This is a genomic window from Cyclobacterium roseum (assembly GCF_010119225.1).
Classification (GTDB): Bacteria; Bacteroidota; Bacteroidia; order Cytophagales; family Cyclobacteriaceae; genus Cyclobacterium; species Cyclobacterium roseum.
On sequence record NZ_WNKF01000006.1, the window covers coordinates 230,686 to 288,356 of the forward strand.

Below are 57,671 nucleotides of genomic sequence, written 5' to 3' on the forward strand. Positions count from 1 at the left end.
TATCCGAAGGATGGCTTTGGCAAATAATTATTTGAGTAAAATTAGCCATCCCGACGTACTTCTTCCAAAGCCCGAAATCCAGGATTTTCATCATACCTGGCATCTTTTTACGGTATTGACCAAAGAAAGACAGCTCTTGGTTTCTTACCTGGACCAACAGGGCATCGAGACGGCCGTTCATTATGCCACCCCTCCTCACCGTCAGCTTGCGCTCAGAAAGGGCATGAGCCCTGGATCCTTACCTGTAACGGAAAAAATCCACCGGGAAACCCTGAGTTTGCCGCTCTATCCAACACTCTCAGATGAGAATATCCAGCATGTAATAACGAGTATCAATAACTGGTAATTTCACCTCCAACGCAAGGGCAGCGTATGTCTGGCTAAGATTCGTTTGGCCTCTTTTTTTACCTCCGGCAGGGATTGCGCCTTCCAGATTTTTTCTCTGGCCACCCTTGCTGCCTTTTCCGGATCCACGATTGGAAAAGGATAGGTCTCTCCCAGGGTAAACCCCGCCATTTGCCCCTCAATCGGGGGCGTTTTCCATGGTTCATGGAAATTGGGAAAGGGCAGCGAGGCCAATTCCGGTACCCATTTCTTAATAAAAACACCCTCAGGGTCATGCTCTCCGGACTGTTTTATCGGATTGTAAACCCGCACCTGGTTGATTCCCGTCACGCCAGCCTGCATCTGTAATTGTGGATAGTGGATCCCCGGTTCAAAATCCAAAAATAACTGCGCCAAATGATCCGCTCCCGCTCTCCAGTCCAGATTCAAATGATGCGTAAGGAAAGACACCAACATGGCCCTCATTCTAAAATTCACATAGCCTGTCTGAATAAGGCAACGCATGCAGGCATCCACCAGCGGTATACCTGTTTTTCCCATTTTCCAGGCCTCCAGCCGCCCGGGATTTTTTTCATACCCATAGTCCAGAAATCCCCGGTTGATCGGTTCAAATTCCATTCTTTCTTCCATTTCAAATTTCTGAATGAAATGGCAGTGCCATTTCAGCCTGGATTGGAAATTCCGGATCGGTCCGGTATATTTGCCAGCCTTTCGCAAGGATTCTGCTGCCTGAAAGACCTGCCTTATCGAAAGGTTTCCCCAGGCCAGGTAAGGGGATAACCGGGAACAACTCCTCCGGCTCGCTTCCGGTTTGCTGATAAAACGGCTATAGTTTTTTACTCTGCCTTCCAGGAAACTTTTTAGGTATTGATGCGCTCGGCTCTCCCCTCCTTCTTGCATGTTAACAGGTAAATGCTTCGTACAGTCTACGGATTTCTGCCTCCCTGAAAACTCAGGAAAACCGGGATTCAAGAAATTTCCCTTTTGCCAGGATGGATCTTCAAGAGGTTGATTCATAAACGTTTCCCACTGAGTGGACCAGCCTTTCCGGTTTTTTCTACCACGCTGAACGCCATTTTGTCGCCATTCCTGCCAGATGACCTTATTCTCCAGACAGAAACGTTTCACTTCCTTATCCCGCTGATAGGTGATCGCTACCCCCGTCTCCTGGTGCGAAAACAATTTATTCAATTGGTAGTGCTGTTGTATATGCTCAAAGGCAGGAATGACTTCCTCATGGAATAGGTAGACTTTGCTCCCTACTACCGCAAGCGATTGATTCAGGTCGGTCAAACTTTCATAGATAAATTTCCAATGGCGGCTATTGCTTTGAGATGCCTGTACTAAAGAGGGTTCTACAAAATAGACCAGCAAAATGGGAAGTCCCTCGTCAAGGGCATGCTTCAATGGGGCATGGTCATTAAGCCTAAGGTCTCTTTTAAACCAAACCACATTGATTTTTTCCATATCCCGAAAACCATACACGGAAAAAAATGTTTATTTATCATGAGCCATCGCCTTAACCTTTCCGCAGAAGAGACAGACCGGGTCATCGAAATGGCCTGGGAAGACCGGACCCCTTTCGATGCCATCTACCGGCAATTTAACCTCCCGGAGAAAGACGTAATCAAGCTTATGCGCCGGGAATTAAAAGAAAGCTCCTTCCGAATGTGGAGAAAAAGGGTACAAAACAGAGCTACCAAGCACCAAAAGCTTATTGGAGCAACCGGAAGCACCCGATTTAAGTCAACCCGCCAAAAAAGCATTAGCAATAACCAGATCACCTAAGCTCCGATGGTCCTGATTGGACGGCTCCACCTCATTCTTTTCTGAAATTTTTGAACGCATTGATCAGTCCGTTGGTAGACGCATCGTGTCCGCTGACCTTTTCCGGGGAGGCCAATTCGGGAAGAATGGATTTGGCCAAAACCTTTCCCAATTCTACTCCCCATTGGTCAAAGCTATAGATATTCCAGATTGCCCCCTGCACAAAAATTTTGTGCTCATACATGGCGATCAATGCGCCAAGAGTAGCCGGATTTATCTTTTTAACAAGGATCGAATTGGTAGGGCGATTCCCTTCAAACACACGGTGAGGGGCAATTTTATCGACTATTTCAGGTGCTTTCCCCTCTTTCTCCATTTCTTGCTGCACCTCTTCCAGGCTTTTCCCATTCATGAGTGCCTCCGTTTGGGCAAAAAAGTTTGACATCAATTTCAGGTGATGATCTCCCAAGGGGTTATGAGTATGTGCAGGAGCGATAAAGTCGCAGGGAACCAACTGCGTGCCCTGATGGATCAACTGGTAAAAGGCATGCTGCCCATTAGTGCCCGGTTCTCCCCATATGACTGGTCCGGTGGAATAGTTGACTTGATTTCCGTCCCTATCGATGCATTTACCGTTACTTTCCATATTTCCCTGCTGAAAATAGGCCGGAAACCGGTGCATGTACTGATCATAAGGCAGGATGGCTTCCGAAGCTGCCCCCAAAAAATTGGTGTTCCAGATTCCAATCAGGGCCAAAAGCACGGGAATGTTCTGCTCGAAGGGTTCCTGCCGAAAATGGTTATCCATGGCATGTGCACCTTCCAGCAGTTTTCTAAAATTATCAAACCCTACCGAACAGGAAATAGTAAGTCCAATCGCCGACCAGAGGGAATACCTCCCTCCTACCCAATCCCAAAACTCGAACATATTGTTCAAATCAATTCCAAACTCCCGAACCGCATTTCCATTCGTGGAAAGGGCAACAAAATGTTTGGCTACTTCATCTTTATGGTGGGCGTTTTCCAAAAACCAATCCCGGGCTGTATGGGCATTGGTCATCGTCTCTTGCGTTGTGAATGTTTTCGATGCTATAAAAAATAAGGTCGTTTCGGGGTTAACCTGCTTCAGCACTTCGGTAATATGGGACCCATCCACGTTGGATACAAAATAGGTGTTGATATGAGGGTGCTGATATGGCTTCAGTGCTTCCGTAACCATCACCGGTCCCAGGTCACTACCTCCGATGCCGATATTTACCAGGGAATCGATGGGTTTTCCGGTGTAGCCTTTCCATACTCCTTTGGAAACTTTTTCAGAAAACACCCTCATCTTTTCCAATACCCGGTTGATTTCCGGCATGACATTTTTCCCATCCACGTAAACCGGAGCGTCAGACCGATTTCGGAGTGCCGTATGGAGTACGGCTCTGTTTTCCGTGCCATTGATCAATTTCCCGGCAAACATGGACTCAATAGCGGTTTTCAGGTCGGTCTGACCGGCCAGGTCCAGCAAAGATTGCCTGATGGAATCATCTATGCGGTTTTTGGAATAATCCAACAGGATATCTTTAAACCTTACCTGGTACTTCTCAAACCGCTTTGCATCATCCTGAAATAATTTTTTTATTTCAATATTTGTTAGCGAAGCCTCTTTAAGCGCTTTCCATGCCTGGGTACTACTTGGATTTATATTTTTCATAGGAATGGTATGTTCATCGTTAAAGGAGTAAAACTAAAAATAAATGTCCGCAAGAAAAATAAGATTCTAAAAATGCCAGCCGGAAAAAGGAACAGCGCAATTCGAGTATTGACCCTGATCATCCTAATAACTGCATTTTGAATGCCTGACCCGAAAAAAACAGGAATCAAAATTTTGAAATTTCCACCCGTCATTTTTTGCCAATTACCAGGGGGCTAAATCCTGATTCCTCTATGCCATTATACAGGTTGGTTACCAATCATATATTTCTTTTGTCAAATATTTCAAATCGAATAATAATTAAATCAAAATGAATAAATTGAGCCCTATTCAAGACCCGGAAGACAGAATATCGGATGGATTATTTGAATTAAAAATATCAGAACATTTCTAACCATCGTTAAATTTAGTATATTATTAACTATTAAATAAGAGGAAATTAACAGATATGGGAATGGTGTTCTTTATGAAATCAAGTTCCCATGTTTGCATCATTTTTGCGACCTATTGAAACATTGATCTGAAAAGTCAAATACCATAAATCTTGAAAGTGATTTTAAATTTTAAACTATTTTTTCTGACCGCAACCACTTTAGCTGTTTTGTGGTCCCATTTTTCTTTCGGTCAAAGAGAAGCGATTGATGCCATCAAAGCCAAAATCGATTCGATAGAAAACAAGGAAAATTTTACTCCAGACAAACCTTATATTGATTTCATCAATCATTTGGGAGAATTATACTATAATTTAAATCCTGACAGCACTTTCCTGTTGGGAATGAAAAGCCTGGAAGCCAGCGAAAAGGCGGAATACACCGAGGGTATCATAGATGCTTATCGTAACATCGGTGCTTACCATAATCTTCTTGGTGAGTACGATCAGGCTATGGGGTTCTTTGAGGAAGGCCTGCAATTATCCGAAAAAACCCAATATTGGCGAGGCATGGCCAATATATACAATAGTATTGGACTAAACTATTACGAACGGGGGCTTTTGGAGGAGTCAGTGACGGCCTATCTCCGGGCGCTGGAAATAAAAGAGCAACATTTGTCAGAAAACGAACAAAGCAAGACGCTCAGTAACCTTGGGTTGGTTTTTTTGGATTTAGGAGACTTTGAGAAGGCCTTGAGCTACCACAATAGGGCGTTGGAAATTCGCAAACAAATCCAGAATGTACCCGGAATAGCCTATTCAATGGCCAATATTGGGGACGTGTACAAAGAAAATGGAGCGCTGGAAAAATCGCTTCAAAACTACCAGGCTTCCCTGCAAATTGGGGAGGATATTGACAACAGGCAATTGGTTTCCGTTTGTCACTTTAACATCGGGGATATCTACCTGAAGCAGGAGAAATTTGAGCAGGCGCTTTTTCATTTAGAAACCGCCCTGGAGCTGGATACAGAAAGAAATGACAAAGTAGGTATTTCATACGATCTATTAGGAATCGGCGAAACCCAAATGAAGCTGGGAAACTTAACCACAGCCAAAAAAACCATTGAGGAAGGTCTCGAAGTGGCATTGGAAAGCCATTTGAAAGATGAAGTACAGAAGGCTCATTTGTTGCTAAGTGAACTGTATGAAAGAGAAAACAATCCCTCAGAGGCCTTGTATCATTTTAAATTACACAAAACGTATCAGGATAGTATCTTGAATGAAGGCACTAAAGTAGAAATACAAAAGCTAACAACCGAATACGCGCTGGCAAAAAGGGAAGCCGAATTCCTTCAGGCGCAGCGGGAAACGGAGCTTCAAAATGAAACCAGAATGGAACAGCGACTGCGTACCGGTGTGACGATCATTCTAATAATTCTGTTAATTGCCTTTTTTATAGCACTGCGATCGATCAAATCCCAGGTGAAAGCCAGGGAGATCGTCACAAAGCAAAAAAATGAATTGGAAAAGCTGAATAAAAAGATCTTACTGCAAAAAAATGAGATCGAGAAAGTAGCTAACCAAATGTTCGAGGTTAACCAGACGAAGGATAAATTATTTAGCATCGTTGGTCATGATTTAAAAAGCCCCATCAACAGCTTGAAAGGGCTCATGCAATACGTAGTGGACGAAAAACTGACCCAGGAAGAGTTCCTTTTAGTGTCCGCGCAATTGAGAAATGAAGTAGAACAGGTTCATTTCACCCTAATTAATCTGCTCCACTGGGCTAAAGGACAAATGAAGGGCATCGTTACCGAAACGGAAAAAGTATCCATCAATAAAATTCTAAAGGAAATAATGAGTCTTTACAAACCGGTATCGGAGGCGAAAGACATCAGCATCACCGATAATCTCGAAGCCCACACGGACTGTCTGGTAGATCGTGAGCAATGCAACCTGATTTTGAGAAACCTGATCAATAATGCGCTGAAATTCACCAATCGAGGAGGTAACATTTCTATCAGTAGTAAAAAAGTGGATGATTCCTATTGGGAAATCTCCATTCAAGACGATGGGATAGGCATAGATAGTCAGACGCTGGCCAAAATATTTACTCCGGGCTTAAAGGAAAAAAACCGGTATGGCACCGCGGGAGAAAAAGGTACCGGACTGGGACTTCAGCTAACCAAGGACTTTGTCAAAATCAATGGCGGAGATATTCAGGTAGAAAGTGAGTTGGGTAAAGGGAGTACCTTTACCTTCACCCTGCCAATCGCTTAACCTGCAGGTATTAATTCTTCCAGGGTAAATTGCTAATTTGAATTATTTTTCCTTTATTTATTTAAAGAGTTATGTTAGACCAAAAACCACCCTGTTATTTTCAAACTAATTGAAAAACGCGGTTTTCTCAGTTAATTTCGTGCCGCGGGCATTCATTAACACCGCAAATCCAAATAAATAATCTAAACCCGAATGACATGAGCGACAGTTCCTTCAAAGCCTTTAAAATCAAGATAGCCATCGCTTTATCCTTGGTTTTATTTTTAATTTTTGCAAAAAGTCTGGTCGATAAAAGTAACGTGGATGAGTTGGAGGCTTCCTTTGTGACGGTTTATGAAGACAGATTGGTGGTTCAGGATTATATTTTTAATATCACTGAGTTACTTTTCAGAATGCGCCTGCTGGTTGCCAATACGGAATCGCTGGATCAGTACCTTTCTGTCAAAAACCAGGTAATGGACTATCATGAACAGATCCTGAATATTATAGCGGATTTTGAAAAAACCCACCTCACCCCGAAAGAGGCCGAGTACTTACAGGAATTTAAGCGCCTGGTCGCCGACAAGCTGGAGATTGAAAGCTACTTTACCGATTTGGAAAAGTCCGAACAGAATTACCAAACAAGCGTTGGTAAATTCAATACCGATTTTGAGCGGGTGTTTTATGACCTTCGAGAGCTATCAAAAATTCAGCTGAGAGAGGGCGAAAAACTCACGAATCTCAGTTACCGGATTAAAGCCCGATCTGATATTTGGCTTCAATTTGAATATGCGGTGCTATTTGTACTTTTGATCATCATTAGCATGTTGATTTATTCCTCCAGGGGCATCGAGAAAAAAGGGAGCTATTCAAAATAACTTGAAACCCTACCTTTTATTCGCCCAGGCGGAAAGCAGAAATCCAACGAAGAAAATAACCAAGGTACCAAAAACAATGGTGAGGTTTGCATGAAAAGGGCTCCTGAAAGCCATGCCTTTTTCAAAGATAACCGGCGACAAGCTCATCCAGCCGATAAGCAACACTCCTAAAACCACTCCGATAGCGGCATATTTTCTTCGAATGTTTCTACCAATATAGCCCAACAAAAACAATCCTAAAATACCTCCGCTAAATATCGCCGATAGTGCCCACCAGGCATCCAAGGCACTTTCTACCCCGTTAAAGGCGATGGCAATCAGAATGCTCAGACTACCCATTACCAAAGATGCGATAACCAACACCTTCATTTCGGACTTTTCAGGAAGATCCGGTAAAAGGTATTTTTTAATATGATCCGTCAAAATAATGGTTGCCGAGCTGTTAATACTGGTTGAAATGGTACTCATACCAGCCGCAAAAATGGAGGCAATCAGCAAGCCGGTCATGCCAATGGGTAAGCCATTGACAATAAAATAAGGAAATACCTTGTCAGCGTGCTCACTCCCGCTAAAATCTTCTGGTAGCAATCCCGGCATGGCTTGGTAATAGGCAAACAAAGCCGTACCAATAAAGAAAAACAACAGGGAAACCGGCACATAAAGCAAACTGCCCAACAAGGTGGATTTCACCGCTTCCTTGTCAGTTTTGGCACTGAGGTAACGCTGTACATAGTTTTGGTCCACCCCGAAATTCTGTAAGTTGATAAACAGGCCGTAGATTAGAATGACCCAAAAAGTAGCTTCAGAAAGGCTAAATCCAAAACTCCCTAAACTAAACTTATTATTTTCCGAAGCGATGGTAAAAACCTGCCCGGGACCTTCCGGCATGGAGAAAAAGATGATCCCCAAACAGGCAAGAGCACCGGAAATCAAAATGATTCCCTGTATGGCATCTGTCCAGATAACGGCTTCAAAACCACCCATTATCGCATAAATCAATACGCTGATACCGGTTATCACAATGATGACCGGAATACTCCAACCAAAAAGCACATTCATGGGCAATGCCAGCAAATACATAATCGCGCCCATTCTGGCCAATTGGGTTAACAAATAACAGATGGAAGCATAAGTTCTGGCCCAACTACCAAACTTGGTTTCCAGGTAGTAATAGGCAGAGGGGCTTTTTATACCCCGGTAAAGCGGTACAAAAAATTTAACGGCAAGAATAGCCGCGATGGGAATGGAAAGACTAAAAACAAACCCATTCCAGTTGGAAAGGTAAGCATTTCCCGGCAAAGCCAGGAAACTGATACTGCTGACAAAAGTAGCGAAGATGGACATGCCAATCGCCCAGGAAGGAAGCTTCCCTCCTCCGGTAATAAAATCATTTGAGGTCCGCTTTTTGAAATAAAAAGAGGCCCCAAACAGTACAATGGCCAGCATGTACACTAAAAAAACAATTAAATCAATAATGGGGAGATTCATCCTTTACCTATCTTTTATATTCCTTATTTCGTTTGACCATAGCTAAAAGCACCCAATCGGGGGAGTTTTTCTTTAATTTCCTGGAACTGCTCTGCCTCAAAAGGTGTCAGGGGAAATGCGAGGTGACCATTGCCATACCCCAACACGTTCATACCTGCTTTCAGGCCTTTTAGAAAACTCGACCCGTAGCTACCCAAACTGTATATTTCCGCTGAAATTTCCATAACCATCGCTTGCAGGCGGGCGACTTCGGGTAAATCACCCTTTTCTGCCGCTTGAAATAGATCCACATATAATTTTGGAAACATATTCGCTCCTCCACTAACGCCACCATGTCCCCCCATTAAAACCGAGGAGGCCAACATCTCTTCCGGTCCTACCAACAAAGTAAATTCAGGTTTGTCCCGGAAAGCATAAACCATGGCATTGAAATAAACCGCCTGGCCTGAGCTATCCTTTAATCCCAAAATATTTGGATGCCTGGAAAGTGTCTGAACCGTGTCCTGTTGGAGCATGGTTTTAGTATGAGAGGGCATGTTGTATAGGTACAGTGGAAGCGGCAGCTCATCGGCCAGCTTTTGGAAATAAGCTACAATTTCTTTTTCTCCCAGCCCGTAGTAATATGGGGGTGCGGCCACCACGGCATCCGCACCGGCATCCCGGGCGACACCAGCCAGCCGCAGGCTTTCATGAAAAGAGGTATCCGTCACTCCCACCAGCACAGGAACTTTTTCATTTACTTCCTTACAGGTGAATGAAATCAATTCCCTTCTCAACTCATAGGATATATTGGTGCATTCCCCCGTGGTGCCCAGAATAAATATTCCATGCACCCCTCCTTCCAGCAGGTGGTTGATCAGTTTGGAAGTACCCCCCAGATCCAGCTGGGTATCATCTAATAGCAAGGTCGCCATCGGGGGAACAATACCCCTGAGCGGCTGTTTTTTTAAATCTCTTTGCATTTTTTGCGTTTACTACTGAATTTTTCCGATTAAAAGTAAAGGACGAACGATCCGGAAATTAAAATTAAATTTTAGCAGGATCAATGACCACATATTTTACGGATATCCGGTCATAAGTATAGGTAATGTGCACCTTCCCATCGGTACTTTGGATTATCGCCGGGTAGCTGTAACCAGCATTATTGGGTTCATTTTCCAGCGTCATGAACGGATTCCAGGTTTTTCCATCGTCGGAAATGGCCAGGTTTAGGATGTTTCTGCCTTTAGGCTCCTCACCTTCCTTCGTACTGTGATTGTACACCAAAAGGTGTCGACCATCAGCCAGGGTCACCGCATCGGTTCCGGAGTTAGGGTTAGGCAGGGAAGTGGCTGCCATTTCCGACCAGCTTTGCCCCTGATCATCCGACCAGCTTTCGGCAATTACATCCTGCCGGGTCCTGCACAGCACCTGCAGCCTGCCATCTTCGTGAATCAATACGCTTGGTTGTATGGCGTCAAAGGTCTCCCCGTCATTAATCGGCCCCACTACCTGCCAGGTCTCCCCCTGATCTTTGCTGATTTCAAAATGTACCTGCCAGAAAACATCCCCATCCCGCTCTCTCTCAATACTGGAGGGGTTGATAATGGTGCCGTCAGGTAATTGTACCGGTTTGTTTTTTACCGGACCCAACAGGGGCCCTATAGCAGGATCCTCACCCAATTTAACCGGATCGGACCAGGTCTTTCCATTATCCTCCGACGTAATCAGCATGCCCCACCATTCTCTGGGGGTGGGACCTACCTTGTAAAATAACATCAAAGGCCCTTCCTGTGGCTGGAAAAGGACCGGATTCCAGCATGGATACCGTAGGGTATCATTCTGAACCCCATTGACCACCTCTTCCGGCCAGGTCCACTCCCCATTTTCCAGGTGACTTACCCGAATACCCACATCGGGATTTCGCTCATGGGTCCCGGAAAAAAAAGCAGCCACGATACCCTCCTCCGTTTCCACCAATGTGGAGGCGTGCACCTGTGGAGTAGGTCTGTCATCCAGCGGATAGATCAACTCCGAATGTAGCAGTGCTCCTTCTCCTACCGTTGCTTTCTCTGGCAAATAATAGTTACCGGTGATGTCATTTGGTTTTTTGGCATCCTGATTATCGGATTGGGAGCTACTCTTTTCTCCTCCACAGCCAGCGATTGTCAGGGCTGTAAAAAAAAGGCCTGCAACCGGTGCGTAGTTCAATTTTGTTCTATTCCACATAATGCTGTTTTTATTCCAAGTTCGTCCATTGCGGCAGCTTTTGCCATACAGGCCGCTTTTGCTTCTTCTTTAGTGGGGGCATACACCACCTGTATATGATTAGCTTTGTGTCTGCCCATCATTTGATCCCGGCTAACTCCATCCAATACTCCATGCATGATGGGCCATTGGGGCGTGGTCATTTCCCACCTTCTTTGGGTTTCATCTGCGGGCAATTCCACTACTTTTCCGGTTCCCAAATCGCAGTGCAGCCGGTCATTCATGATATACACCCTGCTCCACACGATGTGGCCCGGCTTGCTGATCCCCTTGAGACTCCCACCGCCCAGGTGAAAGTACATGGGAGGTTGGCGTTCGCTACTCGCTCCCCGGTACCCATCAATAAAATGGGAGGCCGGAGCAGCACCCGAGATCAAAAACACCCAAACAAATTCATCTTTGCCTTCGATGCTGTATTCCTCGCCGTATCTCAAGTCATGCAAGGTATTATCGCCTTCCAATCCCAATTTTTCCCATAGTCGGTAAGTAAGCAGGCTATCTAATCCGGCACATTCGTCTACCTCATTAAAATGGGGCAGGGCCTTTCCGGGTATGATTTCCCGGCCGTCCTTAGTGAATACGGGGGGCCTTTCGGTCGTATTTAGAAGTCCCTCTGCCAGATCACTGGCAGGAGCTAGATCCTTTAGCCCTTGCTGGTATTGAATGCCAATTGTATCGCAACCAAATTCATCAGCCAGCCGCAGGGCAGCAATATACATTTTACACTGTTCCAGCGTCTGCTCCCGGGTTAATTCTGATTTCGGATCGGTTCCCCAGGAAAAAGTCATTCCCCGGTCTAAAAGCCAATCCAGTACTGCGTTTGCCTCCACTTCCGTCACGGTTTTCATCGCTGCATATAAGGTGGATTGGCTCAATCGCTCCTTAAAAATCCCCGTAGCATGTAACAAATGATCCGGTATGATGGCATTGAACATGCCCATACAGCCCTCATCAAACACACCCATAATGGCTTTTCTTTGTTTAAACTCCCGGGCAAAAAGACGACCTGTTTCCAGGGCTTGTGCCAGAGCTGTAACTGAGGGGTCAAAATCTCTTACATGACGAATATCGTGCACCACGTTTCCGGAATGAATCCATTCCTTCAGCCCTTTAAGAAAAAAATTATCCGTGAAGTCCCTACTCCATAGCGTGGAATACGAAACCCCTGCTTTCGTTAGCGAACCGTTTAGATTCAGCATACCCACCAGGCCAGGCCATTGCCCTTCCCAGTTGGCCACTGTCAAGATCGGCCCCTTATGCGTGGTGAGTCCGGCTAATACGTGATGTGAGTATTGCCAGACGCTTTCCGCCACGACCAGTGGCTTTCCGGGATCCAGTTCCCGAAAGACCTGCATGCCCATTTTCTGGGAATCTATGAAACCATGCTTTTTGTTTTCATCGTATGGGTGGGCACGGATTACCGTAACCCCCAGGTCGCTGAAAACCCTATTTAGACGGGATTCCATGGCTTCCTGCGCCTGCCAACAGGTTTGGTTAGCAGATAATCTCAAATCTCCACTTGCAATCAGGTAAACTTCTTGTATCATTATCCCCTGGTATTTTAGGTTTTGCTGGTTACTATTTTTTGGCTGGCAAAGCGGCATTTGTAGGCTTCGCCTGTAGAGTATTACTTAGGTTTCTTTCAATCAGGCCCATTCATGATCAAAAAAAATGCAGCCGGGCATTCCTTTATTTAAATGGGTTTTCATACCAGATTACACCCAGTCCCCTTTTAGATCCATCCTCGGCTGTTTCTTCCGAGGTCACTATATCCAAATCTCCGTCTCCGTCCAGGTCGATCAGGGAGACAAAATCGTATTTGACTCCTTCCGGTCCACTGATATCCAATACTCCTGGAAAAGAACCCTGATAATCCATCAATGCGACGATTCCGGATTTTCCCAATGCTCCCTCAAAAGACGCTACCAAATCCATATTCCCGTCCTGGTCCAAATCTGCAACAAGTGCTGATTTACCTCGCGTCCCCGATCCCTCCGGGTAAGGAATCAACTTTTGATCCCAGCGATCTCCCTGCCGCTGAAACAAAACCCAACCCCTGAGTAAATCTGGTACGATCAGGTCAGGCTGCTCCCCGGCACCATTTCCAATTATTCCTAAAAACATGGGTTCTCCCTCCTCCAGGCCCAATAAATGGGATTCCCATTGCTCTTCAAGCCCTTGTTTACCCGGATTTTCCAACCAGCGCAATCCGCGAAGTTCTCCCTTTCGATCGGTGATCAAAAGGTCTTTTCTACCATCATCGTTCATATCCAGAAGTTCGATGGACATAATCCAGCCGGCGGTCGAAATTTCGTGGTAGACCCATTCCGAAACCTTTCGCGGATCCTCCGGTGCCTGCAGCCAGCCAATGGTGCCATTAGGATCTTTGGATCCTACTACCAGGTCCGGACCGTATTTCCCATCCATATCCACCGCTCTTCCAAACATCCACCGGGTTTTTCCAATGGTCACCGGAATATCCTCCGATTTCCAGGCCTTGGGATGGAGGTAGTCAGCAGGATTACCGGGTGCCCAATGGATGGTGATCCGCTGGTGAGCTCCTTCCGAAAACGTTACCAAGTCCATTTGCTTGTCACCATCCAGGTCAACGGCAAAAGCATCCTCCACATCCGGAGAGGGCACTTCCAGGAAGGGCCAGGGTTTCCTGGGATCATCCGGCTGGATATACAATCTGGATACGCCTCCTTCTTCCCAGCCCACTACTAAATCCATTTTTCCATCACCGTTTACATCAGCGATTTTGGTGCCATCTGCACCCAGAGAACTGTCATCAATGGCATGCCGTTTCCAAGGTTCTTTGTTCAGGAAAGTAGCATCCTGCCGGGCAATGGATGGGTAAAAAACAAGGACTTGCACGAAAAGAAAGCCGATAAAAAGATTCATTTTCATAATTGTCTTTCAATTTCCAATTTTTATTTCAAAAAAAAACAATCGGATTAAACTTCACTCACCTTTAGGTTTACTACTGATGGTTTTTCTATCCCTGGCGATTTCAACCATTTTCTCATCGTAAGCACTGTGCCAAATGGCTTCTTCAGTAAATGTGGCAAGTAAAATCTCCCTGTCTCCGGTCCGGTCCCGATCATACACTATGTGCAGGGTGCCATCCTCCGTCTCTTGCCCATCCGGATAGGAAACACCTGCCCTCTGATCAAGTAATAGTCCTCTGGACCAGGTAAACCCATCGTCGCTCGAAACAAAAGCCATCAGATGAGACCGCCCGGTGCGCACTCTGAGCGGTCCGTGTTTTACGAGTAGCAAATTACCTGAATGAAGTCGCCGTATAAAAAACCGGGCACTGGGATGCGCAAACAAGGAAGGTTGTAATGGAGACCAGGTTTCCCCTTGGTCGGATGAAAAACTTTCACCGATCCCATAATTGGTTCGGATCAATGCCCAAATTGTTCCATCCTCTTTTTCCACAAACATATGCTCATCATACACCCTGTTTTCACGAGGCACCTGAATGGATCCTTTTACCTTCCAGGTTTTTCCCTGATCCCTGGAAACCACCATCCGGGCACTGTGATCCGTTAGCCTCCAGGTCGAGGCAGGCAGAGCCCATTCCCCGTTACTCAGAACCGTCGGCTTACACATCATGATGCCATCTGTCAGCCTCTTTGGATCGGACCAATTAGCTCCCGGTTCGGAACCCCCATCAGAAGTCATAGCCCACACACCTGCCTCGGTTCCATTCATGCCGATGGTTTGGGCCCAAAACACCCATAATTTACCGGTAGGATCCATCCAAACTTCCGGATCAAAGGCCCGAACCGGACCCGCCCCATCCGGATCTACTACCAATACCTCTTCCCAGGTTTCTCCTGCATCTAGGCTTTGGGCCAGGACGACATAATTATTCTCATCTTCTCCCGGGCTTGTTCCGGCATACCAAACCGACCACATTCGTTGCCCGTCCTTACTTACTGCGAGGCTGGGAATGCCCGTAAATTTTCGGTTTTGAAGCTGATGCCCGGGTGCATATTGCTTTTTCATAAGCACTTCGGGAGGATTTAAAAAAGAACGGTCCTCCTGCGCCGTTAATGGGTTGATCAAAAAAGTTCCTAATAATATCGCATTTAAAAGGGCAACAACTGGTTTCATTGTGGGTTTATTCGGTGGTTTGGCGTAAAATACATTAAGATTTTACGCTTTAAAAGAAAATCTACTTAAATGTACCCAATCCAAGCAAAAACCATTTCTCTGAGGGATTATTTTTATATATTGAAGGCTTAATGTGGATAAACCTAAAATTTCAATGAAGCCTTTAAAACTTAACAGAAGAAAATTTATCAAAGGAGGTACCGCACTGATGGCACTAAGCAGCGTTGGGGTGCAGGCCATGCCCTGGTCGGATCGAAAAGTCCCGTACAACGTTGGCCTGATCGGTACCGGCTGGTATGGTAAAAGTGATTTATTCCGGCTGATTCAAGTGGCAGAAGTGGAAGTAATCGCTCTCGCCGATCCTGACCAAAACTTATTGGATGAAGCGGGAAAACTGGTCAGCCAGCGACAAAAGTCAGGCAATACCCCTAAAAAATACACCCATTACCGGCAGATGCTGGAGGAAAACGAGCTGGACATTGTATTGGTAGGAAGCCCTGACCACTGGCATGCGTTGCAGGCCATCGATTCCATACAGGCTGGAGCACATGTGTACCTGCAAAAACCCATCAGCGTGGATGTTATTGAAGGCGAAGCAATCCTTGCTGCTGCCCGTAAACACAATAAAGTAGTTCAGATTGGTACCCAGCGAAGAAGCACCCCTCACCTGGTGGAGGCTAAAAAAAATATTGTAGACAAAGGTTTGTTAGGAAAGGTTTCTCATGCTGAAATGTGCTGCTATTACCACATGCGGGCCAATGGTGATCCGGAGGTACAAGCTGTTCCGGATTTTTTTGATTATGACCTATGGGTAGGTCCGGGACCGATGCGTCCTTTTGACGGTCTTCCTCATCGTCGCTGGTGGCGAACCATGATGGAATACAGCAATGGCATCACTGGTGATATGTGTGTGCACATGTTTGATGCGGTGCGGTGGACCCTGGGTTTGGGATGGCCCAAAAGCGTGTTTGCTACCGGGGGTATTTACGTGCAAAAAGGCGGAAAATCCACCATAGCAGATACCCAGACAGCCACATTCCATTACGATGAACTGGATTGCGTTTGGACTCACCGGTCCTGGGGAACGCCTCAGGATCCCGAATATCCCTGGGCTTACAAGATTTATGGCGATAAGGGTACGCTCAAAGCATCCGTTACCAAATACGAATTCGTTCCCCACGGAGGAGGAGAAGTCATCAAAGGTGATGTCGTGTACGAAAGGGAGGAATACCCCGAAGACCTGAACGAAAAAGACATAGAACTTCATGCAGCCCCGGCCACCAGAGATCATATGCGGGATTTTCTGCGGGCCATTGAACAAGGTGGCAGGCCTGTGGCTGACATAGAAGAAGGGCATATTTCTACCGCCAGTTGTATCATGGCCAACATGTCCATGGCCTTGGGCAGGCCTTTGGTCTACGATCCCGAAAAAAGGATTGTTGTCAATGATGAAGAAGCTACCCGACTACTGAGAAGACCCTACCGGGCTCCTTTTCAGCATCCGGACCCCAATTTTGTTTAAAAAGAATCGGCCTGTTCCCTGTGGACGGGCCTTTCTTTTCCACCTCAATCAAAAACCCATGATACTTCGTACTGCCTTCCCCACATTTACTTCCGCGGTTTGTCTAGCCATCTGTTGTTTGCTATCAGGATTTATTTCCCCTTCCCTCGCGCAAACTAAGGTTGAGATAAAGGGGAAAAAATTCTATATCAACGGTAAGCCCACCTACCCCGACAGAACCTGGAAGGGGAATTCCATTGAGGGTTTGCTAATGAATGCCCGACTGGTGCAGGGGGTTTTTGACGATCTCAACCCGGAAACCGTGGACCTTTGGAAATATCCAGATACAGGGAAATGGGATCCCGATCGGAATACTCGTGAATTTGTGGAAAACATGTCCGATTGGAAAGCGCATGGCATGCTCTCCTTCACCATAAATCTACAAGGTGGCAGCCCGGAGGGCTATAGTCGAAACCAACCCTGGCATAATTCTGCTTTCACAGCATCAGGTGACCTGAGACCTGCCTACATGAGTCGGTTAAAAAAAATCCTGGATGAAGCCGATCGCCTGGAAATGGTGCCCATCTTAGGTCTTTTCTATTTTGGACAGGATCAGCGGCTTCAAGATGAAGAGGCGGTGATCCAGGCCGTGGACAACGTACTCAACTGGTTGCATGCCCGCTCCTACAAGCACGTTGTCATAGAAGTAAATAACGAGTGTAATGTGCGATATACCCACGAAATCCTTCAACCGGAACGGGTTCACGAACTCATACTAAGAGTTAAAGCCAATGAAAAAAACGGGTTCAGGTACTTGGTAAGTACCAGCTATGGCGGAGGTTTCATTCCACTTCCAAACGTGGTAAAAGCGGCAGATTTTATTCTCCTCCACGGGAATGGCGTGTCAGATCCAGACCGTATTGTGGAAATGGTCAATGAGACCAAATCAATCGAAGGATATCGGGACATGCCCATCCTATTCAATGAAGACGATCATTTTGACTTTGACAAAGACTGGAACAACTGCATTGCTGCGGTGTCTTCCTTTGCCTCCTGGGGCTTCTTTGATTTTCGAATGGAAGACGAGGGCTTCGAACAAGGCTACCAAAGTGTTCCTGTGGACTGGGGCATCCGGTCAGAACGAAAAAAAGCATTTTTTAACCTCCTGCGTGAAATTACCGGGTATTAAAAAAACCACCAGCAAAATGGCTGGTGGTTTTTGGGTGTTTTTCAAGTAGGTTTCTTACACTTTGAATCCTTCTCGGTAGTTTCTACCTACAAATTGATTGGCTTCTTCCAAATTGGTGATGCGCATGTTTTCACCATCCCATAACAGCTTCTTGCGACCGAAAAATTCTGCCTGTCCGCGGCTGTTTTCCCGGCGCAACATATAGCTTCTGATAGCCAGGTTACCCATTAATACTGTCTCGGTCATGGGACCTGCGTAATCGAAGGAGGAAGTAAGGCCTTTGTGTTCCGTGCTGTTGAATCCCGCTTTGCAGGCATCTACCCACCTTCTTTGGTGCCCGTATTCAGGCTCCTCGTTTTTCTCAACTTCCGGCCCAAATTCAGTGGTACCGTCATTCAGGTATAGCTTGGGCATAAGTGGGGAACTATCGTTTATATTGGTGGAAATGATCCCTTTTTCTCCAATAATTAATACTCCGTTCGCACTGTTGTTTCCTCCGATATCGTCATCTGCCGGAATGATGTCCGGGTGGGAAGGACGAATACCACCATCGCTCCAGGTCATCTCAATAGGCGATTTGCTTTTAACCGTCTCGTTAAAATGAAGGGTGATAAAGGAAGCAGGCGGGCAACCTTTGGGATAGTAATCGGCAGTCCACATATCGGTATAGATGGAAGCAACACTGCATTCTGCATCGGTGGGGTATTTCAGTCCAAGGGTACGAAAGGGAATATCAATGAGATGACACCCTACATCCCCCAAAGCACCCGTTCCATAATCCCACCAGCCTCTCCAATTAAAGGGGTGCAGGTTGGGAGTGAATGGAATGTATTCCGAAGGACCTAACCAAAGGTCCCAGTGAAGATCGTCCGGTTTTTTGGATGGAGCAGGCTCCGGAAAAGGAATTCCCTGAGGCCAAACGGGACGATTGGTCCAAACCTGCACTTTTGATACTTTTCCAATTTTGTCCTCGTCAATCCAATTTTGAACCATATCGAGCAAGGGATTGGATCCTCCCTGGTTTCCCATTTGGCTTACAATTTTTTTATCTCTTGCCATTTGGGTTAGCATCCTGGCCTCACGGATATTATGGGTCATGGGCTTTTGCACATACACGTGTTTGCCCCGCTCCATGGCATAGGCTGCCGCCGGTCCATGAACATGATCCGGTGTGGAAATGGTAACGGCATCGATGTCTTTTTCCTTATCCAGCATTTCCCGGTAATCACTGTACCGCTTGGCATTAGGGAAATTTTCGACAGACCGGGAAGCAGATCCCGAAAAATCTACATCACAAAGGGCAACGACCCTTTCTCTGCCATTAACTGAGGCATTCTTGATATCGCTGGCACCTTTGCCTCCGGCCCCGATGGCTGCCAAATTCAGCTGATCACTGGGAGCGGTGTACCCTACTCCTCCCAACACATGCCTGGGAACAAAAATAATGGAAGAGGCTATGGCTGCGTTTTTAATAAACGAACGCCTGCCGGGATCCGACATTTCTTTTTTTGGTGAATTCATGGTTTTTTTAAATTGTTAATTGGACAATTAGGTAATGTATCTAAAATTGAGACTGTTTTATACGCTTTGTCTCCTGAGTATACTTTTTTTAACGGTTTCCGGCAATTCATGATGAATGAAATTCCATAGATGGTACCATGTCGGGATGAAATGCTACCACTGCTCTCCCGTATTTTCTGTATCTGACTTTACTGAACGAAGATAAAGTTCCTCCACTTTTGTTCTGGCCCAGGGTGTTTTTCTCAAAAATGTTAAACTGGACTTTACAGACGGATTGTGAGTGAAGCAGCGAATACTAATCCGGTTGCCCAATTCCTCCCAACCGTACTTTTCCTGCAAATATTCTAAGATGTCTACCAGGCGTACGCCATGAAGGGGATTGGAGGGTTGCGATGCCAATTGGTTTTTGTCTGGTTTCATTCTTTTAAAAATACGGATTTCAGGCAGGTTCTCCTAAAAATTTTTCTATAAAAAAAGGGAGGGCAATTCAAGAATCGCCCTCCATTGACTGACCTTCCGGTCAGTTGTACTATCTATTCAAATTTAAATTACCTTATCAAAGCCGGTAGGGTGGGATTTTTTTCAAAATCAAATGTAATCGGAAGTACCGATAGGGAAGCTACTTCCACATTCTCTACCTCTGCCGGTTCCCATTCTCCGGAGGTCGCTTTAATAGCCTTAATGGCCTGCTCCTCCAGATCTTTAAGATAACGCTCAACAGAAGTTTCAATATTGCTGGAAGTCGTAGCAAATGGAATTTCACCGTTTTCATCTACTACAAATTTCACAAATATGGTCCCCTCCATTCCCCAGTTTTTGGCAGTTTCGGGATATTTCAGGTTACTTACAATTTGCGTTCTCAGTGCTTCTTCACCACCTTCAAACGCTGCCTCTTCGTCTACAGAGTAAAAGACACCTACACGGTTGGCCGTACTTTTCATTTTGTTTCGGTTGCTTTTAAGGTCGAAAAGAACGACCTCGAGTTTTTTCCGGTCTATCTCATTATCTACTCCAGTTACCTGTACATCGTGTATTTTTCCATCGTCCATCTTGTAGGAATAGGAAAAAGCAGGATAATTTTTGACGATTTCGTTAATTTGAACCATATAGTCCATATTTCTATCTTGCAACTTTTCCAATTCACTTCCGGATAACCCATCATCCTGGGCGTGTAGGGCCGGAATTTGTGTCAAAAGAATAGAAAATATAAACGATATGGATACTAGTTTTACTGGGTTAATTAAAGGTTTCATAACAAATCACTTTTTTTGTTTGAAAATCGATTCAAAGAAACCAGATCACAGATACGTAGTCTGGCAATGCAGTTCTGATTAAAGGTTGCGAAACCAAGTTGATATTATCTATCATTGAACGTTTCAACGGTTTCTTAGCCAATTAAACTGCTGTCATTTAATTCTGTATAAAAAAGTCCAAGAACTGTTCCATTACAGGGATTGACTTAAAAAAAAAATAAATTTATTTATAAGACTCAATTTTTTATTCGAATTCTATAAAATATCCAGGATTTCAATTTTTCTACCTTTAAAAGTGACTACATCTCCCTTTTTCCTTCCTTTTAGGGCCAGCACTAAGGGAGATGCCACAGAAACACCTTGAATTTCGTTGGTTTGAATAACTAATTTCCCAAAGGAAACAGCTACCCATATCCAGCCCAAATCCAGTAAAACCACGGCTCCTTCTCTGATATCCGACACCGGTTCTAAGGGTATTTGCTGGATTTTTGATTCCCATTGACGGATCGTTTGCAGTTGCTTTTCCAGCAAAGCCCGACTTTGCCGGATAGTTTCTCTACCGGTTTCGTATTTATCACCTGCACTGCTTTTGGTTTCCCCTGTAGAGGCCTCCTGTAACGCTAAAAACTGGGAATTCAGGTCGCTGAGGTTTTCGCGGACGCTACGAAGGGCTTCCTCTTTCAGATGAGCCTTGAAATCGCGAATCGCGGTAGGTGAATTTTCCTTAAAAAATGGCATATCGAAACCTTCTTCAGTTTATGTATTCATAAGGGTTTCGATTTCTTCCGGATCTATGGGTATGGTTTCCATTAAATCGGTATTGCCTCGATCTCCGATGACGATATTATTTTCCAGACGAATGCCAAGATGCTCCTCCAGGATATAAATGCCCGGCTCCACTGTAAAAACCATTCCAGCCTGAATGGGCTCATACATGGTACCTACATCATGTACATCAAGCCCCAGGTGGTGAGAGGTGCCGTGCATAAAGTATTTCTTGTAAGCCGGATTTTCCGGATCCTGATTTTTTATATCGGTTTGGTCGATCAGGCCCAAGTTCACTAATTCGGATTGCATGATCAACCCTACTTCCTTGTGGTAGGCCTGAATGGTTACCCCTGGCCTCAGCAAATTCGTTGCCTCCTGCTGTACCCGAAGTACGGCATCATACACCTGCCGCTGCCGTTTTGTAAAGCGACCGTTTACCGGTAAGGCACGGCTCATATCGGCATTGTAATTTCCGTATTCGGCCCCTACGTCAAACAGGATTACTTCCCCATCCTGGCAAATAGCGTTGTTTTCTATATAATGTAGCACACAGGCATTTCTGCCGGAGGCAATGATCGGTTCGTAAGCAAAACCCCTGCTTCCTGATCTAAGGAATTCGTGAACAAATTCCGCCTCAATTTCATACTCTTTGACACCGGGCTTGACGAACTCCAATACCCTTCTGAATGCCTTCTCAGTAATGGTACAGGCTTTTTGAATCTGAGCAATTTCTTCGGCTTCCTTTAATCCCCGAAAAGCATGCATGATGGGAGAAATCCGGTGGTATTCGTGCAGGGGATGCCTTAATTTGCATTCCTTAATAAACCGGGCATCCCGCGTCTCTACGGTGACATCTGCCCGCAAATGGTCGTTTGTATTCAAAAAAACATGCTTGGTCAAAGCCATCAGCTTATGGAAAACAGCCTCAAATTCGGTTGTCCATTTTACGGTACCAATACCCGAAAGGGAGGATGCCACCGATTTCGTAAACTTATTGCCTTCCCAAATAGCAATATGCTCACTGGTTGGTTTAATAAAGAGGATTTCCCGCAGGGAAGGATCTGGGAAATCCGGACAAATGACCAAAATGGTCTCTTCCTGATCGATCCCACAAAGGTACAGCAGGTCATTGTTTTGCCTGAATTTCATCGTTCCATCCGCATTCGTAGGCAGGATGTCATTGGAATGAAACACTGCAATCGACCTGGAGGGAAGCTTATGGACAATTTTTTTTCGGTTCTTTTTATATAAGGTGGCGGGTGCCGGTTGGTATCTCATACTAAATGTTGGTTTATGCAAAGGTAAAAAATATACCCGCCTGTCGCATTCTATTTCTGCGGTATTTATGCGGAAACATTTATAGCAGTAACCAAACGAAATGACTGAATTTGCAGCGACCAAGCGTTCGAAGTTAGCTTTACTTCGGATCCACTCCAAAAAGATTGAAAACATCACGGGAGCCTTCCAGGGTAACCGCATACTCTCCGGGTGGCAATGGATCTAATTCCAATAAATAGGATGATTCCCGGTATTTTGATCCGGTAAAAGGAATAAAATCGATATCCGCAGCGGTGGTTTTATTAAAATTAACAGTCCCGGTGGTGATCATCCGGCGGTTTTTATCCGGATCGGCCTCTAGCAAAAAAACATTGATAATTTCGACCGGATCCCGGCTATTTCCATCGGCCTTGACCAGTAACCTGACTTTGTCAACTTCACTAATCCTGACCGGACTGTTGGCCCCATCCACCAGATTCATCCCCCGGGCTTTTGCCACTCCAAACAGAGCGGCTCCGAGGCTGGCTTTGGATCCGGAAGAAGCTTTTTGCTTTTCCAGCGGTTCTGCCAGTTGGTCATTTCTTATCAGAAGCACAATACCGGAAAATTCGGGCTCGTAGACCTGAATCTGACGGGCTAACAACGGGAAGATACTACCCGATAGGAGAAGAATAGCCAACAGCGTTTTCATAAGGCATATCAGAGTTAAAAGAGGATGCATTCAAATCAAGACTGATTCTAATTCAGCAATTCCCTCTTGCTCACCTTATGAATACCCATCCGAAAAGAAGTAATTACCTGAATTACAGTTAATAATACAACTTTTTTTTGATTATCCCCAGTTCTTCCACTCCTTTTTTATGAGAGATTAGCTTTCTGAAAGCTGGTCGGCTCCTGCTGAGAAGGTCCAGTCCAGGAGTACTTTCGATACGCTTACCAGAATTCCCGTGGCAACCGTCCAGACCAAAACCTCCTTCATGGAGTTTTCCTCACTGTAAGGACTGGTAGGTGGCGTCTTCCCGGTGGATTTTTCCCAGGATTTTTCCAATAACTTTCGGGTAAGAAAACCGCCGGCTATGGTCAACCCGGATATGGCAATGGATTGGATTAAGGATTTATCTTTCTTTTTCATGTCTAAAATGGGTATCAACTTACCTGATATTCAGAGTAAAAATCATGCCACTTTATCTCACACCCAGGTAACTATCTCACATAACTGGTGGAAAATGGATGAAACTGTTTTTTTGTTACAAATCAGTTGATGAAAGATAACGATGATAATTAACGTAGGAAGGCTATACCTTAATGTACCATTTCCGCTTATCCATCACCCAGCCCACCAGCCAAATAAGGAGCATAAAGGAGATCGCAAATGTTAAACTTGCCATTTTGGGAGGCAAAAAAGAAGAATAAAACTGCTCGTAGATCCAGGTTTTAAGGGAAAGGTGTCCCACGGGAACCATCAACATGAGCCGGACCAGTACCCCGGACAGGACGTAAAGGATCAGCGGGTTTTTGCCAAAAACCTCGAAGAAATAGGCCCAGCCCTTCAGCTTTTTAAGTTCAAGTACAAAAACAAGCACCCCCAACAGGGCGGTAACATAACCCACCGAAACCAAAACAAAAGAACTGCTCCATATTTTTTTATTGATTGGAAAAAAAATATCCCAAACATACCCTAACACCAAGAAGGCCAGGGCAATAATAAATAAACTACGTACGGTTTTACTATTTCCAGCATTTTTCCGAATATAGCTACCCACTCCGTATCCAGCCAGGACATTTACCATGGCAGGTAAGGTACTTAACAAACCCTCCGGATCAAAAGGAATCCCCTCGCCTCTGTAGAGGTTACCGGCACCTATCAACCAAAGGTCCAGCCTTCTGGCAGCATTGCCCTCGAGGGAGTAGGGATCCGGACCCTGATCGCCAAAAAAGTACATGATTCCCCAATATATCAGTAACAGTGAAGCTCCAATTCCCATACAAACCCTGAGTTTGAAAAAATAGACCAAGGTGGCCGCTAATCCGTAACAAAGCGCAATCCGCTGCAATACACCCATGATCCGGATCTTACTGAAATCGAAGGGAACCAGCCCCGAGTCGGCTATCCGGAAAAATGGAAAAGCGGTTAGCAACAGGCCAATCAAAAAAATGATCAAGGTTCTTTTGATGACTTTCTGAAAATAAACCTGGGCACCCCTTTCTTTTAACTTTATCAGGCTGAAGGCCATGGCATTCCCCACTACAAATAGAAAGGAGGGAAAAACTAAATCGGTGATGGTAATCCCGTGCCAGGGGGCATGTAAAAAAGGGGAAAAATTAGTACTCCAGCTACCCGGAGTATTCACAATGATCATCAGCGCCACGGTTAGTCCGCGCAACACATCCAGCGATTGATACCTGGATCCACTAGTTAAGAGTGTATTTGTACTTACCACCATTCGTAAATTTAAGAGCCGGATAGGTTATTTATTTTTTCAAACATCCGATCAAAGGTTACCCAGTGCTGTTGCTGATCCATAAAATCCACAAAGCTGTCCACCTTTCCTTTTTGAGGAGCAGCAATAGCCAAACCTTTTACCGGCAAGACACCCGTATTTTCCTGTTGGGAAATAATCGGGCCGGAAAGAAAGACCTGCAGCCACATCACGTAAGCAGCGACACCAAATTTACCAATCGAATGGCCCATATTTTTGAATTTTGACCTAAACTAAATTTTTAAACGCAACTTTCTTTTTTCTAGCAATCCCGTGATTTGAATGATGATCCAGGCATATAGCAGTGACTTGAGAATACCCGGCAAACCTGTTCTGAGTGCCAGCGGTAATACGATCCCCGTGATTGAAAGCAGCCCGTAATGAATATAAGGCAACAAGTAGCATGTCAGGGTACTGGTACCCGCCGGCCGAATCCCATCAAACCAATGCTTCTTGTTATTTACCTCTACCAGAATAATCAGCAAGCCAAATGTAAGGATGCTGATGCCGATACAGATAAACACCCAGGAAGGAGATGACCCTATCTTATGAATGCCCCACAAAGGCCGGCTAACAAAACCGATGGCCAGGAAAGCCACCGCCATGCCTATTAGAATCCGCCAAAAGTGTAAAGTAAGTCCTTTTTGGAACCAGGATCGGTAAAAGCCAGTGACTAAAATACCAGCCAAGGCAAAAGAGGGGGTTGCCCCGTCATCAATAAGCCAAAAATAGGGCTTTATCTCCTGTAAGAACGCCAACATCCCCAGTTTAGACAAGGCACTGAAGGCCATGAAGGCCAAAAAAACCAGCCCTACCCAAAGCTGTTTTCCGTTTACCGCTATAAACACAAGAGACGCGATCAGATAAGCCCATCCGATTAATCCCAGTATTCCCCACCAATAAAAACCCATCCAAACCGGAGCAGCCAGGTCTCCACCCTGGTATACCGCCGCCAAAAAAACTAGCAGTCCCCATCCCAGTATTTTTCCGATCCATTTTATTTGCTTCTTTTCCGGATCTTTTGGATAGTCCAGCCAAATTAGAAAAAATGAAAGGGTTAACAGTATTTGCCATACCGCCTTTGGCAAAAGGGCCGCTTCGGGCTGGTAGGTCTCCAGATTCACATGAAATACCCCCATGATTAGAAGTGCCAGTGAACGGCTGAGGACATGCATCAGGATCCGGGTATTTTTTTCACCCCTTTTCCAGCGATTGCCGATGGCCAAAGGAATGGATAAGCCTACAATAAATAGAAAAGCAGGAAATACCACATCCGACAAGCCCATTCCATCCACCTTAGCCGGGGCGTGTTTCAGCCATTCGGGCACTCCCTCCAGGGTCCATAAGTCATTGACAAAAATCATCAACATCATCGTGAGTGCCCGAAAAACATCGATGGCATGATTTCGGGTTTGGCCAGATTGCAGTTTCATCAAAGGGGACTATTTTCTCGCGAAATCATCCTGAACCCGCACGATATCGCTTTCATCCGAGGGGTTTTCCGGATCGGTATGCATCCATATTTCCGCCACCACGGCCCAATTCCCCAAACCCAACAGCCGGTGTCTTTCTCCTTGCCGCAGACGAACCACCTCGCCAATTGCCAGCGTTTTCAGAGCGCCTTCCTGATCGGTATCGCTGGTGATAACACCTCCCTCGCCAGCGATTAATTTCCAGATTTCAGCCCGCCGATGATGGTATTGCCAGGAAAGACGCTTTTCCGGACCAGCCAATAAAATTTTCGGACTCAATTTATGTTTCATTTGGGCATCCGTAAGCTCAATTTCGGAAAAAAATTGCTCCCTGAATTGTTTTATCTGGCGCTCATCAATCACAAAAAAACCTCCCCAGGGGCGGTTTTCGTCCTTGCTTACAATTTGATAGCCGGAACTATCCAGCCATTCACTCACCTTCTTAAAAATGGCAGTTTTAGTTAACTCTTTTTCTACGATCATTTTAAATTATGGTTAAATAAAAAACAAAATATATCGATTATGTATTAATTACACACAACATACTACTTTTTTTTACCCTGTTCGTGATGAATACTGGCAGCACCTATCATCGCAGCCTTTTCTCCCAACCTGCTGATTCGAATTTCCACCTGGATATTTCTTTCTTCCAGAAGCTTATTTACCAGGGGAAGAAAATGATCCGCCGCTTTCATAATATTGCCGCCTAATACTATCCCCTCAATTTTCCGAATTTTCGTCTGCATGTGGATCAATTCGGCCAGATTTCGGCCAAATACGGCAAGCATTTCAAGCGTGGCCTCCCGGGTTTCCGAGGAATCCAACAAAGGCTTCAAACCGGTTTCAGTTTTGCCGAACCTTTCTTTTGCCCAGTTTTTAAAAAAGGCAGTGCTCAGGTAGTCTTCGGCAATGCCCTCTTTGAAAGGAATCGACCATACCGCTCCGTCTTCGGCCAGCGCCCCGGATTTGAAAGCCCCACCAAGGCCGGTCCCAAAGGTCAGCCCCATCAAGTGCTGCTGTTTATCCCATCCTCCTGCTACGGCCTCTCCTTGAAGAAAGGCCGCTGCATCGTTTAAAAAAAATATATTCTTATCAGGAATCCCCAGCCTGTCTGAAAGTTCCGATTTTACATTCACCTGGTAAAGCGCCAGGTATTTTCCCTGTTCTACCATGAGCGAAATACCGTTTTCGTAATCAAATGGAGCCGGCATGGCGATGCCCAAACGGCTATCCGAGGACAGCCCAAGAGCTTTTATGCAATCGGCCCAAAGGTCCAAAATTTCTTCCTTGCTTCCCAACGAATTTACCGGCATCCGGACTTCGCTACCCGGAGCAATGTCTTTTCCATCTGCCGTAATAATTCCTGCGGAAATATGCGAGCCCCCAATATCTACTCCAATCAAATAACCCATACTTACTCCGATTTAGCTGTACGAAGGATTTCCTTAAACCCTTCTCTGTCGTGATACATAAAAAATTCCCGGTCGGTAGCCGCACGGCTTTTCAGAAAATCATTTCTGGATACGGCCTTTTTTAGGTTTTCGTATAGTTTCGTTTCCTCGCCATTTCTGGCCGCCACCAGTGCCAGTCCATAAAAAGGATACCCGTTTGACATATTCTGGATGGCACTTTCCTCAAACTTTAGGGTAGCATTGTAATAATCTTTGGCCAGGACATTGGCGAGCCCCTGATTGAAAAGATTGATCGGGTCGGCATCCGCATTATTTAGGTGTATGGCTGCCAGCCGGTAATCCCCATTAAAAATGGATACTGCGCCCAGGGCCGCTTCATAGACCTCCCTCAGTTCATCGGAGCGGGTAAGGGCAAGTGCTCTGTAAAAATTATTATAGGCACTGAATTTATCCCCCCAAAGCCAGAATACCAGGCCAAGGTTATAAACGGCGACGGGGTTTTCGTAAACGGCATTGGATCGGTTAAGGGCAAAAAGCGCATTTTCCAGCAATTGGTTTTTTTTCCGAACCGCCAGGGTTCGGTGTGCCTGATTGAGAAAAACCATTCCCAAATTACTATAAACCCAGGCACTGGGATATACCTCCTCCATGGCTAGCAACAGTTGTTCCTGCTCTTTCCATCCCGGCTCCCGGGCGACCGCTTCCGCCAATTCCCTTTCACTCAGGGTATCGGCGGGTACCGTGCCTTGCCGGATATTTCTCGCCAAAATGGAAAGTTGCATCCCCGAAATGTCGGGTTCTTTTGCGGCTTGTCGCCGGACATCTCGTTCAAATCGGGTAAAAACAGCACGATTAATTTCCGAATAGTGGGGTATCCCGGTCATTTTCCATTTTTTATAACTCCAATCCCCCGGGCCTTTTAGCACGTCCAGAAACGGTGATTTGCTTGAAAACGGCAGGTTGCTGTATCCGGAAAGCCTGTCTTCCAGCTCCTGCCAGCCGTTGCTTCCCATTCCGGTCATTTCCAGAGAGTCGGGGGAAAGCCAAATCCCTAAAACCGGAATATCATCCTGCCCCCTGTATTGACCAATCTGGGCCAGGGAAGCCGTAGTAATTATCCCTCTGGACAACAATTCCTCGGAACTTCCCACCGGAAGGTTTTTCCTGCCTTGGCCAAATTCCGCCACAACATACAAGGCGCCTTTTTCCATCCCCTCTTTAAAACGCATGCTAAAGGAACCCTGCAACTCCACCGGCTCATAGGGATCCAGGGTATCGCCACGTACCTCTAACTTCTTTTCGAAGCGAAGGATTTCATTGCCATATACGAATTTAGGACGCAGGGAATAGGTCTCGTTCCGGGAGATTATGGCATTTGGAAGTAGGACGTTAATCGAAAAACGAACCGAATCACCCAATCGGGTCAAAACCTGGGGCTCCATAAAAACTTTTTGGTTTTCGGCTTTTTTTATAACTTGCCCGCTGTTACAGGAATTAAAAAACATAGCAGCTAATACACCGATAACAGCATATATTTTTTTTTCAATAATCATAGGGTAATCCGGTTAATATCAGTAAGTTGTTCTTTCAAAGGTTTCCCGCAAATTTAAACAGGCTAATAGGATGGAAAAGGTTAAATTATTCTTCCAGGAAAGCGCCTTCGGCGTTTGTTCAAAATTAGGAGAAAAACTTCATTTCCCAATTGACAGCATCCGGTTGTTTTTTATTTACAGCTCCTTTATCACGCTGGGCTCTCCAATCATCGTATACGTGAGCCTGGCCATGTTAATGAAACTAAGAACTTATTTCAGAAGGATGAACAATCCCATCCTTTTTGATTAATCAAGGGCTGTGAATTTTCGTTTCCCTAATAAGTAATAGTGAAAAATAATGGAGAAAACGGGCGGCGTTTTTTCTGAACGCACGTTCTCTGCCCGGATCAGACTTCCGGGTGCTTTTTTCTTTTTTTGATACCAAAAGTCACGATAGGCCCTCACTACTGCCTTGCCATGTGCAGGGCCACTACCAAACCAAAGATGTATCGCCGCAGCCGCATCTAAAAAAACCCGTAAAAGGAAAACGCGCCAAAAACCGAGGACGGTCAGGTTTGCATACAGCATGAAAAGGCTATTCCGGAAATTCAGGTACGTTTTAAATGGATTAGTTTGCGCCAATGTCCCTCCTCCCAGGTGGTAAACGGTGGCTTCCCTGCAATGGTGAATTTTAAATCCGGAATTCCGCCATCGCCAGCAAAGTTCAATTTCTTCCATGTGCGAAAAATAGGCCGGATTGAAGCCTCCGAAATCGTGAAACAATGCTGCCCGAACGCAAAAACAGGCCCCGGAGGCCCAATCTATTTGCAGGGATTGGTCGTATTGCCCGCTATCCTTTTCCAGACTATGCAAAATCCTTCCCCGGCAATAGGGATAGCCCAGGGAGTCCAGGTAGCCTCCCGCTCCGCCCGCATAGTCAAAGTAACCTTTCTGCCTAAGCGAAAGAACCTTGGGCTGGCAGGCCGCAACTCCGGGCTTACCCTCCATGTAACGCACTAGTGCCAGGTCCCAGTCTTGTTGGACCTCCACATCCGAATTTAGCAACAAGTAATATTCGTATTGACCACAAATGGATGCCAATCCCAGGTTGTAGCCTTTGCTGTACCCGTGATTATTACCCAGTAGCACCAGTTTTATATCCGGAAAATGGGCGGACAGGTAATCAATGGATCCATCGGTACTGCCATTATCTACTACTATTATTTCATAGGAAGAGTGATGAACTACCTGGGAAAGGTACTTTTTGAACATGCCTTTCCCATTAAAATTCAAAATGACAATTGCGGCTGTTTTCATCAAACCATGTTACCAAAATCCATTCCTGGAATGTTGGGCATCATTCCAGCGGTAGCCGAGCTCATTTTCTCCTTTATTTTCTGATCAATGTTTTCCAATGCTTTATTGGTGGCCGCCACGATCAGGTCTTTCATCATATCATGATCCTTCTCATTTACCAGGGATTTGTCTATCTCCATATCCAGCACTTTTCGATGCCCGTTGACCACCACTTTTACCATGCCCGCTCCAGCTTCTCCTTCTGCTTTTAGATGAACGAGTTCTGCCTGGGTTTCCTTTATTTTCGCCTGGGCCTCTTTTACTTTATTCATCATGTTCATGAAATCCATCATACGTTCTTCTTTTAATAATTTTACAAATATAATGGATAATCTAACGAAGCTCCCTTTCCTAAGTTGATACTTCTCTCAAAAATGGGTCAGTTGTCCGGGGCTAAACCCTGAAGCAAATTCGAAAAAAGTTTTCCAAAAATAAAACCTCATGCGAATCGTTTCCGTTTTTAAAACAACTAACTCCCATTGTTTGAGCTAATTACATACCAACATGACAACACTCGAAAAAGAAATGGTAACCATCCAAAAAGAAAAGGTTCCCACCCTGCTTTTTTCTCAAAGAGAGGTGGTGACCGATCCCGAAGCCAAGAAATTACGGTTACTTGAATTGCAAAAGTCACAAATTCTAGGCAATATTTCCCATGCGAAAGTCTGGATTTATTTCGAAACGGCCGAGGGGCAGACCTATCGGATAAATACTACCATATGGGCAGTAGGAGAAAAGTTCATCTCGCTGAAAGGGGGTATCACCATCCCCATTTCGTCCATTTTCAAAATTGATTAAGCTGGGTCCTACCTTTCTCCTTTTATTCTGGAGATCGCCTCTTCCAGGCTGAGGGTCTCTTGCTTGCCGGTTTTCATGTCCTTTAAGCTGAGCGTTCCTGTGGCCAGTTCTTCCGATCCCAAAACACCCACAAAAGGAATGTTTTTTTTGTCGGCGTGGTTGAATTGCTTCTTAATTTTGGCCAGGTCAGGATAGATTTCAGAAGCGATACCTGCCTTTCTAAAGGCAGCCAGGAACTTCACGCCCTGTTTTCTTTCGTCCTCCCCAAAATGAGTCAGGAGGAGTTGTGTACTATCCGGTTGCTGTTGCGGAAAAAGGTCTAACGCATCCAGCACGTCATACAGCCGGTCCACTCCAAAGGAAAACCCTACACCGGAAATATCCGGCAATCCGAATACGCCCGTAAGATTATCATAACGGCCACCTCCACTTACAGAACCGATTCCTACCCCCCCCACTTTTACTTCAAAAATCGCCCCGGTATAGTAAGAAAGGCCCCTTGCCAATACCGGATCCATCTTCAGATAGTTTTCGTCCTCACCCAACAGGGAAAGATACGAAAGTACCTCTTCCAGTTCATCCAATCCCTCTGTTCCCACGGCACTCGGTGCCAGATACTCCCTCAAAAAGACCAGCCACTCGCTGTTGCTACGTGCTGGCAGATCCAGAATGGGGGCCAAAGCGGTCAAAGCCCTTGCTGGAAAGCCTTTTTGTGAAAGCTCTTCCTCCACTTTTTCCCTGCCAATTTTATCCAACTTATCGATGGCAACGCATAATTCACTTTCCTTACCGGCTTCTCCTGCCACTTGTGCGATGCCACTTAGCACCTTGCGGTTATTTATATGTATGGTGTAATCGCTCAAGCCAAAAGCGGCAAATACCCGTTTGATCATGCTGATAATTTCCGCTTCGCAAATCAAGCTGTCCGTTCCTACCACATCGGCATCGCATTGGTAAAACTCCCTGTAACGGCCCCTTTGAGGCCTGTCTGCCCGCCATACCGGCTGCATTTGAAAACGCTTGAAAGGGAAACTGATCTCATTCTGGTGCATGACCACGTACCGGGCAAAGGGTACCGTCAGGTCGTATCGCAAACCCTTTTCCGCTACTAGCGGAAGCACTACGCCTTCTCCTTTATTAAATTCTGTTTCCGAGACCTTTTTCAAAAACTCCCCACTATTCAACACCTTAAACAAAAGCTGATCCCCCTCATCCCCGTATTTGCCGGTAAGGGTGCTTAGATTTTCCATGGCCGGGGTCTCTACCTGGTCGAATCCAAACAGACGGAAAGTATCTTTAATGGTATCCAAAATATAATTCCTCCGGGCCATTTCAGTTGGGCCAAAGTCCCTCATTCCCTTTGGTATGCTTGGTTTTTGTTTGCTCATGGGCTGGAATTTTCCGCAAAGTTATAAATAATACAGGATTGAAAGCCTTGAATCTCCTTATATTTAAGGATATCAACAAACTTCTTTGAGGAGAATGGGGTGTTTTTCAGGATATTTTTTTTACCTTTGCCCTTCGATTTTAGAAAACAACATAAATTATAAGATATCATGGCTGTTACTACTTTAAAAAGAAAGTTAAGGAGAAAAAGACAGGCGCAAAATGCCAGAACTTTGAAAATCAAACAATTGAATGCTAAGCCCGTCATCAAAAACGTGGACGTGGAGGAGATCAAAAAAGAATTCTCTAAAAAATAAAAACCTGAGATTAACCCGACGAATGTTGGGTTTTTTTTTACAATTTCCCCCTTTTTCCCAGTTCTACCACATTGAGATTTTTTATCTTCCCATCCAATTCGAAAGTCAATAGGGTTTTTACCTGATGAAACCCCTGATTGCCCAGCGCACCGGGATTCATATACAAACAACCCAGAGCCTTATCAAATACCACCTTACAAATGTGAGAGTGTCCACAAACAAACAGGTCAGGCTGTAACCTTTTTATTTTAGCTTTGACCCCTTTTGCATAGGCAGGAGGTTTCCCTCCGATATGGAGCATCAGTACCTTTACCCCGCCAGTTTCGAAAAACAGCTCTTCTTCAAGCTGCCTACTCAGCTCGTAATCGTCAATATTTCCATAGACAATCCGCTGAATGGGCCCGGGAGGAAGTTTGGTCAGTACTTCGGTATGGCCCACATCACCTGCATGCCAGATTTCATCCGCTTGCCGGAGTATCTCCAGCGCATTGTCCGGCAAATCGCCGTGGGTGTCACTAATTAGTGCTACTTTAATCATGCTACAAAGGTAGAAACTTAACGAGAAAGCCTCCAAACCCTTCTTGCCCGGGGATACTTAAAAATAACCTACGGAAAGACACATGGGCCGCAATGCCTGTAAAGGCAGATTCCAGGAATTAAACATCCTTAAACATAACCCATGCTTGGTAATTGTAAGATTCCTTTCTATTTTTACGACGATAGATAATTTTGTGAATAAATGAAAGAAATACAATTCAGAGACGCAATAAAGGAAGCCATGTCCGAAGAAATGAGACGCGACGAAACCGTGTTTCTTATGGGCGAAGAAGTAGCAGAATATAATGGTGCTTACAAAGCCAGCCAGGGAATGCTGGATGAATTTGGCCCGAAACGCGTCATCGATACGCCCATTTCGGAGCTTGGTTTTTCAGGATTAGGTGTGGGCGCGGCCATGAACGGGCTGAGACCCATTATAGAATTCATGACGTTTAACTTTTCCCTCGTGGCAATGGATCAATTGGTCAACTCCTCGGCAAAGATGAGAGCCATGTCCGGAGGTCAATATACGGTCCCAATCGTTTTTAGGGGTCCTACCGGAAATGCAGGACAGTTGGGAGCCACCCACTCTTCCAACTTTGAAAACTGGTTTGCCAACACACCCGGCCTAAAAGTAGTGGTCCCTTCCAATCCCCACGATGCCAAAGGCTTACTGAAAGCTTCGATTAGAGATGACAATCCAGTTATCTTTATGGAATCCGAAGTGATGTATGGCGATAAGGGAGAAGTTCCCGAAGGTGAGTATCTGCTTCCACTTGGAATCGCAGAAATCAAACGAAAAGGAGATGACGTAACCCTGGTGTCCTTCGGGAAAATGATGAAAATCGCTTTTGAAGCTGCGGACCAGCTAGCCAAAGACGGAATCATGGCAGAGGTTATTGACCTGCGTACCGTAAAGCCTATTGACTACAAAACGGTACTTGAGTCTGTCAAAAAGACGAACCGCTGCGTGATCGTCGAGGAAGCCAATCCGGTAGCCTCCATTTCTACCGATCTGGCCTTTACCATTCAGCGGCATGCCTTTGACTACCTGGATGCCCCGGTACTGCGAGTCAACTCCATGGATATCCCACTGAGTTACTCTCCTACCTATATTGAAGCTACCTTGCCCAATGTAAAGCGTACTATAGAAGCCGTCAAATCGGTTACTTACCAAAAATAATTCACCGTTCTTTTCTGAACCAGCAAAAGCAGCCCTTCCGGCTGCTTTTTTTGTATTATAGTGGATTTCTATATTGTTTTTTTAGGTTTTTTAGAATATTCCGGTACCCAGAAGCCGTTTCGGCACGCTTTGTCATGGTTTTTGTGCTGTTGTACCGGGGATTTAACGAAACCCCCAATAACTATAAATCAACAAATTACCATAAAACCAACAAATGATGCGTACAATAAATAAAATAGGAATTCTTGCATTGATCGTAATCGCGGTAGCTTGCTCCTCGGATAAAGAAGACCGCTATATCTTTGAAGCGGAACGGGTGGTGGATACCGAAACGGGAGACGAATACTACTTGAAAAGCCCGGACACCATGACCGTCGTGCATATAGACGGTGTGTCCGAACCTGTAACGGTTAGCAGTACCCCTTTTGCCGGAAGCGAAGAACTGGAAAAAATGATGGACCGGTACATGGAAACCCTGCAAAAACGGAAAGATTCCCTGCTGGAGCAGGAAAATGAACGGATTCGTCAGCAGCGGGAAGAAAGGTATGCCGAGTACAGTGACGACGAACTGATGGAACGATTTAATACCTTGCACGAAGAGGATGCTAATTTTGAGCAGGAGATGGATATTGTGGCCGAATTGGTCCGTCGGGAGGTAGTTTTAGAAATAGATGTGCCTGAAATTTTGGAAATTGATCCGGAAGATATTGATATGAATATCGATTATCAACCGGAAGAAGATAATTGATACAAATCCAAGCGCCCAAATGGGCGCTTTTTTTATCTTTATATTAGCGGATATAGCGGATTCTTAGCGTGCCTCGCGGTTACCAACTATTTTTATAATCGCAAAAAAGCATTCGACCCGTTAGGGAATGCGAAGCACCAAATCGGCATTCAGACCAGCAGCCAATTTCTGTGCCTGATCAATGGTTTTATCCCGATCTAAATAAACAAAGGAAAATAAGGCAAGAGATGCTGTTGAATAGAGCAACGTTTCGAATTCGATTACATTCCCTGATAGCGTTGGGCTTATTCCATTTGGTGTATTCGAAATCCTTTTGTGGGCTGAAATAACTTCTACTGTCAAAATAGCCGGGAGCGCTGTCCAATCACCAAATTTGAAACCGCAAATGGAATAATAGTCTTTGGTCCGCTTTCCTGAAAAATCAATAAGCGTTCCTCCGTATGAGGAAACGATTACGAGTCCAAGAAGTATTGCCCCACCTCCTACTGCGAAAACCCTTTCCAAAGGATTTTCTATGCTGAAAAAGACAGAACTAATCAGGACTACCAAACCCGCCATTATTAGCAGTGAGCCCAACAGATGGCGGCCAGAAATCAGATTTCGCCGTTTAAAATGAAAGGTATTCATCGTCATTAACAGCAATTTGCACCCGCCTGTATGGGAGGACACTTTATTGTCCCATAACTACAGTAGACACAACAGTCGCCTGGTTTTGGCTTTACTAATTCCCTACAGTTTTCGCATTCATAAAAAAAGTCACAGGCAGCTGTGGGCATGGTTTCTTCTTTCTGATGTCCGCAATTCGGGCAAGTGACAATTGATTGTAGAATGATTTTCATTTCTAACCAGCTAGTTTTCAAGATAATGGATTTTGGATTCAGCAAAGGTAAGCCATTTTTTACCGAGGCGCAGGACCTTAAATTTCATCATCCTAAACCTATTGGAATAAGGCCCATCTATTTAGACGGGGATACCCGTATCGAATCGCCATCTACCGATTTCAAGGTGACAAAGTGATTGGATAGGCTATCCGATGAAACCTGCCAAATCCGAAAGCCAAATGGTCTGTCGTCAAAATTCTTACTGGTGGTCTCCCCACTTACCAGTTGGATGTGTTCATAGGTATTCTTCGTCAACTTATGCGTATGCCCGGATAGATAAGCCACCACATTGTTTTCCATAAACAATTCCAATATTCTCTTTCGGGTCGGCATTGGCAGGTTATAATAGTGATCCTCCTCATCCGGACGTTCCGTGTACAAGGGGTAATGTCCTAAAACAAACACGGGGTTCTCCTTTTCGCCTAGATTATTAAGAGTTTCTTCAAACCAGGCATGGTGTATTTCCGACTCCTTTTCCACCTCGACTTTCCAAAGTTGTGTATTTGTCACCATAAATGAATGATCTTTATGGTCGAATTGGTAGTAATCAGCGCCAATCGTTTCCCGGTAATACTGAAGGGTAGTATCCGTTGGGATATTACCTACGTCATGATTCCCTGAAACCAGATGACTGGGGATGTTTAGGCCTTTCAGAATGGTTTTAAAATCGGTATAGGAACTATCGCTGGCATTGTGCACCAGGTCACCGCAAATTACTACAAAGTCTGTCTCCAATTCATTTATCTGCCTGACAGCCTGTTTGAACGTTTGGATATCGTGTTCATACCCTCCCATTCCAAGCTGCGTATCGCATAGTTGAACAAAAGAGAAAGGTTCCTGCTGCTTTTCGGCGCAGGAAAAGCTCCCCACAAGCAAGAAAAGTAGGGGTAGGTAGGTAAGAAATCGTAAAATCATTTTGCTTTTGTCAACCGTTTCTAATTCCATATACCGTTCATTTCTGTCAAAATAATTGGCTGTTGATCGGTAACCATGATGGTATGCTCGTGTTGTGCCATATATCCCCCTTTATTGCCTACCAACGTCCATCCGTCACGATGTACATTTGCATTGTTGGATGAGGTAGCAATAAAAGTTTCAATAGCAACCACTTCGTTTTTTTTGAACCTTCTCCGGTCAAATTTATTTTTGTAATTAAGCAACTCCACTGGCTCTTCATGAAGACTTCTTCCAATCCCGTGTCCTCCAAGGTTCTTAATTACCCTGAACCCCCTCTTCTTGGCTTCTTTTTCCATTAGGTCTCCAATATTCGCGATAGGAACGCCACCTTTGATCGCGGCAATGGCTTTCTTTAATATAATTTTAGAAGCATTCACCAAAGCCTGATGTTGATGGACATCCTCACCAAGAACAAATGAACCCCCATTATCAGCCCAAAAACCATTAAGTTCTGCGGATACATCAATATTTACCAAATCCCCCGGAGCTAAAATCTGCTTCGCCGAAGGGATTCCGTGGCAGAATTCATTATTAACACTGATACAGGTACAACCCGGAAAACCATACGTAAGTAATGGTGCTGAGCTGGCTCCAAAGTCTGACAATATTTTTGCTCCAAACGCATCCAATTCCTTCGTGGAAATACCTGGTTGGGCAAACTTCGTCATTTCCTTTAATGTGTAAGCAACAGCCTCGCTGGCTTTTTGCATCCCTATCCATTCAAATTCTTTGGTTATTGACATTCCTGGATATTTTATTAGACTTCAAATTTAATATTATTTGTTATAACATTCCGCTTTGAGCGTCTTGTTCTTCTTAGTGTTCGGGTTTCATCACTTTTGATGAACGGGGCGGACAATACCGTTTTTCATTGCATTGTCCCGTGCTTAGATTGAAGGAATTCTATGGTGGATTTGATCAACTTTTTTAGAATTTCCTGATTGATGTCCGAGAGCTTCTTGACATAAATGCAAGCCTTGCCCATTTTGAATTTCCCCAATTCTTTTAGCAATTCCTCCTGACCCTGGCAACCGGAATAAACATATAGGGAGATGGCAGCTTTTCGTGGTGAGAACCCTACCAGCATCCAATCACCTTCCTGCCGGCTTCTTTCGGACTTATAATGGTATTGCCCAAATCCAATGATTGAACTTCCCCACATTTTGGGTTCAAAGCCTGTAACATCTTGCATTAGTCTTAGAAGTTCAAAACTGTCCTTTTTCTTTTGTTCGGTAGCTGCAAAAGCATGAATAAATTCATGAACATCATCCTCATTTTGTTTTGTCTTTAATTCAGCCATTTTAATTGAATTTTATCTGTCCTTAGCGTCTGAAGGTTCCCGGATATAGCTCTTTTTGCGACTATCGATACCGGGTCGTCAGTGTTTTTTCACTTATTTACCACTACTCCCCCAACAATTCTTCTATCCGGATTATGTATTTAAATTAGTTAAAAAATGGAAATTTACCAATGATTGGTAGTCACTCGGTAAGGGGTAACTAAAAACGCTATCGGAAGATCTGCTGGAGATTGTTAAAATTCAACCATAAAGAATCCCGTAATGGCATGAGCTTAGCTGTTTAAAAATTTCCATAGTTAGCTCTTCCATTTATCAGACAACCCAATAGTATGAAAGCCGAAATTAAAAATGAACGGAATAGGTTACTCAAATCGGTAGAACGATTTCTTGATGGACCAATGATTTTTCTAGGATTCGTTTGGCTTGTCCTACTTGTCGTTGAGCTGGTCTGGGGAAGAAACACGTTTCTTGAGTATGTAAGTTTTAGCATTTGGGGAATATTTATTATTGATTTCCTGGTAAAGATTTCACTAGCCCCGGAAAAACGCTCCTTTCTAAAAAAAAATTGGCTTACTACGATCTCCTTGTTTATACCCGCATTACGTGTATTTCGGATATTTCGCTTTGTGCGACTGTTACGTGGTCTACGGGGGATACGGATTGTGCGAATTGTATCGTCGCTCAACAGAAGCTTGCGCAGCTTAGGCAAAACCATGCAACGCCGGGCCTTTGGTTATGTGATGATTACTACCCTTTTTGTAACCTTTGCAGGAGCGGCCGGCATGTATGCGCTGGAAAATCCGAACCCGGGCTTCTCCAGTTATTGGCTTGCGCTCTGGTGGACCGCGACGCAGGTGATCACAGCAGGTAACGAATTCAGTCCGATGACTACCGAAGGCCGCGGCTTGGGTTTTTTGATTTCCGTTTTCGGTTTTAGCATTTTTGGCTATTTTACTGCGACTATTGCCTCCTATTTCATCGGTCGTGATGCCGAGGAAAAAGATGCTCCGGTTGCCGGTTCGAGGGATATTGAAGAATTAAGAGCCGAAATCATTGCCCTTCGTAATGCCATAGAATACCAAAATAAACATGAAAAACGATAGCTGATTTTTGAGACGAAAAACCTACTATCAACTAATTACCCTCCTGCCAGACATTAGAATTACAAAGGGCATGGGCTAACGCCTATGGTGAGTTTAATTCGAATCGGTAAAATTGCACCGCCACATGCGTCCGGCACAGCCTGAAATGAAAACTCTCGGTGTAAAATCAAAAAAGCCACAAACGATCCATTTGTGGCTTTTTACTATGATTTTAACGCCTAATGCAATGTTTTTGAATGCCCTTAATAATTCGGGTTTTGTGTGATCGCATCGTTAATATCTATTTCGGCCTGAGGAATTGGCCATAAATAATCCCTTTCAGGTCTAAACGTTCGGTTGAGACCGCTGTTAATGGTATCCCACTCACCGCTATCTTCATTGAAGTAATAAAGGCCTTCAACAGAACCAATTTTGTCTTCTCCGATTTCCCATCGGTTCATGTCAAACAGCCTTAAGCCTTCAAAAGCCAGCTCTGCTGCCCTTTCATCCCTGATGATGGCTCTCAACTCCTCTTGGGATTTGCCCTGGGTAATGGGAGGCATTTCAACGGTTGGCCGTTGCCTAACGCTGTTAATCGCATCGTAAACAGAATCATCGATTTCATTTAATTCGATTTTTGATTCCGCATACATCAAGAGTACGTCCGCGTACCGGATTAGAATCATATTGATGGAACCGGTATTCGGGTTGCTTTCATCGGCCTCATAATCCACCCACTTCTTGAGGTTATACCCATGAACAGTGGAAAACTCAGTAGACCTTACCCGGTCAGCCGTTGGGCTATCTGGCAGGGAATTAAATGTACTCGTCCCGATAGGTTGTCCGGTATAGTAGGTAGTATAAGACCAGCGGGGATCCAGGTTTTCAAAAGGGTCATTGGGGTTTTGGGGTCCTTTGTACCCATACTTTAAAAACAAATTATGAATCGGTTCCACTACAGATCCCCCCCCAATAGAAGCTGCCGAAAATGAAAAGGCATTGTAGGTATCTCCACCCACAGTGTACTGCCTGTCAAAAATCACTTCCGAAGAATTCTGTCCTGCGTACTGAAACAATTCTTCATAATTCGGGTACAACTCGTAAATCCCTAAGTCCATCACCGCTTTAGAAGCATCCCGCGCGATTGCATACCTTTCGTTTCGGTAAGCTACCCTGGCTTTAAGTGCCATGGCAGCTCCCAGGGTAGCTCTCCCGATATCCTGATCATAGCTCAGAGGCAATTGCTCACCCTGAATGATTTGATCCAGTTCAGCAATTACAAAATCGACCACTTCTGACTTTGCCGTTCTACCGACTTGTGTGGTCACTTCCAGCGGTTCCAGTATCAAAGGCACATCCCCCCAAAGGCTACTTAATTGCGTGTAGAAGTAGGCGCGCAGAAATCGAGCCTCCGCTTCATACCTGGCCAGTAATTCCGCATTTCCCTGCTCAATGCGATCAATATTTGCCAGGACATTATTGGCACGCTGCACGCCCCGGAAATACCTGTCCCAGGTAGACCCAATGGCTGCATTGACCGGATCAAAGGATCCCATGGACACATCGTGAAGGGAACCTGGTCCAGAAGGAGCACGAAACCCAATGTCGGTAACACCATCCAGCTCCTTGACCATCAATTGCCCATCCAGCTCCACGTAGATTCCGTTAACGGCCAGTCTGGCATCCTTTTCCTGCTGCCAGTAAATAAGTTCGGAGACCTCCCCGGGAGGAAGCAAATCCAGCCCCTGGTCACAGCCAAACATACCGAAGGCCAAATAACCCAGCCCTATATATTTTATTGAATTTTTTAGTAAGTTCATTTCTTTTCGCTTTTTAGATTAAAATCCGACGGTTACGCCACCACTGAAAAGTCTGCTATGCGGGAAAAATTGACTCCTGCCCCTGGGGGTTTCCGGATCAAACAACTCTGTTTCCGTAAAGGTCAACATGTTTTCACCCGAAATGTACACCCGAAGATTGGCGACGAGATTTTGAGGAATGGTATATCCAAGCTGAAAATTTTTCAGTCGAAGGTAACTGGTGTTTTGCAACCAGAAATCGGACTCCATCAAATTGGCAGAATTACCCGATCTCACCATGGGCCAGGTACCGTTGGGATTTCTTTCCGGGTGAAAGGCCTCTCTGGCCATGGTCACCGGAATGAAATTCGTATAATTTGGTCCTTCCATCAATGCCCCGTCCAGCGAATGCTGCTGGCGTAGTACTCCCTGCCAAAACATGGAGAAATCAAAGCCCTTGTAAGAGGCACTAAACCGAACCCCAAACTCGTATCGGGGATCTTCATTCCCCATAATATACTGGTCACCTGCAGGATAGAGGGATTGGGAGATCACCCCATCTCCATTCAAGTCTTCGTAAATAATATCTCCGATCGTTACCGTTGGGAAAATCGTGGCGGGATAATTATCCAAATCCTCCTGGGTACGATAAATGCCCGGAGATTTCAGGCCCCTCAGGGAATTGATGGATTCACCCTCTGTCCAAACGGTGAATTTGTCAGGGAAAAAGGGGCCCGTTCCTTTCAGGTCTTCAATCTTATTAACTACGTCCGAAAAGTTTAACCCAATCGAATATTGAAACCCATTGTCCATGGTAGGGATGCTATTGTAGTTAATAGCCAGTTCCCAGCCCTTATTGGAAACGGCTGCCGCATTTTGTACCGGCGGACTGTATCCAATGGTCCTGGGTATGGGCAATTCGATCAGAATATCGTCGGTGTATTTGTAAAAATACTCTGCGATGACCTCGATCCGGTCATCCATAAAACCCATATCCAAGCCTACATTGCTCATGGTGGTTGTTTCCCAGGTAATATCGGGGTTACCGGCCCGGGTGATAGCGGTGCCTGGTACCAGGTTATTATTAAACTGGTAACCATTATTCAGATTGTAGGTGTTGAGGTACCTGTAGAGGCCAATCCGCTGATTACCTAGCTGTCCCCAGGATCCTCGTAACCTCAAATCGCTGAATAAACCCTGATCTCTCATGAAATTTTCTTCAGAAATCCGCCATCCCACAGAGAACGAAGGGAAAATCCCCCATCGATTACCTTCTCCAAACCGGGAAGATCCATCATACCTTACATTCGCCTGGAACATGTATCGGTCGTCATAGGTGTAGTTAGCCCTACCGAAGAAAGACCGTAGCCTCCACTCTTCGGAATAGCCTCCCGTTCGTTGGTTTTGGATGTCTCCGGCATTGATATCCCGGAGGTCATTGCTGAAAAAATTATCCCGGGAGGCGGAAATTTCTTTATACCGGTTGTAAATTTCCTCATACCCTGCCGTGCCCTGAATGCTATGCTTATCAAATGACTGGTCATAATTCAGGTACAATCGTTGACTAAGCTCTCTGCGGTTTTCCTGACTTTCGGTGAGCACTGAAGTGGCAAACCAGCCCCCCACATTTACCAATTCGCCGGTCACGTAATTTCGCATACCGGCAAGGCTATTCTGAAACACAAACCCATCGGTAGCCGTGGTATTGAGCGTTACGTTTCCTTCCAGCGAAAGGGCATCATTGATTGTATAGGCAAATCCCAACTGACCAAAAACATCATCACTGATCCGGCTGGTTTCTCCCTCTTTTGCCATGGCACGGGCATTCCACTGACCGGATACCAGATCATACGTCCCATCCGGGTATTCCATGACAATGTTTCTGTTAATGTGGAGTAGTGCCTGCGTGATTCGCTGCCCTGTAAAACCCGGGCCGCTGAAGCCACGATTCCGATACATCAGATTGGTCTTTATTGTCAGCTTGTCCGTAGCATACAAGTCGGAATTGATACGCATGGTGACCTGCTTATTATTAAAATTTTGGAGGATACCATCTGTATCGGCATAATTGATGGAAGCAAATACCCTACCCGTCTCACCACCGCTGGAAAGCGAAAGGGAGTGTCTTTGCTGGAAGGCATTTGGATTAAAAATACCTCCCTCATAGTCTGCAAATGGGAATTCCAGCGGATTGGTACCGGCAGCTACATTTTCAATATACTCTTCGCTGTAGGTGGGGTTCGCTCCTACATTGGCCTGTGCCTCGTTTTCTAACCTCATCCAGGTCACGGGATCTGTTGGCTCGGGAAAGAAATTCGGATTTTGCCAGCCTACAAAATTGTTGTAGTTAATGGAGACCCCACTCTCGGCCCCTCTTTTGGTAGTCACCAGAATCACGCCGTTGGCTGCTCTGGATCCATATATGGCAGAGGAGGCGGCATCTTTTAGAACCGTAATGGTTTCAATATTGGTGGGTTCCACCGTGCTGAGCGATTGCTCCACCCCGTCTACCAAAACCAGTGGGTTGGAGTTGTTTAGCGTACCCACACCCCTGATCCGAATGCTGGTGCTTTCATCTCCCGGCGCTCCGCCATTATTCTGAATGCTCAATCCGGGCGTAGTGCCCTGCAGGGCCGCTGCGGTATTTAACACCGGACGCCTGGCTAAATCCTCGCCTGCGACGGTACTCACGGCACCCGTGACATTGGCTCTCTTTTGGGTACCAAACCCGACTACCACTACCTCTTCCAGCGAAGAAGTGGACTCCACCAAGGTTACATTGATGATAGAACGATCACCGATGGCGACCCGCTGGCTCTCAAAACCAATAAAGGAAAATACAATTTCAGAACCCTCAGGTACGGTCAATGAATAGTTTCCATCCAAATCGGTGGCGGTACCGATGGTCGTTCCGGGCAAAGAAACCGTTGCCCCGGGAATGGGCTCTCCGTTAGGATCCGACACGGTACCGGTGATCGTAACATCGGCCATTTGCTGCCCTTCCAGACCGCTTCGTTCGGGAGAAACAAGCGTGCCGTTTAGTCCCTCAAAAACGGTATGGGCATGACTTTTAGGTAAAAAGGGGTAGAACAGCTGTAAAGCCATCAGCAATACAAGGCTTGAAACATACTCCCTGAGTAGTGGTTTTTTCATGATGTGGTAGAATTTAAGTTTGTTTAAAGTGAATACTTAAAAGGCAAATAGATTTTCGGGCATGGTTGGCCTGCCTTGTGGAAAAGGCCATCTATTTTACGACGCCTTTTTTACAGATGAGACTTTTTTACAGAGGCCTGCAATTTAAACTATTTGATTAATTATATTTGAACTGAGTTCCTTCAAATAGCATAAAAAATAATCTTTAACGATGTTTAAACTAAATCATACCTGCTTAAAAGAATATTTTTTATCTTATTAATATATTTTACATTCTTTTTCAATTAAATGATTTTTTAAATGTAAAGATTAAAATATTTATAGGACAAGACATAGATTTCCTCCTATTGCTGGAATATGAATGCCAGAATACTAAAATGATGAATTAATCTACTAATTCTGAGAAATAGCCGGTTTTAGGTATAATTGCTGCTTGACGAGATGGTAATTTTAAGGATAAAATTTAATAATAAAAAGAAAATGAAGCATAAAAAAATAAATTTCAAATACGATTTAAATGGGAAGAAGCGTTAAGGTTAGTTGGTTTTAAGGAATACAGGTTTGTGAATCAATTCCTATGCTTTAGGGCTGATGGCCTGATTACTAGTCTAAGTATTTACAATTTTGGATATCCCCGGATTCAATCCGCTCCATGGTCATAAAGCGCAACCGTTCGGAAATAATCTGGACCTGACAGGGGTTAACTCAACTTATCTTCTCCGATAAACGGCGCGAAATCGATGGTTTTTCCGATTGATCACTGAAATTAAAATGAATTTTTTTACCATCCAGTATTTTAAATTTTGTTATACTTATCATAACTATTAAATTTTGATCTAACGGTTCAATTTTATTTAGCGGCTCACGACTTCTGGCTTTTTGCCAATTTTCTAATAACTCATCTCTGTGTTATATAAGTGGGGTAATCCTTTTCATTTAGACTGCATTTTAAGATTTTGTAAATGTGCTACAACAATGTCGCCAAACACAGGTTCCTGAATTTTTAAATCGTGTGAAGCGTCTGGAATGAAAGCTCGATCAACGTCCTGGAAGCACCGCTCCAGGTGATCATGAATTAAACCAAACATTTCGGGACTGCTTTCTCCCTCCACTAACAGGACCGGCATTATCATTTGTCCCGCTTCATTGCACGTAAAAAACGGGGAAGAATCTTCATCTTTAGTATTAATACCATTCATTTCCCCCATCAATTCCCGTGCGTTTTCCAGCATAGAAATATGAGTGTCAGTCGGAAGATTTCCGTATGCGCCTTCTCCCAGAACACCGTTGATAAAGAGCCGAACTCCCTCTTCTATTTCGCCATTCTGAAAGGCATTGTGAGAGGGTGTTATTGCATTTTTCAAAAAGTTCTGAAGAACAGATTCACCATGAGATGTCGAGTTTAGTAAAGGCGTTACAGGCGGTTCACCCAGTGTCAAACTACGAACAAGTTCCGGATAATCCCGGGCTACCATCAGCGAAGTAAACGCTCCATACGAATGACCAACCAGATGGACTTTACCCAGATCTAATGACTGTATGAAAGCGGCAAGGTCTTCTGCATGAATGTTTACCGAAAAATCTGAAGCATCTTCGGGCCAGGGATTTGGATAGTGGTAACGCCGGCTATAGGAAATCACTTTGTAATTCTGCGATAAAGCTTGCATTTGACCAATCCATGATCTGTAATCTCCCAGGGTCCCGTGCACCAATACCATCGGTTCTCCTTCACCGCATTCTATGTAGTGAAGCGACGTATCGTTGATTTCTGCAGTGTAAATATCAGAAATGCAATCTGCTGACTGAGCTGCACCTTGCCCCAAATTGACTGTAATGATTATTAGTACAGTGAGAAGTGACTTTGCAATTCCTGTTTTTATGATCATATCCATATCCTTATTATGGGTCACCCCGGATTGATGTTCTGGTTGATGTGAAAAAAGTTATCCGGATCATATTTGACTTTAACTTTCTGAAGGCGTTCGTAATTATCTCCATATGATGCCTCAACACGATCCTGCCCTTCTTCCATCATAAAATTGACATAGGATCCGCCAAGCGTATGAGGGTGCACGGCTTCCCAGTAATTCCGGGCCCATTTTTTGATTTTTTCAGCATTTTCTGGATCGGGATCTACACCCACGATCACCATCGACCATTGTGCATCCCGTTTATTCCAGGCCGCTTCATCCTTTCCAACCTTGTGCACGGCACCGTCTACCGGGTATAGGTGCATGGTAGATAGAGGAGTAGGGACTTCGGCAAATTTCAGGTGTTCTTGAATGGCTTCATCAGTTAGTTCTTTGACAAAATCACCTTTCCAATACCACTGGTGACCGGTGGGATAGAAGCTATCGAACATGGATTGAAGGGCGGGATAAGGCATTTCTCCGGTAAATTCAAACAGCGGCTCAGCTACATCACGGGCCTGCTGCACATATCCTTCAAACTGGTCCTTCGGGCCGGTAAAGCTCCACAACAGGCCGCACACTTTTTCACCGTGAATCTCTTCCGGAAAAGGGTCAGCTGCAGCCACTTCGGCTATAAGATAAAAAGCATACAGATCATCCGGCATTTCAGGCAGCCAGTCGCGGTACCACTTCATGGTGGTTTCAAGCTGATCAATGGGCCAAAACATGGGTCCTGCAATTACATTTTTCACGGGATGAAGCCGGTATTCAAATGAAGTTACGACTCCAAAATTGCCGCCCCCACCGCGCAATGCCCAAAATAGATCTGCGTTTTCCTTTTCATTTGCGTGTACAATTTTTCCATTGGCAAGCACTACCTCAGCGCTGATGAGATTGTCAATGGTGAGGCCATATTTACGGGTGAGGTATCCGTGGCCGCCGCCAAGTGTCAGTCCTGCCACACCGGTCGTAGAATTGACCCCGCTCACCGTTGCCAGACCGAACTCATGCGTGGCGGCATCCACTTCTCCCCAGGTACAGCCGGGCTCCACTCGGACTGTTTTATTTTCGGCATTTACCCGGATGCTTTTCATAGGGGAAAGATCGATCACCAATCCCTCATCTACCAGTGCAAGGCCCGGGCCGCTGTGTCCCCCACCGCGAATGGATACTTCTATACCTTCTTCCCGGGCATAATTTACCGATGTAATTACATCATCCTTGTTTTTGCATTTCACCATGATTAAAGGATATTTGTCGATCATGCCATTGTAAATGGCACGTACCTCGTCGTAATTGTCATCCGTTGGAAGGATGATCTCTCCGTTTAGTTTTTCTTCCAACCGGTTGATGGATATTGTAGATTTCATAGTTATACTGGTTTGATATTGTTTGTAAATTATTTATTGGACGCTGACAAGTCTACCTTTGAATGATCAAGGAAAGCCTGTTCTTCGAAACTTTCATTTGGAATGAAACTCCCTGGATTATGGATCAACCATTCTGAATAGTAGGAATGTATCTATCACCTACCACTCTATATAATAGCAATCACTAGTTGATATTATCCACGTTGATCTTGGGCAGGAACTCCCAATGATTGGTTACCTTTTCAATCTGTAATTTAATAAATCAATGATATACAGGCTTTTCTCAGAAGATCAAAATCTTTGCTTAGCCGTCCACGCTCTCCGATTTCGAGGCTTTTCCGAAAAGTTCAGAATCTTTACTTATTGGGCCCTTGCTTCTGAAACGCTGAAGGAGAGATATTGAATTTTTTCTTGAAAACCCTGCTGAAATGGGATATATTTTCAAATCCGCATTCATAGACTACCTGGCCAATTGTTTTATCGGTGGTCTCCAAAAAAGCTTTTGCTCTTTGAAGGCGACGATTTGTAAGCCATTTTCCAGGGGTGGTTTGGTAGTGCTTTTTAAAGTCTCGCTTAAATGTGGACAAACTTCTGTTGGAAAGGTTGGCAAAATCCTGCATTTTTAAATCGTACCAATAGTTCCCTTCCATCACTTCCCAAATTGGAGTTTGATAGCGATCTACAATTTTCAGGATATAGGCGAGGATATGTTTGTTCTTTGGGTTGGAGAAAATATTAAAAAGTAATTCTTTGAACTTATTTTCAAGAACACTCTCCGGTATGGGTTTATTATTCCCAAAGTAGGGGAGGAAGCTGGCATAACAACTCCTGATCTGATCGTCTATCTCAAATGTTTCGATTATTTCCTTACCTGGTTCAGGTAAATCAGTCAGGGATAAATAGGATCTGAACTCCTCAAATATAAACCGGAGGTATTTATCTTTTACATAGAATACCAATGTATCCCATCCACTATAATCGGCAGGTAGTTCCTGTAAAAAAGCACATCTTTTTACCAATTCACCTTTTCCAGTGCTGTGTTCCCATATTTGATCACCATGTTTTTGAATCCGTTTCCCGCTTAATGTAAAAAGGATCTGGATATGCTTGGAGTAGAGCTGAATTATCTCATCTCGCTGGGGGCATGTGTAATATAAAACCAGCGTGTCTTTTACAGAAAACTGCGGAAAAAGTTTCGGATTCGATAATTGTAATTCATAGAGATCCATATCCTGGCGGGTGGGTAAGAAATGATTTTAAAGCATTCGTAAAAGCAAGATTTAGCTATGATTCTTTATTAGTTATGATTTTTTATTAAAACGATTAAAATTAATATAAGAAAAAAGGCCATAAATTCAAAGGTAATTGATACCGGTCATAACAGAATTCCCTTTTCCTTCATTTTTTTTGAAATTTTCTCTCCGAGTTTTATGCCCCGCTGTTGCCGGATTTGCATGGATTCCTGCCTAATGATCTTGATTTACTGGAATATACCTTAACTTTGAAAGAAAAAATGTGGCAACTTGTATTAATGGCAATGATGGTGAGCAAATTACTTTTATTTGATTTCAGTGCTTCCGATGACTGGTCGGCTTGGGAAATAGAGAACGATGGGGTGATGGGGGGTAATTCCAGTAGTAAGCTTGAAAGAAGCCCTGAGGGTAATGCTATTTTTAAAGGAACGGTCTCTCTGGAAAACAACGGTGGCTTTGCCTCCCTGCAATATCATTTTTCCACAAAAACCATTAAAGGCTATAAAAAAGCGCTTATTTTATTGAAGGGGGATGGAAAGGCCTATCAATTTAGGATGAAATCCAGTTTAAAAGACAAAGCTTCGTATATATACACTTTCCAAACCACCGGGGACTGGGAAACGGTGGAGATTACCTTGAATGAAATGGAACCGGTATTTCGTGGGGAAAAACTGGATTTGCCCAACTTTTCTGCCGATACCATCCAGGAAATACGATTTTTGATAGGAAATAAAAAGGCAGAGGATTTTCGGTTGGAAATAAAAAAGATCGAGCTGGACCAAAATCAATAAATGAATAGAGGTAGGAGGAAGGACCTTTCACGAAATTATTTTTCCTTCATTGCTTTCGCACTAATCAACTTCCTCCTCAAATGCAACGAACTAAAATTGTATCTATTAAATGATACTGGAACGTTCGCAATAACTTTCAAACCTCCTAATCTATGGTGACAAGTAAGTCTAAAACTGGTGTAAAAATATCGTGCAACCCATTGGTTAACAGCTGATGGCACTGATTTTTCTACGGCCGGGGTACTCCCTAAGCCCTGACAGGGACCTCCGAACCCCAGTTGTGGACTTCTGACCTGCTCGCTTTCACTTCTTACCTGCAAGGTCTAACCAGAAACTGACACGCGTCGACCAAAAACTGACAGGCTTGAATATAATTAATTCAACGTTCCGATTCGGAACTCGGATTTTGATCCTAAAAAGTGCCCTTTTTCACCAAAAACGGACTGCTTTTCGTTACAACAAAATTCCGGACTGCCATTTTTACCGGATTTTTTTCATTTTTCAAAAAAAAGGGTACTTCTGAGGTCCACTCATGGAGTTCAGAACTCGGCCTGTCAGTTTTTTATCTGCAACGCTTCGATTCGGAGGCTAATCATTGACAGTCTTTGGCAGCCTGTTGCACCTTTTAGGTCGAACGTTTTATCTAAATGGTGCGGGCGTGAATCCATTTTATTCACGCGTGCATGTCGGAGGCGTATCGTTGCATTTTCGGATCGAAGTGCCGGGGTTCCGAGGCCGGATGCTTGGGTTCAGAAGTCCTCCGGGGTACCTGGCAAGTACCCCTCCGGCTTTACTCGCTTTGCTTTAGTTTGTATAGATACAGCTGACTGGGTGCTGGCCAGGGTTTTTCCCGGGGGCGGTCGCGGTTCCGGTTCAGCGTTTCCCATTTCAATACATACCGAACACCCTTTTCCGGAGCCTGCCCGATATCCCCACCGGTTCGCACTTCCAGCCCGGGGAAAGTGCCTGCTACCTCCAGTTGCTCGTCAAAGGGTGTGGGTTTCAATACCTTCCCTACATTTTCAAAATTATCGTTCAACAGGATCGTACCATGACCGTGCTTGATATGCCAGTATCCCAATTCATAATACCCATCAGCCCGCTTCTTAAAGTCCTTGATGCGTACTTCACTGTTAATGCTGCCGTTCCCGGAAAATTCCCAGCGGTAATCCCAGTCAGTAATCTGCCGGTAATTCCAGCCATTGGCTTTCAATTGAGCCGTGTAAAACTGCAGGTTGCCTTCGGAGCCGTACTTGTGATAGGCGAAAACGGGCAGATTGTTTTCATCCAGCAGCATCCGGGCGGCCAGGTTTATGATCCCTCCTTTCACTGGAATGGGATCCACAATCAGGGACTTGTTGTCAAGGGTGGCAGGCATGGCGATCTGTTCTCCGAAAGCATTGTACCAATTTTTCAAGTCCGGACTTTTCATATAGGAAAGGTCATGATTGGTGGAGCAATCGGGGGTGTCGCGCCAAACCCAGTAGACATGGTACCAGCCGTCCTTCAGCAGGGTGGGCTGGCTCTGGTAGGCGTTCATATCGCCCTGCCCGTCCGTCAGCGGGGTGTCCAGCAGGCGGGTCCATTCTTTAGCGGCGCAGTTGTAAATGTTGTAGATCTCGTTACCATTTCCACTGCCTCCATCCCGGTAATGAAAAAGCAGCTCGCCCTCTTTGGTGTTCATAAAATGCGGGTAGGTGGCCCTTTTTTCATTTTCGCCCACCATTTCCATGTGCTGCTTCAGGGTGGAAATATCGTTTGGCTTAGTGCTGCGGAAATAGGTGATGGGATGGACGTGCATGTTTCCCGACAGGTGGATGAATCCTTCCTTGTCGATGCCGAGGGTCACCGAATTATGACTATCCCAGCCCAGTACGGTACTGGTACCCCCATGCGTTTCCCGGGAAGTGGCTGGCATTACGTGCAGGTCAAATTCCGGATCGCTAAGGTTTCGCTGGCCCACGACCATGTTGCGGTTGGCATTGTAATAGGCGATATACTGTCTGTCCTTATGGGTAAGCAGGGAAAAGCCTACCGGATGCCCTGCCCAAACGGAATCGATGGGAATGGTCTCGACGATCGCTTCGGTCTTGTGGGTATCGTCGATAACAAGGGAACTTTGGCCAAAACAAGGCAGTGAAATCAGGATAAGAAAGAGGAAGATAGGTATTGGGTTCATATTGCAGGCGTTTTGATCCTGAATATGCCGCCTTATTTTCACTTTTCAAAACGGTCATCCGGTGGCCGGTAAATTTCATTGGCGACTAAGCATCGAATGGGGATTAATGCAATGGGATAAGTAGGAATAAAATATATCGCCTATCCCACACCCATTTTTTCCAGGCAGGGGATGTGGGGGAACCATTGATATCACCTGCTATGTGAAAATTGGATGAACGGCGTTGAAAGGCCATTCATCCAATCATTCCATCCTACTGATAGCGGAGGGATTATGTACGGCTATCGTTGTCTGCTTGCCGGTCTTAAGGTTCCCAGATAAACTGCAAAAATCCGTTATACCTATTCGTGCTCAGCCGCTGCAAGTCGCCTCCACTGGCATCGATGCTCCAAATACCAAACTGGGTACTTTCTCCGGCAGGATGGCCATGAAAAGCGATTCGGGTTCCATCGGCATAGTAAATGGGTCTGCCACTCCCCTCCGGTTCTGCAAAAATCAGGGAAGGCGCAGCGCCCCCGTCACGACTGATCCTGTAAATTCCATTAGTATGCGTATCGGAACTGCCACTTTGTTTGTGCCAATTGAAAATCAAGTGTTCGGAATCCGGAGACCAGTCATATCCAGCCAGGTCGTTTGATTCAATAGGGACAAGAAACCGGGGGGCTCCCCCCTCAACGGGCATGACAGCTAGATGGGTGATGCTACCTGCATAGGTTCCGTTGGGATTAAATGTGGATTCGGAATGTTCAAATGCGATCCAATTTCCATCTGGTGAGACCCTGGGTTCACTGGAAAAGACCCTGAATTCAGAAATAAACGCCTTCTCCCCGGTTTCGATATCCACCCGGACCAATTCCCTTGCGCGCGGATCCTGCGTTTGCTCGGGGTAACTGATCCGTTCGGAAAAATACACGTATTGGCCAGTTGGGCCGAAAGTGGGGCGCTCGAGTTGAGGTCCTTCTGCCAGAAGCGTACTTCCGGATCCATCGCAGGCTTCCAGCCATATCGTGTAATTTCGCAGGTCTGAAAAATCTTGTCGGAGAAACCACTGCCCGTTCGGTGAGATGTCCATAAGCCAATTCTCCGGAGAAAGCTGTAGTGTTTTTACGTTACCGGATTCCATGCCGATGCCTGCCATGGCCGGATTACCCCAGTCATTGTTTCGATAAAAAATGGTTAATTCACTGTAGCAGCCCACTGCTTCGGTAATTTGGAAGGATAACAGATCTTCTCCCAGCAAACGTCCGGTGGCTTCATTCAAGACCTTTACCCGTAGGGACTCATTTCCCAGGTCATCGCCCCGCACCGTCACCGAGGGTGCGGAAGTCTGGGTTTGGTGGCCCGTTTCTTGATTTTCCACGATCAATGTGCCCCTGCCGGCTGCCAGGGACCATTCGTAAAGAAGAGAGGGGTTGCCGTCCAGACCGGTAATTTCGACTTCAAACCCTGCGGTGGCATTGAGAGACAGGCTTCCGTCCGGTTCGACTGTAGGAGAAGAGAGCGTCACCTCGCCCTGAGGTTTAGGGTCTATGTCTTCGGTATCACAGCTAACACTAATCAGGCTGGCAAGCACCAGGCCTTTCCATTTCCATTGTAATTTTGTAGCCATTTTTATCATCATTTCAGCGAATTAGAACAACTTTACTTAGTCATCGAAAAGCGCGTAAAATGTCATCAGGAAAGGGCGCGTAAGGAGAAAAAAGTTTGGTTAGGCAACCGTGAGTGTTGCGGATCAGTATGGTATAGGCATTAGTAGTCTCGAATAAATATCCAACATCATTCCATGAAGCTTGTTTTGGAGTCTTGCCCAAACAATTGCCATTCACCACTATCAGGCTTAATCATTTATAGTTTATTTGAACAGGGTTATATTCTTGCGAACCAACTGTCTGGATATATCCAATCGGATATCCTTCATTGTTATACGTGAAGTTGTATCTTCCTCTGTTAATAATTAAATCCCCGACATCTTCAAATTCCTCTATTACATTATTTTTTGAAACAATGGTTTCCTCCCCGCTCATTACCCTGTAAATAAAGCCTATATCTTGGTTAGAAAAATTCCTTTTATCATCATAAGTCATCGTTCTACTGCTCGTCAGATAAGTGTATTCACCATCAATTAAATAAAAATCCATCTGAGTAATATTGCCATTGATCCACTCGAATACGGTTTCTGTTGCTTTATGATCGACACCCTCATAAGAATACTTGATAGACTTAATCATTCCATCTTCATAGCTAAATAACCCAACTCTGATTTCTGTGATATCACCATTTTGCTTCGTCGTCGCCTTTTCTTCTTTTCTTAAACCATTCTCTCCATAAGATAACTCAATAATCTGTTCCAAGCCTTGATCTCTTTTTATTTCAACTCTCGATAATTGGTGGCCTGAATATTGAAACTGAGTAGTGGTTTCAATCCGTTCACCAAAAAGTCTGTTGAATTTTACCAGGTAGCCATTTTCATATTCGAACAAATCTTTATAAAATGTAGGATCACTTATCTCCTTCACAAAAAGTGTATTTGAAGGAATTTCTTCATTTTCACAACTAAAAAGTACTGCTGAGAATAGTACCAAAATGGTGTATCTTACGTTGATTTTCATCGTTCCTTTTAAAATTATACCTATTTATTCTTTTTTTGCTTGTTGTCAACAGTTTGAATAAGACTCAGAGCGGCTTCGTCCTTGGTGTTGCAAAGAAACGAAAAGCTTCTCCGTCTATCAGAGCAGGGTTAGTGCCGACTTGCGTTTATTTGTTGTGGCGTTTTTAATTTTTCATTTCTTTCATGTCGATCAATATAGTATTCTCTACTGTAGGTTCCTGGTGAAGCATGATCACCAACCTCAAAGTCGAAGTTCACATATTTCACCTTTTCTAATTCGGTCAAGGTGAATGTGGCCGTAGAAAGATAATCGTCTGCCCCTGCTGATCCCATTTGTTGAGTCAGTATTTCGCTATTATGGATTTTTAGAAACACCGTATCGTTCGAAATTCCTTTAAGTTCAAGTCGGACTGTATCACCTCCTTTTGTTGAATTGATTAGGTCGACCAGTACCTGTGGTTGAAGCGTATCGGAGTCAACTTTTCTGTTTTGTTGTAGAAGACTTTTGTTATGATCGTAAATCCAAATTGGTGACCTGTCTGGAGAAAAGGTGAAACCCAGACGATCCGGAATCTCTATGTTTGTGGTTTCTGAATTCTGTGGTTCATTTGATTCAGTTTCTGAATTTCCGCAAGCAGTCGCTAGGCTCACTAAAATGAAAATGAAAAATGTTTTTGATAGTCTGGTCAATTTTATTGGTTTTAAATGCAACATCACTAGTGGCTAACCGCAGCCATTGCAGTTAGTTACCTTTTATGGACCTATGCGAAAACTCCCTAAATATAGATAAAATCCCATTGAGGCCAACTTCTGTTTTCATTTACCATGCCCTTTCGGTATAGGGAGGTGCTCTTTTTTTCGCATACGGCATATGGCAAGCAGCACGACCGTGAAATCCGGCAGGCGAGAAAGCAAACCTTATCAATAAAACCTGCATCAATTTAACAGGCTTCAGGGAGGGTAAGAAGCAGTCTCGCCAAAAACCCGAGTGGTTACTAGCCTGCAGCGCTTGTCCCAGAAAGGCGCCTCCTCCTACCATTTGGCCCCTTGTACCATCCAATCAATACTTTATGAATGTTATCTGTCTGGAAGAAGTAGGTCCGATCCACAAAAAATGGTCTCATAACTAAATTTTAATTGAATAAAAATCAATGCCACAAGGGAAGACAGTATAAAGGTCAGGGCATGGATCCGGTGGGCAATTCCAGAGCTGCTTTCTTTACTGGCCAATCTATATTCTATTTTTTTTACCGGAGTCCACCTGCTGGCTCCAATCTAATGTTGGGGTTTGGCCTTTGATGGTGGCAACCTATCCGTCTACCGTTTAGTTCCGTATGGCTGCCGTGATTGAACAACAAGTAGATGCCTAATAACCTGTTTGCATTGATCTCGGCGGTAATTTACTATTTCGTCCAGTTTTCAATTTTTATATTTTGGAGACGATCAAAATGCTTTTCATTATTAGTCACTAATACCATATTATTTTCAATCGCTGTTGCACCAATAAATAGGTCCAGGTCATCTACGATATTTCCCTTTTTTTTGAGTCTTGCTTTTTCCTTGGCGTAAATATCAAGCGCTCCATAAATTGGCAGCTGTTTAAAGCTGTCAATCAATTCGTTAATTACTGGTCTATTCTTGTCTGGATTGGTACTTTTTTCAACCCCGTATTTTAATTCTGCAACAGTAATTTCGGAAATAAAAAAATTTTCGAATCCCAATCTTTCTATTTTATCAACGAGGCCATATCTACCTTTAAGAAAATAGATACAGATATTGGTGTCTAGCAAATAATCCATTACAAATCCTCGACCTGCCTGTTAGTATGCCTACTTGCTCTAATCTCTTCTATGATTTCTTCAGCACTTTCTTCAGATTCCCATGCACCAAATAACTTCTTCCAGGAATCATCCTTCACCTCTTTTTTTGCCCCTTTTAGAGAATTAGTGATCTTGCTTATTATTTCGAGCTTTACATCTGCACTCAAATTCTTAACCATCCGAAATATATTTTCCGCTTTATCTAGCTTATTACTTTCCATATTAAATCCAATTTAAGTCCATCAAATTAACGAAAAATATTCAAATTTAGGTTCGTGATCTTTTTTTGTGTCGTCGAAAACTAACAATGAACCTGCCTGCGGAAGGGGTCTATGGCCCGGGGTACCCGTTTCGACACGAAACAGCCAAATAAACCCATCGCCGGGATTACTCCTCCCCTCCCAAAGCCCGGACCTGCCGGTCTTCTTCGATATGCCGGATGCCCTTGATTTTGAGTTCCTGTAGGTCCTTTTCCTTTCCGGAACTGCAACCGCTGATAATGCCAGCAAGCTTTAAAACGCGATGGATGGTGCAACCCCTGTCCTGCAGGCCTTTTGCGATCTGCTCTATTTGGGGCTCCGATCCGCGCTCGATAGATGCGATAAAGTTTCGCTTCATGGCTGTTACTCGTTTTGCTGAGGAGATTGTACCAGACCGGC

Annotated in this window: 56 protein-coding genes (2 of these 56 only partly in view); 13 read left to right on the forward strand and 43 right to left on the reverse strand. The window is 44.7% G+C overall.

Annotated elements, in window-relative coordinates:
* A protein-coding gene (locus tag GJQ68_RS11000) for a DegT/DnrJ/EryC1/StrS family aminotransferase (protein WP_162417328.1) crosses the window boundary here: on the forward strand, positions 1-346 show its 3' portion. The gene continues 773 nt to the left of window position 1, outside the view; the window shows 346 of its 1,119 coding nt (coding positions 774-1,119); the start codon falls outside the window, past its left edge; it ends in the stop codon at positions 344-346.
* A 2-nt stretch (positions 347-348) separates the two neighbouring features.
* Here the strand turns inward: GJQ68_RS11000 and GJQ68_RS11005 are convergent, their stop codons facing one another.
* Entirely contained in the window at positions 349-1,812 is a 1,464-nt protein-coding gene (locus GJQ68_RS11005; protein WP_162417329.1) for a cryptochrome/deoxyribodipyrimidine photo-lyase family protein, read from the reverse strand.
* Positions 1,813-1,851: 39 nt separating this feature from the next.
* On the opposite strand from GJQ68_RS11005, the gene GJQ68_RS11010 reads away from it, so the two are divergent.
* Positions 1,852-2,133 (forward strand): TIGR03643 family protein, encoded by a 282-nt coding sequence (locus tag GJQ68_RS11010; RefSeq protein WP_162417330.1) that lies wholly within the window; start codon positions 1,852-1,854, stop codon positions 2,131-2,133.
* 31 nt (positions 2,134-2,164) lie between these two features.
* On the opposite strand, the gene pgi is transcribed toward GJQ68_RS11010, so the two are convergent.
* Positions 2,165-3,811 carry a glucose-6-phosphate isomerase gene (pgi, locus tag GJQ68_RS11015; RefSeq protein WP_162417331.1) on the reverse strand — a complete coding sequence of 549 codons (1,647 nt, stop codon included), beginning with the start codon at positions 3,809-3,811 and terminating at the stop codon, positions 2,165-2,167.
* 550 nt (positions 3,812-4,361) lie between these two features.
* Between pgi and GJQ68_RS11020 the strand changes: the two genes are divergently transcribed.
* On the forward strand, positions 4,362-6,461 hold the full coding sequence (locus tag GJQ68_RS11020; protein ID WP_235941428.1) for a tetratricopeptide repeat-containing sensor histidine kinase: 2,100 nt from the start codon (positions 4,362-4,364) through the stop codon (positions 6,459-6,461).
* A 197-nt stretch (positions 6,462-6,658) separates the two neighbouring features.
* A complete protein-coding gene (locus GJQ68_RS11025) occupies positions 6,659-7,318 on the forward strand; it encodes an MCP four helix bundle domain-containing protein (protein WP_162417333.1) in 660 nt (219 codons plus the stop codon).
* A 9-nt stretch (positions 7,319-7,327) separates the two neighbouring features.
* On the opposite strand, the gene GJQ68_RS11030 is transcribed toward GJQ68_RS11025, so the two are convergent.
* The 6 genes from GJQ68_RS11030 to GJQ68_RS11055 all read right to left on the reverse strand — a co-directional run bounded on the left by GJQ68_RS11030 (position 7,328) and on the right by GJQ68_RS11055 (position 15,070).
* On the reverse strand, positions 7,328-8,806 hold the full coding sequence (locus GJQ68_RS11030) for a sodium:solute symporter (RefSeq protein ID WP_162417334.1): 1,479 nt from the start codon (positions 8,804-8,806) through the stop codon (positions 7,328-7,330).
* A gap of 23 nt (positions 8,807-8,829) precedes the next feature.
* The gene (locus tag GJQ68_RS11035) at positions 8,830-9,768 is read right to left on the reverse strand and encodes a dihydrodipicolinate synthase family protein (protein WP_162417335.1); all 939 of its coding nucleotides are present in this window, start codon (positions 9,766-9,768) and stop codon (positions 8,830-8,832) included.
* A gap of 64 nt (positions 9,769-9,832) precedes the next feature.
* Entirely contained in the window at positions 9,833-11,014 is a 1,182-nt protein-coding gene (locus GJQ68_RS11040) for a sialidase family protein (RefSeq protein WP_162417336.1), read from the reverse strand.
* The gene (locus tag GJQ68_RS11045; protein WP_162417337.1) at positions 10,993-12,600 is read right to left on the reverse strand and encodes a fucose isomerase; all 1,608 of its coding nucleotides are present in this window, start codon (positions 12,598-12,600) and stop codon (positions 10,993-10,995) included. The genes GJQ68_RS11040 and GJQ68_RS11045 overlap by 22 nt, the downstream gene beginning before the upstream one ends.
* Positions 12,601-12,742: 142 nt before the next feature.
* Positions 12,743-13,957 (reverse strand): FG-GAP repeat domain-containing protein, encoded by a 1,215-nt coding sequence (locus GJQ68_RS11050; RefSeq protein ID WP_235941411.1) that lies wholly within the window; start codon positions 13,955-13,957, stop codon positions 12,743-12,745.
* A 60-nt stretch (positions 13,958-14,017) separates the two neighbouring features.
* A complete protein-coding gene (locus tag GJQ68_RS11055; protein WP_202927917.1) occupies positions 14,018-15,070 on the reverse strand; it encodes a sialidase family protein in 1,053 nt (350 codons plus the stop codon).
* 262 nt (positions 15,071-15,332) lie between these two features.
* Here GJQ68_RS11055 and GJQ68_RS11060 point away from each other — a divergent pair, with 262 nt between their 5' ends.
* Together GJQ68_RS11060 and GJQ68_RS11065 are read left to right on the forward strand one after the other, a co-directional pair.
* Positions 15,333-16,700 carry a Gfo/Idh/MocA family protein gene (locus GJQ68_RS11060; protein WP_162417339.1) on the forward strand — a complete coding sequence of 456 codons (1,368 nt, stop codon included), beginning with the start codon at positions 15,333-15,335 and terminating at the stop codon, positions 16,698-16,700.
* Between the two features lie 58 nt (positions 16,701-16,758).
* On the forward strand, positions 16,759-17,868 hold the full coding sequence (locus GJQ68_RS11065) for a hypothetical protein (RefSeq protein ID WP_162417340.1): 1,110 nt from the start codon (positions 16,759-16,761) through the stop codon (positions 17,866-17,868).
* Between the two features lie 54 nt (positions 17,869-17,922).
* Here the strand turns inward: GJQ68_RS11065 and GJQ68_RS11070 are convergent, their stop codons facing one another.
* From GJQ68_RS11070 to GJQ68_RS11130, 13 genes are all read right to left on the reverse strand, one after another.
* On the reverse strand, positions 17,923-19,389 hold the full coding sequence (locus GJQ68_RS11070) for a Gfo/Idh/MocA family protein (protein WP_162417341.1): 1,467 nt from the start codon (positions 19,387-19,389) through the stop codon (positions 17,923-17,925).
* Between the two features lie 153 nt (positions 19,390-19,542).
* A complete protein-coding gene (locus GJQ68_RS11075) occupies positions 19,543-19,809 on the reverse strand; it encodes a VF530 family protein (RefSeq protein WP_162417342.1) in 267 nt (88 codons plus the stop codon).
* A gap of 128 nt (positions 19,810-19,937) precedes the next feature.
* Complete coding sequence (locus GJQ68_RS11080; protein WP_162417343.1) at positions 19,938-20,642, reverse strand: energy transducer TonB; 705 nt, start codon at positions 20,640-20,642, stop codon at positions 19,938-19,940.
* A gap of 255 nt (positions 20,643-20,897) precedes the next feature.
* On the reverse strand, positions 20,898-21,380 hold the full coding sequence (locus GJQ68_RS11085) for a GreA/GreB family elongation factor (protein WP_162417344.1): 483 nt from the start codon (positions 21,378-21,380) through the stop codon (positions 20,898-20,900).
* Positions 21,381-21,398: 18 nt separating this feature from the next.
* Positions 21,399-22,688 carry an aminopeptidase P family protein gene (locus GJQ68_RS11090; protein ID WP_162417345.1) on the reverse strand — a complete coding sequence of 430 codons (1,290 nt, stop codon included), beginning with the start codon at positions 22,686-22,688 and terminating at the stop codon, positions 21,399-21,401.
* A 139-nt stretch (positions 22,689-22,827) separates the two neighbouring features.
* Positions 22,828-23,379 carry a hypothetical protein gene (locus GJQ68_RS11095; protein ID WP_162417346.1) on the reverse strand — a complete coding sequence of 184 codons (552 nt, stop codon included), beginning with the start codon at positions 23,377-23,379 and terminating at the stop codon, positions 22,828-22,830.
* A 177-nt stretch (positions 23,380-23,556) separates the two neighbouring features.
* A complete protein-coding gene (locus GJQ68_RS11100; RefSeq protein WP_162417347.1) occupies positions 23,557-23,820 on the reverse strand; it encodes a DUF4235 domain-containing protein in 264 nt (87 codons plus the stop codon).
* Between the two features lie 163 nt (positions 23,821-23,983).
* Positions 23,984-25,132, reverse strand: a complete 1,149-nt coding sequence (locus tag GJQ68_RS11105; RefSeq protein WP_162417348.1) for an acyltransferase family protein — start codon at positions 25,130-25,132, stop codon at positions 23,984-23,986.
* Between the two features lie 8 nt (positions 25,133-25,140).
* Positions 25,141-25,380 (reverse strand): hypothetical protein, encoded by a 240-nt coding sequence (locus GJQ68_RS11110; protein WP_162417349.1) that lies wholly within the window; start codon positions 25,378-25,380, stop codon positions 25,141-25,143.
* A 21-nt stretch (positions 25,381-25,401) separates the two neighbouring features.
* Positions 25,402-26,601, reverse strand: coding sequence for a DUF5009 domain-containing protein (locus GJQ68_RS11115; RefSeq protein WP_162417350.1), 1,200 nt, complete (start codon positions 26,599-26,601; stop codon positions 25,402-25,404).
* A 9-nt stretch (positions 26,602-26,610) separates the two neighbouring features.
* Positions 26,611-27,123 carry a cupin domain-containing protein gene (locus tag GJQ68_RS11120; protein WP_162417351.1) on the reverse strand — a complete coding sequence of 171 codons (513 nt, stop codon included), beginning with the start codon at positions 27,121-27,123 and terminating at the stop codon, positions 26,611-26,613.
* Positions 27,124-27,185: 62 nt separating this feature from the next.
* Positions 27,186-28,052 carry an ROK family protein gene (locus GJQ68_RS11125; RefSeq protein WP_162417352.1) on the reverse strand — a complete coding sequence of 289 codons (867 nt, stop codon included), beginning with the start codon at positions 28,050-28,052 and terminating at the stop codon, positions 27,186-27,188.
* Between the two features lie 2 nt (positions 28,053-28,054).
* Positions 28,055-29,605 carry a hypothetical protein gene (locus GJQ68_RS11130; protein WP_162417353.1) on the reverse strand — a complete coding sequence of 517 codons (1,551 nt, stop codon included), beginning with the start codon at positions 29,603-29,605 and terminating at the stop codon, positions 28,055-28,057.
* A gap of 70 nt (positions 29,606-29,675) precedes the next feature.
* Here GJQ68_RS11130 and GJQ68_RS11135 point away from each other — a divergent pair, with 70 nt between their 5' ends.
* Positions 29,676-29,894, forward strand: coding sequence for a PspC domain-containing protein (locus GJQ68_RS11135; RefSeq protein WP_162343122.1), 219 nt, complete (start codon positions 29,676-29,678; stop codon positions 29,892-29,894).
* Here the strand turns inward: GJQ68_RS11135 and GJQ68_RS11140 are convergent.
* Positions 29,891-30,901: a glycosyltransferase family 2 protein gene (locus tag GJQ68_RS11140; protein WP_162417354.1), complete on the reverse strand. Its 1,011-nt coding sequence runs from the start codon at positions 30,899-30,901 to the stop codon at positions 29,891-29,893. The two genes, GJQ68_RS11135 and GJQ68_RS11140, sit on opposite strands and share 4 nt — an antisense overlap.
* Positions 30,901-31,233: a YbaB/EbfC family nucleoid-associated protein gene (locus GJQ68_RS11145; protein WP_162343124.1), complete on the reverse strand. Its 333-nt coding sequence runs from the start codon at positions 31,231-31,233 to the stop codon at positions 30,901-30,903. Before GJQ68_RS11145 ends, GJQ68_RS11140 begins: the two co-directional genes overlap by 1 nt.
* Positions 31,234-31,444: 211 nt before the next feature.
* Here GJQ68_RS11145 and GJQ68_RS11150 point away from each other — a divergent pair, with 211 nt between their 5' ends.
* A complete protein-coding gene (locus GJQ68_RS11150; protein ID WP_162417355.1) occupies positions 31,445-31,738 on the forward strand; it encodes a hypothetical protein in 294 nt (97 codons plus the stop codon).
* 8 nt (positions 31,739-31,746) lie between these two features.
* Here GJQ68_RS11150 and hisS read toward each other — a convergent pair whose 3' ends face one another.
* A complete protein-coding gene (gene hisS, locus GJQ68_RS11155) occupies positions 31,747-33,126 on the reverse strand; it encodes a histidine--tRNA ligase (protein ID WP_162417356.1) in 1,380 nt (459 codons plus the stop codon).
* Between the two features lie 168 nt (positions 33,127-33,294).
* Between hisS and GJQ68_RS23190 the strand changes: the two genes are divergently transcribed.
* The gene (locus tag GJQ68_RS23190) at positions 33,295-33,441 is read left to right on the forward strand and encodes a hypothetical protein (RefSeq protein WP_163387195.1); all 147 of its coding nucleotides are present in this window, start codon (positions 33,295-33,297) and stop codon (positions 33,439-33,441) included.
* Between the two features lie 37 nt (positions 33,442-33,478).
* Here the strand turns inward: GJQ68_RS23190 and GJQ68_RS11160 are convergent, their stop codons facing one another.
* The gene (locus GJQ68_RS11160) at positions 33,479-33,979 is read right to left on the reverse strand and encodes a metallophosphoesterase family protein (protein ID WP_162417357.1); all 501 of its coding nucleotides are present in this window, start codon (positions 33,977-33,979) and stop codon (positions 33,479-33,481) included.
* A gap of 201 nt (positions 33,980-34,180) precedes the next feature.
* Between GJQ68_RS11160 and GJQ68_RS11165 the strand changes: the two genes are divergently transcribed.
* Both GJQ68_RS11165 and GJQ68_RS11170 read left to right on the forward strand, forming a co-directional pair.
* The gene (locus GJQ68_RS11165; RefSeq protein ID WP_162417358.1) at positions 34,181-35,161 is read left to right on the forward strand and encodes a pyruvate dehydrogenase complex E1 component subunit beta; all 981 of its coding nucleotides are present in this window, start codon (positions 34,181-34,183) and stop codon (positions 35,159-35,161) included.
* Positions 35,162-35,375: 214 nt separating this feature from the next.
* The gene (locus GJQ68_RS11170) at positions 35,376-35,909 is read left to right on the forward strand and encodes a hypothetical protein (protein ID WP_162417359.1); all 534 of its coding nucleotides are present in this window, start codon (positions 35,376-35,378) and stop codon (positions 35,907-35,909) included.
* 120 nt (positions 35,910-36,029) lie between these two features.
* On the opposite strand, the gene GJQ68_RS11175 is transcribed toward GJQ68_RS11170, so the two are convergent.
* The 5 genes from GJQ68_RS11175 to GJQ68_RS11195 all read right to left on the reverse strand — a co-directional run bounded on the left by GJQ68_RS11175 (position 36,030) and on the right by GJQ68_RS11195 (position 39,047).
* Complete coding sequence (locus GJQ68_RS11175) at positions 36,030-36,467, reverse strand: hypothetical protein (protein ID WP_162417360.1); 438 nt, start codon at positions 36,465-36,467, stop codon at positions 36,030-36,032.
* Between the two features lie 74 nt (positions 36,468-36,541).
* The gene (locus tag GJQ68_RS23320; RefSeq protein ID WP_162417408.1) at positions 36,542-36,748 is read right to left on the reverse strand and encodes a GDCCVxC domain-containing (seleno)protein; all 207 of its coding nucleotides are present in this window, start codon (positions 36,746-36,748) and stop codon (positions 36,542-36,544) included.
* Between the two features lie 117 nt (positions 36,749-36,865).
* Positions 36,866-37,735 (reverse strand): metallophosphoesterase, encoded by an 870-nt coding sequence (locus tag GJQ68_RS11185; protein ID WP_162417361.1) that lies wholly within the window; start codon positions 37,733-37,735, stop codon positions 36,866-36,868.
* A complete protein-coding gene (gene map / locus GJQ68_RS11190) occupies positions 37,726-38,490 on the reverse strand; it encodes a type I methionyl aminopeptidase (protein ID WP_162417362.1) in 765 nt (254 codons plus the stop codon). Before map ends, GJQ68_RS11185 begins: the two co-directional genes overlap by 10 nt.
* Before the next feature lie 125 nt (positions 38,491-38,615).
* A complete protein-coding gene (locus GJQ68_RS11195; protein WP_162417363.1) occupies positions 38,616-39,047 on the reverse strand; it encodes a DUF1801 domain-containing protein in 432 nt (143 codons plus the stop codon).
* 329 nt (positions 39,048-39,376) lie between these two features.
* On the opposite strand from GJQ68_RS11195, the gene GJQ68_RS11200 reads away from it, so the two are divergent.
* Complete coding sequence (locus tag GJQ68_RS11200; protein ID WP_162417364.1) at positions 39,377-40,150, forward strand: ion transporter; 774 nt, start codon at positions 39,377-39,379, stop codon at positions 40,148-40,150.
* Between the two features lie 242 nt (positions 40,151-40,392).
* On the opposite strand, the gene GJQ68_RS11205 is transcribed toward GJQ68_RS11200, so the two are convergent.
* The 5 genes from GJQ68_RS11205 to GJQ68_RS11225 form a co-directional block, all read right to left on the reverse strand.
* Positions 40,393-41,949, reverse strand: coding sequence for a RagB/SusD family nutrient uptake outer membrane protein (locus GJQ68_RS11205; protein WP_162417365.1), 1,557 nt, complete (start codon positions 41,947-41,949; stop codon positions 40,393-40,395).
* Between the two features lie 18 nt (positions 41,950-41,967).
* Entirely contained in the window at positions 41,968-45,081 is a 3,114-nt protein-coding gene (locus GJQ68_RS11210; protein ID WP_162417366.1) for a SusC/RagA family TonB-linked outer membrane protein, read from the reverse strand.
* A 932-nt stretch (positions 45,082-46,013) separates the two neighbouring features.
* Entirely contained in the window at positions 46,014-46,967 is a 954-nt protein-coding gene (locus tag GJQ68_RS11215) for an alpha/beta fold hydrolase (RefSeq protein ID WP_162417367.1), read from the reverse strand.
* A gap of 20 nt (positions 46,968-46,987) precedes the next feature.
* Positions 46,988-48,361, reverse strand: coding sequence for an FAD-binding oxidoreductase (locus GJQ68_RS11220; RefSeq protein ID WP_202927918.1), 1,374 nt, complete (start codon positions 48,359-48,361; stop codon positions 46,988-46,990).
* A gap of 356 nt (positions 48,362-48,717) precedes the next feature.
* Positions 48,718-49,590: a helix-turn-helix domain-containing protein gene (locus GJQ68_RS11225; protein ID WP_162417368.1), complete on the reverse strand. Its 873-nt coding sequence runs from the start codon at positions 49,588-49,590 to the stop codon at positions 48,718-48,720.
* Between the two features lie 284 nt (positions 49,591-49,874).
* On the opposite strand from GJQ68_RS11225, the gene GJQ68_RS11230 reads away from it, so the two are divergent.
* Entirely contained in the window at positions 49,875-50,405 is a 531-nt protein-coding gene (locus GJQ68_RS11230; protein WP_202927919.1) for a CIA30 family protein, read from the forward strand.
* Between the two features lie 790 nt (positions 50,406-51,195).
* Here GJQ68_RS11230 and GJQ68_RS11235 read toward each other — a convergent pair.
* The 8 genes from GJQ68_RS11235 to GJQ68_RS11270 form a co-directional block, all read right to left on the reverse strand.
* Positions 51,196-52,584, reverse strand: coding sequence for a BNR repeat-containing protein (locus GJQ68_RS11235; RefSeq protein WP_162417370.1), 1,389 nt, complete (start codon positions 52,582-52,584; stop codon positions 51,196-51,198).
* 304 nt (positions 52,585-52,888) lie between these two features.
* Positions 52,889-54,193 (reverse strand): TolB family protein, encoded by a 1,305-nt coding sequence (locus GJQ68_RS11240; protein WP_162417371.1) that lies wholly within the window; start codon positions 54,191-54,193, stop codon positions 52,889-52,891.
* Between the two features lie 232 nt (positions 54,194-54,425).
* Complete coding sequence (locus GJQ68_RS11245) at positions 54,426-55,193, reverse strand: hypothetical protein (RefSeq protein ID WP_162417372.1); 768 nt, start codon at positions 55,191-55,193, stop codon at positions 54,426-54,428.
* A gap of 128 nt (positions 55,194-55,321) precedes the next feature.
* Positions 55,322-55,882: a hypothetical protein gene (locus tag GJQ68_RS11250; protein ID WP_162417373.1), complete on the reverse strand. Its 561-nt coding sequence runs from the start codon at positions 55,880-55,882 to the stop codon at positions 55,322-55,324.
* Positions 55,883-56,595: 713 nt separating this feature from the next.
* Entirely contained in the window at positions 56,596-56,991 is a 396-nt protein-coding gene (vapC, locus tag GJQ68_RS11255) for a type II toxin-antitoxin system tRNA(fMet)-specific endonuclease VapC (RefSeq protein WP_162417374.1), read from the reverse strand.
* Positions 56,991-57,233 carry a hypothetical protein gene (locus GJQ68_RS11260; RefSeq protein ID WP_162417375.1) on the reverse strand — a complete coding sequence of 81 codons (243 nt, stop codon included), beginning with the start codon at positions 57,231-57,233 and terminating at the stop codon, positions 56,991-56,993. Before GJQ68_RS11260 ends, vapC begins: the two co-directional genes overlap by 1 nt.
* A 166-nt stretch (positions 57,234-57,399) precedes the next feature.
* Positions 57,400-57,630, reverse strand: a complete 231-nt coding sequence (locus GJQ68_RS11265; RefSeq protein WP_162417376.1) for a hypothetical protein — start codon at positions 57,628-57,630, stop codon at positions 57,400-57,402.
* 5 nt (positions 57,631-57,635) lie between these two features.
* A protein-coding gene (locus GJQ68_RS11270) for a S8 family serine peptidase (protein ID WP_162417377.1) crosses the window boundary here: on the reverse strand, positions 57,636-57,671 show its final stretch. It continues 1,290 nt past the right edge of the window; only the last 36 of its 1,326 coding nucleotides appear in the window; its start codon lies off the right edge, out of view; its stop codon occupies positions 57,636-57,638.

Excerpts from the sequence above, each read along its gene's own strand:
- GJQ68_RS11005 (WP_162417329.1), bottom strand. The coding sequence starts at position 1,812 with ATGGAAAAAATCAATGTGGTTTGGTTTAAAAGAGACCTTAGGCTTAAT.
- GJQ68_RS11010 (WP_162417330.1), top strand. The coding sequence starts at position 1,852 with ATGAGCCATCGCCTTAACCTTTCCGCAGAAGAGACAGACCGGGTCATC.
- pgi (WP_162417331.1), bottom strand. The coding sequence starts at position 3,811 with ATGAAAAATATAAATCCAAGTAGTACCCAGGCATGGAAAGCGCTTAAA.
- GJQ68_RS11025 (WP_162417333.1), top strand. The coding sequence starts at position 6,659 with ATGAGCGACAGTTCCTTCAAAGCCTTTAAAATCAAGATAGCCATCGCT.
- GJQ68_RS11030 (WP_162417334.1), bottom strand. The coding sequence starts at position 8,806 with ATGAATCTCCCCATTATTGATTTAATTGTTTTTTTAGTGTACATGCTG.
- GJQ68_RS11035 (WP_162417335.1), bottom strand. The coding sequence starts at position 9,768 with ATGCAAAGAGATTTAAAAAAACAGCCGCTCAGGGGTATTGTTCCCCCG.
- GJQ68_RS11040 (WP_162417336.1), bottom strand. The coding sequence starts at position 11,014 with ATGTGGAATAGAACAAAATTGAACTACGCACCGGTTGCAGGCCTTTTT.
- GJQ68_RS11045 (WP_162417337.1), bottom strand. The coding sequence starts at position 12,600 with ATGATACAAGAAGTTTACCTGATTGCAAGTGGAGATTTGAGATTATCT.
- GJQ68_RS11050 (WP_235941411.1), bottom strand. The coding sequence starts at position 13,957 with ATGAATCTTTTTATCGGCTTTCTTTTCGTGCAAGTCCTTGTTTTTTAC.
- GJQ68_RS11055 (WP_202927917.1), bottom strand. The coding sequence starts at position 15,070 with ATGAAAAAGCAATATGCACCCGGGCATCAGCTTCAAAACCGAAAATTT.
- GJQ68_RS11060 (WP_162417339.1), top strand. The coding sequence starts at position 15,333 with ATGAAGCCTTTAAAACTTAACAGAAGAAAATTTATCAAAGGAGGTACC.
- GJQ68_RS11065 (WP_162417340.1), top strand. The coding sequence starts at position 16,759 with ATGATACTTCGTACTGCCTTCCCCACATTTACTTCCGCGGTTTGTCTA.
- GJQ68_RS11070 (WP_162417341.1), bottom strand. The coding sequence starts at position 19,389 with ATGAATTCACCAAAAAAAGAAATGTCGGATCCCGGCAGGCGTTCGTTT.
- GJQ68_RS11075 (WP_162417342.1), bottom strand. The coding sequence starts at position 19,809 with ATGAAACCAGACAAAAACCAATTGGCATCGCAACCCTCCAATCCCCTT.
- GJQ68_RS11080 (WP_162417343.1), bottom strand. The coding sequence starts at position 20,642 with ATGAAACCTTTAATTAACCCAGTAAAACTAGTATCCATATCGTTTATA.
- GJQ68_RS11085 (WP_162417344.1), bottom strand. The coding sequence starts at position 21,380 with ATGCCATTTTTTAAGGAAAATTCACCTACCGCGATTCGCGATTTCAAG.
- GJQ68_RS11090 (WP_162417345.1), bottom strand. The coding sequence starts at position 22,688 with ATGAGATACCAACCGGCACCCGCCACCTTATATAAAAAGAACCGAAAA.
- GJQ68_RS11095 (WP_162417346.1), bottom strand. The coding sequence starts at position 23,379 with ATGAAAACGCTGTTGGCTATTCTTCTCCTATCGGGTAGTATCTTCCCG.
- GJQ68_RS11100 (WP_162417347.1), bottom strand. The coding sequence starts at position 23,820 with ATGAAAAAGAAAGATAAATCCTTAATCCAATCCATTGCCATATCCGGG.
- GJQ68_RS11105 (WP_162417348.1), bottom strand. The coding sequence starts at position 25,132 with ATGGTGGTAAGTACAAATACACTCTTAACTAGTGGATCCAGGTATCAA.
- GJQ68_RS11110 (WP_162417349.1), bottom strand. The coding sequence starts at position 25,380 with ATGGGCCATTCGATTGGTAAATTTGGTGTCGCTGCTTACGTGATGTGG.
- GJQ68_RS11115 (WP_162417350.1), bottom strand. The coding sequence starts at position 26,601 with ATGAAACTGCAATCTGGCCAAACCCGAAATCATGCCATCGATGTTTTT.
- GJQ68_RS11120 (WP_162417351.1), bottom strand. The coding sequence starts at position 27,123 with ATGATCGTAGAAAAAGAGTTAACTAAAACTGCCATTTTTAAGAAGGTG.
- GJQ68_RS11125 (WP_162417352.1), bottom strand. The coding sequence starts at position 28,052 with ATGGGTTATTTGATTGGAGTAGATATTGGGGGCTCGCATATTTCCGCA.
- GJQ68_RS11130 (WP_162417353.1), bottom strand. The coding sequence starts at position 29,605 with ATGATTATTGAAAAAAAAATATATGCTGTTATCGGTGTATTAGCTGCT.
- GJQ68_RS11135 (WP_162343122.1), top strand. The coding sequence starts at position 29,676 with ATGGAAAAGGTTAAATTATTCTTCCAGGAAAGCGCCTTCGGCGTTTGT.
- GJQ68_RS11140 (WP_162417354.1), bottom strand. The coding sequence starts at position 30,901 with ATGAAAACAGCCGCAATTGTCATTTTGAATTTTAATGGGAAAGGCATG.
- GJQ68_RS11145 (WP_162343124.1), bottom strand. The coding sequence starts at position 31,233 with ATGATGGATTTCATGAACATGATGAATAAAGTAAAAGAGGCCCAGGCG.
- GJQ68_RS11150 (WP_162417355.1), top strand. The coding sequence starts at position 31,445 with ATGACAACACTCGAAAAAGAAATGGTAACCATCCAAAAAGAAAAGGTT.
- hisS (WP_162417356.1), bottom strand. The coding sequence starts at position 33,126 with ATGAGCAAACAAAAACCAAGCATACCAAAGGGAATGAGGGACTTTGGC.
- GJQ68_RS23190 (WP_163387195.1), top strand. The coding sequence starts at position 33,295 with ATGGCTGTTACTACTTTAAAAAGAAAGTTAAGGAGAAAAAGACAGGCG.
- GJQ68_RS11160 (WP_162417357.1), bottom strand. The coding sequence starts at position 33,979 with ATGATTAAAGTAGCACTAATTAGTGACACCCACGGCGATTTGCCGGAC.
- GJQ68_RS11165 (WP_162417358.1), top strand. The coding sequence starts at position 34,181 with ATGAAAGAAATACAATTCAGAGACGCAATAAAGGAAGCCATGTCCGAA.
- GJQ68_RS11170 (WP_162417359.1), top strand. The coding sequence starts at position 35,376 with ATGATGCGTACAATAAATAAAATAGGAATTCTTGCATTGATCGTAATC.
- GJQ68_RS11175 (WP_162417360.1), bottom strand. The coding sequence starts at position 36,467 with ATGGCGGGTTTGGTAGTCCTGATTAGTTCTGTCTTTTTCAGCATAGAA.
- GJQ68_RS23320 (WP_162417408.1), bottom strand. The coding sequence starts at position 36,748 with ATGAAAATCATTCTACAATCAATTGTCACTTGCCCGAATTGCGGACAT.
- GJQ68_RS11185 (WP_162417361.1), bottom strand. The coding sequence starts at position 37,735 with ATGGAATTAGAAACGGTTGACAAAAGCAAAATGATTTTACGATTTCTT.
- map (WP_162417362.1), bottom strand. The coding sequence starts at position 38,490 with ATGTCAATAACCAAAGAATTTGAATGGATAGGGATGCAAAAAGCCAGC.
- GJQ68_RS11195 (WP_162417363.1), bottom strand. The coding sequence starts at position 39,047 with ATGGCTGAATTAAAGACAAAACAAAATGAGGATGATGTTCATGAATTT.
- GJQ68_RS11200 (WP_162417364.1), top strand. The coding sequence starts at position 39,377 with ATGAAAGCCGAAATTAAAAATGAACGGAATAGGTTACTCAAATCGGTA.
- GJQ68_RS11205 (WP_162417365.1), bottom strand. The coding sequence starts at position 41,949 with ATGAACTTACTAAAAAATTCAATAAAATATATAGGGCTGGGTTATTTG.
- GJQ68_RS11210 (WP_162417366.1), bottom strand. The coding sequence starts at position 45,081 with ATGAAAAAACCACTACTCAGGGAGTATGTTTCAAGCCTTGTATTGCTG.
- GJQ68_RS11215 (WP_162417367.1), bottom strand. The coding sequence starts at position 46,967 with ATGATCATAAAAACAGGAATTGCAAAGTCACTTCTCACTGTACTAATA.
- GJQ68_RS11220 (WP_202927918.1), bottom strand. The coding sequence starts at position 48,361 with ATGAAATCTACAATATCCATCAACCGGTTGGAAGAAAAACTAAACGGA.
- GJQ68_RS11225 (WP_162417368.1), bottom strand. The coding sequence starts at position 49,590 with ATGGATCTCTATGAATTACAATTATCGAATCCGAAACTTTTTCCGCAG.
- GJQ68_RS11230 (WP_202927919.1), top strand. The coding sequence starts at position 49,875 with ATGTGGCAACTTGTATTAATGGCAATGATGGTGAGCAAATTACTTTTA.
- GJQ68_RS11235 (WP_162417370.1), bottom strand. The coding sequence starts at position 52,584 with ATGAACCCAATACCTATCTTCCTCTTTCTTATCCTGATTTCACTGCCT.
- GJQ68_RS11240 (WP_162417371.1), bottom strand. The coding sequence starts at position 54,193 with ATGGCTACAAAATTACAATGGAAATGGAAAGGCCTGGTGCTTGCCAGC.
- GJQ68_RS11245 (WP_162417372.1), bottom strand. The coding sequence starts at position 55,193 with ATGAAAATCAACGTAAGATACACCATTTTGGTACTATTCTCAGCAGTA.
- vapC (WP_162417374.1), bottom strand. The coding sequence starts at position 56,991 with ATGGATTATTTGCTAGACACCAATATCTGTATCTATTTTCTTAAAGGT.
- GJQ68_RS11260 (WP_162417375.1), bottom strand. The coding sequence starts at position 57,233 with ATGGAAAGTAATAAGCTAGATAAAGCGGAAAATATATTTCGGATGGTT.
- GJQ68_RS11265 (WP_162417376.1), bottom strand. The coding sequence starts at position 57,630 with ATGAAGCGAAACTTTATCGCATCTATCGAGCGCGGATCGGAGCCCCAA.